The 57,671-nt window shown below is 45.4% G+C and carries 57 protein-coding genes and 1 pseudogene (1 of these 58 running past the window's edge); 20 read left to right on the top strand and 38 right to left on the bottom strand.

What is annotated here, in order from left to right; genetic code table 11:
* Both nusB and ICN36_RS04490 read left to right on the top strand, forming a co-directional pair.
* Positions 1-26 carry the 3' end of a transcription antitermination factor NusB gene (nusB, locus tag ICN36_RS04495; protein WP_216227205.1) on the top strand. The gene continues 484 nt to the left of window position 1, outside the view, so the window shows 26 of its 510 coding nt (coding positions 485-510); its start codon lies off the left edge, out of view; the stop codon is at positions 24-26.
* 120 nt (positions 27-146) lie between these two features.
* The gene (locus ICN36_RS04490) at positions 147-1,619 is read left to right on the top strand and encodes an NAD-dependent succinate-semialdehyde dehydrogenase (protein ID WP_216227204.1); all 1,473 of its coding nucleotides are present in this window, start codon (positions 147-149) and stop codon (positions 1,617-1,619) included.
* A gap of 57 nt (positions 1,620-1,676) precedes the next feature.
* Here the strand turns inward: ICN36_RS04490 and trmB are convergent, their stop codons facing one another.
* The 4 genes from trmB to ICN36_RS04470 are packed head-to-tail and all read right to left on the bottom strand — an operon-like array spanning position 1,677 to position 4,803.
* Positions 1,677-2,480, bottom strand: a complete 804-nt coding sequence (gene trmB, locus ICN36_RS04485) for a tRNA (guanosine(46)-N7)-methyltransferase TrmB (RefSeq protein ID WP_370623417.1) — start codon at positions 2,478-2,480, stop codon at positions 1,677-1,679.
* Positions 2,481-2,482: 2 nt separating this feature from the next.
* Positions 2,483-3,418, bottom strand: coding sequence for a UDP-glucuronic acid decarboxylase family protein (locus ICN36_RS04480; protein WP_216227202.1), 936 nt, complete (start codon positions 3,416-3,418; stop codon positions 2,483-2,485).
* Positions 3,419-3,459: 41 nt separating this feature from the next.
* Positions 3,460-3,918 carry a DUF2721 domain-containing protein gene (locus ICN36_RS04475; RefSeq protein ID WP_216227201.1) on the bottom strand — a complete coding sequence of 153 codons (459 nt, stop codon included), beginning with the start codon at positions 3,916-3,918 and terminating at the stop codon, positions 3,460-3,462.
* A gap of 39 nt (positions 3,919-3,957) precedes the next feature.
* Complete coding sequence (locus ICN36_RS04470; protein WP_216227200.1) at positions 3,958-4,803, bottom strand: undecaprenyl-diphosphate phosphatase; 846 nt, start codon at positions 4,801-4,803, stop codon at positions 3,958-3,960.
* 120 nt (positions 4,804-4,923) lie between these two features.
* Between ICN36_RS04470 and ICN36_RS04465 the strand changes: the two genes are divergently transcribed.
* Positions 4,924-6,549 carry a TolC family protein gene (locus tag ICN36_RS04465; protein ID WP_216227199.1) on the top strand — a complete coding sequence of 542 codons (1,626 nt, stop codon included), beginning with the start codon at positions 4,924-4,926 and terminating at the stop codon, positions 6,547-6,549.
* Positions 6,550-6,552: 3 nt separating this feature from the next.
* Here the strand turns inward: ICN36_RS04465 and waaC are convergent, their stop codons facing one another.
* From waaC to rfbB, 5 genes are read right to left on the bottom strand one after another with little or no spacing between them, the layout of a single operon-like run.
* A complete protein-coding gene (waaC, locus tag ICN36_RS04460; protein WP_216227198.1) occupies positions 6,553-7,620 on the bottom strand; it encodes a lipopolysaccharide heptosyltransferase I in 1,068 nt (355 codons plus the stop codon).
* A gap of 39 nt (positions 7,621-7,659) precedes the next feature.
* A complete protein-coding gene (gene rfbC / locus ICN36_RS04455) occupies positions 7,660-8,226 on the bottom strand; it encodes a dTDP-4-dehydrorhamnose 3,5-epimerase (protein ID WP_216227197.1) in 567 nt (188 codons plus the stop codon).
* The gene (gene rfbA, locus ICN36_RS04450; protein ID WP_216227196.1) at positions 8,223-9,152 is read right to left on the bottom strand and encodes a glucose-1-phosphate thymidylyltransferase RfbA; all 930 of its coding nucleotides are present in this window, start codon (positions 9,150-9,152) and stop codon (positions 8,223-8,225) included. Before rfbA ends, rfbC begins: the two co-directional genes overlap by 4 nt.
* 40 nt (positions 9,153-9,192) lie before the next feature.
* On the bottom strand, positions 9,193-10,167 hold the full coding sequence (gene rfbD, locus ICN36_RS04445) for a dTDP-4-dehydrorhamnose reductase (protein WP_216227195.1): 975 nt from the start codon (positions 10,165-10,167) through the stop codon (positions 9,193-9,195).
* Positions 10,168-10,194: 27 nt separating this feature from the next.
* Entirely contained in the window at positions 10,195-11,253 is a 1,059-nt protein-coding gene (gene rfbB, locus ICN36_RS04440) for a dTDP-glucose 4,6-dehydratase (RefSeq protein WP_216227194.1), read from the bottom strand.
* 162 nt (positions 11,254-11,415) lie between these two features.
* Between rfbB and ICN36_RS04435 the strand changes: the two genes are divergently transcribed.
* Entirely contained in the window at positions 11,416-12,381 is a 966-nt protein-coding gene (locus tag ICN36_RS04435) for a glycosyltransferase family 10 domain-containing protein (protein ID WP_216227193.1), read from the top strand.
* A 43-nt stretch (positions 12,382-12,424) separates the two neighbouring features.
* Here the strand turns inward: ICN36_RS04435 and ICN36_RS04430 are convergent, their stop codons facing one another.
* From ICN36_RS04430 to ICN36_RS04395, 8 genes are all read right to left on the bottom strand, one after another.
* Entirely contained in the window at positions 12,425-13,153 is a 729-nt protein-coding gene (locus ICN36_RS04430; protein ID WP_216227192.1) for a glycosyltransferase family 25 protein, read from the bottom strand.
* Between the two features lie 3 nt (positions 13,154-13,156).
* A complete protein-coding gene (locus ICN36_RS04425; protein WP_216227191.1) occupies positions 13,157-14,059 on the bottom strand; it encodes a DUF6492 family protein in 903 nt (300 codons plus the stop codon).
* Positions 14,056-15,399, bottom strand: coding sequence for a glycosyltransferase (locus ICN36_RS04420; RefSeq protein WP_216227190.1), 1,344 nt, complete (start codon positions 15,397-15,399; stop codon positions 14,056-14,058). Before ICN36_RS04420 ends, ICN36_RS04425 begins: the two co-directional genes overlap by 4 nt.
* Positions 15,400-15,409: 10 nt before the next feature.
* Entirely contained in the window at positions 15,410-16,369 is a 960-nt protein-coding gene (locus ICN36_RS04415) for an aspartate carbamoyltransferase catalytic subunit (protein ID WP_216227189.1), read from the bottom strand.
* Complete coding sequence (gene pyrR, locus ICN36_RS04410) at positions 16,369-16,869, bottom strand: bifunctional pyr operon transcriptional regulator/uracil phosphoribosyltransferase PyrR (protein ID WP_216227188.1); 501 nt, start codon at positions 16,867-16,869, stop codon at positions 16,369-16,371. The genes ICN36_RS04415 and pyrR overlap by 1 nt, the downstream gene beginning before the upstream one ends.
* A gap of 44 nt (positions 16,870-16,913) precedes the next feature.
* The gene (gene ruvX, locus ICN36_RS04405; RefSeq protein ID WP_216227187.1) at positions 16,914-17,327 is read right to left on the bottom strand and encodes a Holliday junction resolvase RuvX; all 414 of its coding nucleotides are present in this window, start codon (positions 17,325-17,327) and stop codon (positions 16,914-16,916) included.
* A complete protein-coding gene (locus tag ICN36_RS04400) occupies positions 17,320-17,904 on the bottom strand; it encodes a YqgE/AlgH family protein (RefSeq protein WP_215360294.1) in 585 nt (194 codons plus the stop codon). The genes ruvX and ICN36_RS04400 overlap by 8 nt, the downstream gene beginning before the upstream one ends.
* Before the next feature lie 81 nt (positions 17,905-17,985).
* Positions 17,986-18,786, bottom strand: a complete 801-nt coding sequence (locus ICN36_RS04395) for a YdcF family protein (RefSeq protein ID WP_216227186.1) — start codon at positions 18,784-18,786, stop codon at positions 17,986-17,988.
* A gap of 76 nt (positions 18,787-18,862) precedes the next feature.
* On the opposite strand from ICN36_RS04395, the gene ICN36_RS04390 reads away from it, so the two are divergent.
* On the top strand, positions 18,863-20,335 hold the full coding sequence (locus ICN36_RS04390; RefSeq protein WP_216227185.1) for a deoxyribodipyrimidine photo-lyase: 1,473 nt from the start codon (positions 18,863-18,865) through the stop codon (positions 20,333-20,335).
* Positions 20,336-20,393: 58 nt separating this feature from the next.
* Positions 20,394-21,233 carry a symmetrical bis(5'-nucleosyl)-tetraphosphatase gene (locus ICN36_RS04385; RefSeq protein ID WP_216227184.1) on the top strand — a complete coding sequence of 280 codons (840 nt, stop codon included), beginning with the start codon at positions 20,394-20,396 and terminating at the stop codon, positions 21,231-21,233.
* A gap of 31 nt (positions 21,234-21,264) precedes the next feature.
* Here ICN36_RS04385 and hemL read toward each other — a convergent pair whose 3' ends face one another.
* From hemL to ICN36_RS04335, 10 genes are all read right to left on the bottom strand, one after another.
* The gene (gene hemL / locus ICN36_RS04380; RefSeq protein ID WP_216227183.1) at positions 21,265-22,566 is read right to left on the bottom strand and encodes a glutamate-1-semialdehyde 2,1-aminomutase; all 1,302 of its coding nucleotides are present in this window, start codon (positions 22,564-22,566) and stop codon (positions 21,265-21,267) included.
* A 21-nt stretch (positions 22,567-22,587) separates the two neighbouring features.
* On the bottom strand, positions 22,588-22,758 hold the full coding sequence (locus ICN36_RS04375; protein ID WP_011902084.1) for a rubredoxin: 171 nt from the start codon (positions 22,756-22,758) through the stop codon (positions 22,588-22,590).
* Between the two features lie 81 nt (positions 22,759-22,839).
* Entirely contained in the window at positions 22,840-24,276 is a 1,437-nt protein-coding gene (locus ICN36_RS04370; RefSeq protein ID WP_216227182.1) for a class I SAM-dependent RNA methyltransferase, read from the bottom strand.
* A 56-nt stretch (positions 24,277-24,332) separates the two neighbouring features.
* Entirely contained in the window at positions 24,333-24,758 is a 426-nt protein-coding gene (locus tag ICN36_RS04365; RefSeq protein WP_216227181.1) for a CopD family protein, read from the bottom strand.
* A gap of 29 nt (positions 24,759-24,787) precedes the next feature.
* The gene (locus tag ICN36_RS04360) at positions 24,788-26,065 is read right to left on the bottom strand and encodes a glutamate-5-semialdehyde dehydrogenase (RefSeq protein ID WP_216227180.1); all 1,278 of its coding nucleotides are present in this window, start codon (positions 26,063-26,065) and stop codon (positions 24,788-24,790) included.
* A gap of 49 nt (positions 26,066-26,114) precedes the next feature.
* Entirely contained in the window at positions 26,115-27,176 is a 1,062-nt protein-coding gene (gene holA / locus ICN36_RS04355) for a DNA polymerase III subunit delta (RefSeq protein ID WP_216227179.1), read from the bottom strand.
* 14 nt (positions 27,177-27,190) lie between these two features.
* Positions 27,191-27,718: an LPS assembly lipoprotein LptE gene (gene lptE / locus ICN36_RS04350; RefSeq protein WP_216227178.1), complete on the bottom strand. Its 528-nt coding sequence runs from the start codon at positions 27,716-27,718 to the stop codon at positions 27,191-27,193.
* 14 nt (positions 27,719-27,732) lie between these two features.
* Complete coding sequence (gene leuS / locus ICN36_RS04345; protein WP_216227177.1) at positions 27,733-30,405, bottom strand: leucine--tRNA ligase; 2,673 nt, start codon at positions 30,403-30,405, stop codon at positions 27,733-27,735.
* 42 nt (positions 30,406-30,447) lie between these two features.
* Complete coding sequence (gene dapB / locus ICN36_RS04340) at positions 30,448-31,248, bottom strand: 4-hydroxy-tetrahydrodipicolinate reductase (protein ID WP_216227272.1); 801 nt, start codon at positions 31,246-31,248, stop codon at positions 30,448-30,450.
* 72 nt (positions 31,249-31,320) lie between these two features.
* Positions 31,321-31,971 carry an outer membrane protein assembly factor BamE gene (locus tag ICN36_RS04335; RefSeq protein ID WP_255531232.1) on the bottom strand — a complete coding sequence of 217 codons (651 nt, stop codon included), beginning with the start codon at positions 31,969-31,971 and terminating at the stop codon, positions 31,321-31,323.
* Between the two features lie 130 nt (positions 31,972-32,101).
* Between ICN36_RS04335 and fur the strand changes: the two genes are divergently transcribed.
* Positions 32,102-32,554, top strand: a complete 453-nt coding sequence (gene fur, locus ICN36_RS04330; RefSeq protein WP_216152382.1) for a ferric iron uptake transcriptional regulator — start codon at positions 32,102-32,104, stop codon at positions 32,552-32,554.
* Positions 32,555-32,699: 145 nt separating this feature from the next.
* On the opposite strand, the gene gap is transcribed toward fur, so the two are convergent.
* On the bottom strand, positions 32,700-33,728 hold the full coding sequence (gene gap, locus ICN36_RS04325) for a type I glyceraldehyde-3-phosphate dehydrogenase (protein ID WP_216227175.1): 1,029 nt from the start codon (positions 33,726-33,728) through the stop codon (positions 32,700-32,702).
* A 42-nt stretch (positions 33,729-33,770) separates the two neighbouring features.
* Positions 33,771-35,762 carry a transketolase gene (gene tkt / locus ICN36_RS04320; protein ID WP_216227174.1) on the bottom strand — a complete coding sequence of 664 codons (1,992 nt, stop codon included), beginning with the start codon at positions 35,760-35,762 and terminating at the stop codon, positions 33,771-33,773.
* 43 nt (positions 35,763-35,805) lie between these two features.
* Here tkt and ICN36_RS04315 point away from each other — a divergent pair, with 43 nt between their 5' ends.
* Positions 35,806-36,567: a 16S rRNA (uracil(1498)-N(3))-methyltransferase gene (locus tag ICN36_RS04315; RefSeq protein ID WP_216227173.1), complete on the top strand. Its 762-nt coding sequence runs from the start codon at positions 35,806-35,808 to the stop codon at positions 36,565-36,567.
* A gap of 44 nt (positions 36,568-36,611) precedes the next feature.
* Here the strand turns inward: ICN36_RS04315 and ICN36_RS04310 are convergent, their stop codons facing one another.
* Complete coding sequence (locus ICN36_RS04310) at positions 36,612-37,232, bottom strand: barstar family protein (RefSeq protein WP_072583343.1); 621 nt, start codon at positions 37,230-37,232, stop codon at positions 36,612-36,614.
* Between the two features lie 128 nt (positions 37,233-37,360).
* The gene (locus ICN36_RS04305) at positions 37,361-39,682 is read right to left on the bottom strand and encodes an NADP-dependent malic enzyme (RefSeq protein WP_216227172.1); all 2,322 of its coding nucleotides are present in this window, start codon (positions 39,680-39,682) and stop codon (positions 37,361-37,363) included.
* Positions 39,683-39,787: 105 nt separating this feature from the next.
* Here ICN36_RS04305 and thiL point away from each other — a divergent pair, with 105 nt between their 5' ends.
* From thiL to ICN36_RS04290, 3 genes are read left to right on the top strand one after another with little or no spacing between them, the layout of a single operon-like run.
* Entirely contained in the window at positions 39,788-40,813 is a 1,026-nt protein-coding gene (gene thiL, locus ICN36_RS04300) for a thiamine-phosphate kinase (RefSeq protein WP_216227171.1), read from the top strand.
* Entirely contained in the window at positions 40,810-41,373 is a 564-nt protein-coding gene (locus ICN36_RS04295) for a phosphatidylglycerophosphatase A (protein ID WP_216227170.1), read from the top strand. The genes thiL and ICN36_RS04295 overlap by 4 nt, the downstream gene beginning before the upstream one ends.
* A 5-nt stretch (positions 41,374-41,378) precedes the next feature.
* Complete coding sequence (locus ICN36_RS04290) at positions 41,379-41,858, top strand: CinA family protein (protein ID WP_216227169.1); 480 nt, start codon at positions 41,379-41,381, stop codon at positions 41,856-41,858.
* A gap of 43 nt (positions 41,859-41,901) precedes the next feature.
* On the opposite strand, the gene corA is transcribed toward ICN36_RS04290, so the two are convergent.
* Complete coding sequence (gene corA / locus ICN36_RS04285; protein ID WP_072583348.1) at positions 41,902-42,867, bottom strand: magnesium/cobalt transporter CorA; 966 nt, start codon at positions 42,865-42,867, stop codon at positions 41,902-41,904.
* Positions 42,868-43,001: 134 nt separating this feature from the next.
* On the opposite strand from corA, the gene ICN36_RS04280 reads away from it, so the two are divergent.
* Positions 43,002-44,075, top strand: coding sequence for an RNA-guided endonuclease TnpB family protein (locus tag ICN36_RS04280; RefSeq protein ID WP_216227168.1), 1,074 nt, complete (start codon positions 43,002-43,004; stop codon positions 44,073-44,075).
* A 57-nt stretch (positions 44,076-44,132) separates the two neighbouring features.
* Positions 44,133-44,978, top strand: a complete 846-nt coding sequence (pyrF, locus tag ICN36_RS04275; RefSeq protein WP_216154392.1) for an orotidine-5'-phosphate decarboxylase — start codon at positions 44,133-44,135, stop codon at positions 44,976-44,978.
* Positions 44,979-44,997: 19 nt separating this feature from the next.
* Here pyrF and mtgA read toward each other — a convergent pair whose 3' ends face one another.
* The 6 genes from mtgA to mpl are packed head-to-tail and all read right to left on the bottom strand — an operon-like array spanning position 44,998 to position 51,765.
* Positions 44,998-45,753: a monofunctional biosynthetic peptidoglycan transglycosylase gene (gene mtgA / locus ICN36_RS04270; RefSeq protein ID WP_216227167.1), complete on the bottom strand. Its 756-nt coding sequence runs from the start codon at positions 45,751-45,753 to the stop codon at positions 44,998-45,000.
* A 9-nt stretch (positions 45,754-45,762) separates the two neighbouring features.
* Positions 45,763-46,668, bottom strand: a complete 906-nt coding sequence (gene aroE, locus ICN36_RS04265) for a shikimate dehydrogenase (RefSeq protein ID WP_216227166.1) — start codon at positions 46,666-46,668, stop codon at positions 45,763-45,765.
* A gap of 44 nt (positions 46,669-46,712) precedes the next feature.
* Entirely contained in the window at positions 46,713-47,615 is a 903-nt protein-coding gene (locus ICN36_RS04260) for an energy transducer TonB (protein ID WP_255531231.1), read from the bottom strand.
* Positions 47,584-49,608 carry a ribonuclease catalytic domain-containing protein gene (locus tag ICN36_RS04255; RefSeq protein ID WP_216227165.1) on the bottom strand — a complete coding sequence of 675 codons (2,025 nt, stop codon included), beginning with the start codon at positions 49,606-49,608 and terminating at the stop codon, positions 47,584-47,586. The genes ICN36_RS04260 and ICN36_RS04255 overlap by 32 nt, the downstream gene beginning before the upstream one ends.
* 2 nt (positions 49,609-49,610) lie before the next feature.
* The gene (gene fabG, locus ICN36_RS04250) at positions 49,611-50,345 is read right to left on the bottom strand and encodes a 3-oxoacyl-ACP reductase FabG (RefSeq protein ID WP_216227164.1); all 735 of its coding nucleotides are present in this window, start codon (positions 50,343-50,345) and stop codon (positions 49,611-49,613) included.
* Between the two features lie 19 nt (positions 50,346-50,364).
* Complete coding sequence (gene mpl, locus ICN36_RS04245; RefSeq protein ID WP_216227163.1) at positions 50,365-51,765, bottom strand: UDP-N-acetylmuramate:L-alanyl-gamma-D-glutamyl-meso-diaminopimelate ligase; 1,401 nt, start codon at positions 51,763-51,765, stop codon at positions 50,365-50,367.
* A gap of 26 nt (positions 51,766-51,791) precedes the next feature.
* Here mpl and ICN36_RS04240 point away from each other — a divergent pair, with 26 nt between their 5' ends.
* The 7 genes and pseudogenes from ICN36_RS04240 (at position 51,792) to ICN36_RS04215 (ending at position 57,494) form a co-directional block, all read left to right on the top strand.
* The gene (locus ICN36_RS04240; RefSeq protein WP_216227162.1) at positions 51,792-52,319 is read left to right on the top strand and encodes a TlpA disulfide reductase family protein; all 528 of its coding nucleotides are present in this window, start codon (positions 51,792-51,794) and stop codon (positions 52,317-52,319) included.
* Between the two features lie 229 nt (positions 52,320-52,548).
* Positions 52,549-52,998 carry a type II 3-dehydroquinate dehydratase gene (gene aroQ / locus ICN36_RS04235; RefSeq protein ID WP_216227161.1) on the top strand — a complete coding sequence of 150 codons (450 nt, stop codon included), beginning with the start codon at positions 52,549-52,551 and terminating at the stop codon, positions 52,996-52,998.
* Between the two features lie 36 nt (positions 52,999-53,034).
* Positions 53,035-53,496, top strand: a complete 462-nt coding sequence (gene accB / locus ICN36_RS04230) for an acetyl-CoA carboxylase biotin carboxyl carrier protein (protein ID WP_216227160.1) — start codon at positions 53,035-53,037, stop codon at positions 53,494-53,496.
* Positions 53,497-53,561: 65 nt separating this feature from the next.
* A complete protein-coding gene (accC, locus tag ICN36_RS04225) occupies positions 53,562-54,926 on the top strand; it encodes an acetyl-CoA carboxylase biotin carboxylase subunit (protein WP_216227159.1) in 1,365 nt (454 codons plus the stop codon).
* 34 nt (positions 54,927-54,960) lie between these two features.
* Positions 54,961-55,881: pseudogene (gene prmA, locus ICN36_RS12005) on the top strand (50S ribosomal protein L11 methyltransferase); the annotation flags it as partial.
* Positions 55,870-56,490, top strand: coding sequence for a DUF3426 domain-containing protein (locus tag ICN36_RS12000; protein ID WP_255531236.1), 621 nt, complete (start codon positions 55,870-55,872; stop codon positions 56,488-56,490). The pseudogene prmA and the gene ICN36_RS12000, both read left to right, overlap by 12 nt.
* Before the next feature lie 44 nt (positions 56,491-56,534).
* Positions 56,535-57,494: a carbohydrate kinase family protein gene (locus ICN36_RS04215; RefSeq protein ID WP_216227157.1), complete on the top strand. Its 960-nt coding sequence runs from the start codon at positions 56,535-56,537 to the stop codon at positions 57,492-57,494.
* The last annotated feature ends 177 nt before the right edge of the window (positions 57,495-57,671 follow it).

Genomic DNA, 57,671 nt, shown 5'->3' with positions numbered 1-57,671 from the left:
GAACCACGGAAACTCAAGCAGGCTAAAACCTCCAATTAGCAGCCCACAATATCTGCCTTCAAGCCTAAACCGCTTGGAGGCTTTTTTATTTATAGAGGGATAAAATGATCTATATCGATTACAGAGCAAGAACGGGGCAATAGATCATGCAAAAAGTAGATATCCGCAGCCAACTCAAAGATTCCAGTCTTTTTAGAGAAGACGCTTTTATCGATGGCAAATGGATTGAATCCAAAAAGACTTTTGCAGTTAGCAACCCAGCAACCGATGAAATCATTGCTAATGTTGCTAACTTAGAAACTCATGATGCCGAACAAGCTATCGCTGCAGCAGAAAAAGCCCTGCCAGCATGGCGCAGCAAACTTGCTAAAGAACGCGCCTCGATCATGCGCAAGTGGTTTGATCTCATTATTGAAAATACACAAGACCTTGCAAAGCTGATGACCCTTGAGCAAGGCAAACCTTTGGCTGAAGCTGCTGGTGAAGTCATTTATGGGGCCTCTTTTGTAGAGTGGTTTGCTGAAGAAGCGAAACGTGTAGAGGGTTCAATTTTAGGAACTACCTGGAGCGATAAACGCCTGATGGTTTTGAAGCAAGCAATTGGTGTCTGCGTAGCGATTACTCCATGGAACTTTCCGATTGCGATGATTACGCGCAAGATTGCGCCTGCATTAGCTGCTGGCTGCACGATTGTGATTAAACCTGCTGAATTGACTCCGCTATCCGCATTGGCTCTTGCCGAACTTGCCAAGCGTGCTGGTATTCCGGATGGGGTCATCAATATTGTGACTGCTGATGCAGATCAATCGATTGTTATTGGCAAAACTCTATGCTCTTCACCTACAGTGCGCCACTTATCTTTCACAGGCTCCACAGAAGTTGGGCGCATTCTGATGGAGCAGTGCGCCCCTACTGTTAAGAAGCTCGCTCTTGAGTTAGGCGGACACGCACCGTTTATCGTCTTTGAAGATGCTGACATTGATGCTGCAGTTAGTGGTGCCATGGCTTCGAAGTTTAGAAACTCAGGTCAGACCTGTGTATGCGCAAACCGCTTTTATGTCCATAAAAAAGTACACGATCAGTTTGTTGAAAAGTTTGCCAAAGCGCTTGCCATCATCAAAGTAGGCAACGGCATGGCTACCGGCGTTACCCAAGGCCCCCTGATTGAAACTGCTGCCCTTGATAAAGTAAAGAAACATGTTGCAGATGCTCTCAGTAAGGGTGCAACACTAGTGACTGGCGGCAAACAGTCGATTGAAGGCAAGAACTTTTATGAACCAACCATCCTCGCCAATGTAAACAGTCAAATGCTCATTACTTATGAGGAGACATTTGGTCCGGTAGCACCGATCATCCCATTTGAGAGTGACGAAGAAGTCATCAAGTTCGCAAACAGTAGTCAGTTTGGTCTGGCATCCTATTTTTACAGCCGAGACATTGGCCGCGTTTGGAAAGTAGCCGAGGCGCTGGAATACGGCATGGTAGGCGTTAATACGGGATTAATCTCAAATGAGGTTGCACCCTTTGGCGGCATCAAGCAATCCGGTCTCGGGCGTGAAGGCAGCGTCTACGGTATGGATGAATACCTCGAAATGAAATATGTCTGCGTAGGCCTATAAGCCTATGAACCTAAAAAGCGCTTGATTTTTTTCTTGGCGCCTTAGTTTCTTCATTTTTTATTTCTTTATATAAACCAAATCCCAAACACCGTGGCCTAGCTTGATGCCACGGTTCTCAAATTTGGTGACTGGGCGATAGCCTGGTCGCGCCACATAACCCGGATGCTGAGCATTGATCTGTTCAAGAGTGGGTTTAAATTCATTACAAACCTCACCGGGCTTAGCAATATCTTCAGGGATAAAAGTTTCCACCCTCACAAATTCGTCAGAAGTGTTTTGTAAAAGGGATTCTGCATTGAGAACCAAGAGCATTTGCTCAGCATAGTTATGCCAATCCGTTGCTAAATGCAAATATGCGCCGGGCTTCAATCTAGAGACCAACAACTTCACAAACTCAGCCTGGATCAGGCGACGCTTGTGATGACGCCTCTTATGCCACGGATCAGCAAAGTAAATATGAATGCCATCTAAAGAGTCTGGAGCAATCATATTTTCCAAAACCTCAACAGCATCGTGGCGAATGAGTCTGAGATTACTCAGCTGGTTTTCACCAATGAGTTTTAGTAAGGCGCCGACACCTGGAGGATGAACCTCAATTGCCAAGAAGTCATCGTCTGACCTTAAGGCAGCAATCTTGGCGGTAGTCTCGCCCATGCCAAAGCCTATCTCCAGTATCTTTGGCTTGTTTGAGCCCTGGAACGCCTCTATTAGATTGAGATTGGAGGGTTGATATGGAACTAAAAACTGAGGGCCTAATTCTTCAATGGCACGCTGTTGACCAGCGGTAGTTCTCCCTGCCCTCAAAACAAAGGAGCGAATACGCTCATCAAAGCGCTTCCCAGAGGTATTGCTATCAACCACCACTAACCAACAACTTTCTCAAAGTATGCAATCGTCTCTTTCAGACCATCCTCTAGATTGACCTTAGGCTGCCAACCAAGTTTAGCTATTGCTAGCTCGATATTCGGTTGGCGCTGCTTAGGATCATCCGATGGGAGCGGCTGATAAACGATTTTCGATTTGCTACCAGAGAGTTTAAGAATCGTTTCGGCCAATTGCAGCATAGTGAACTCTCCAGGATTGCCAATGTTGACTGGGCCTGTAAATCCCTCCTCCGAGTTCATCATTTTGACCATAGCTTCAATTAAGTCGTCGACATAGCAAAAGCTTCTGGTTTGCTGACCATCACCATAAATGGTGATGTCTTTGCCTTGCAATGCTTGCACAATGAAGTTGCTCACAACTCGGCCATCATTAGGGTGCATGCGTGGACCGAAGGTATTAAAGATGCGTACTACTTTGATATCTAAATTATGCTGACGGTAATAGTCAAAGAACAAGGTTTCAGCGCAGCGCTTACCCTCGTCATAACAAGAGCGAATCCCAATGGGATTGACCTTGCCCCAATAACCCTCTGGCTGAGGATGCACCTCTGGGTCACCATAGACCTCACTCGTAGAGGCTTGCAAAATACGAGCTCTCGTTCTCTTCGCCAGACCGAGCATGTTAATAGCGCCGTGCACACTAGTCTTGGTCGTTTGCACAGGATCATATTGATAGTGCACCGGGGATGCTGGGCAAGCTAAGTTGTAAATCTGATTGGTTTCTACATAGAGTGGGAACGTCACATCATGGCGCATGAGCTCTAAGCGGGAGTTTGGAAACAAGTGGGCCAAGTTCTCTTTGGTGCCTGTGAAATAGTTATCCACTACCAATACATCATTGCCCTCTTTGAGGAGTTTTTCAGTTAGGTGGGAGCCTAAGAATCCGGCGCCACCAGTGATGAGGATTTTGTTCATATTTGATCTTTTATAGAAGGCAATATTTAATCAAGCGGCCATTAACCTTTTTTTGGAGTATTCCAGCCAGCCGATCGGTAAGCGTAGACAACTTCAGTTAATACAATTGATAAAGAGGTCATGAAGAAAATAAGTCCCAGAACAAAAGTCCAAATGACATAAGCCGTCTGCAAAGAACGCACTGCGCCCGCTTGAAAGAAAAACAACTCAAGAACTGTCAAGGAAATAAATACACCACTAAGTACATCAAAAAAGATAGCGGCAGTACAAAGACGGCCCCGAATTTGGGCTTCATCAGCTTCTTTGTTCATATGCTGTAAAAGCACAGCATCTTTTACTTCACCTCTATCAATAGAATGCCGAATCGCACGCATGCGATCAACCGAGCGAGCTAAGCGCCCAGAAATCGCATTAATCAAGGTGGCTACAGCAGTTAACAAAAATACAGGGGCAAGTGCCAGCTGAATATTATTGGTAATTGCGTCTATTGATACATCCATATTAAATTCCGTTAACTTTGATTAAAAACATTATTTAGATCAGCGAGACCAGGCAATCAGTCCGCTGTAAGAGGTAAATAGCACTAGTAAACCAAAAGCAATTCGATACCAAGCAAATGGAATGAAGTTATGGTGGGCTACGTAATGAATCAGCCAACGTACACAAATAAACGCTGAGATAAATGCAGCAATGAAACCGACAATGATCGCTAGCGTAAATTCTCCGGAAAAGGCTACTGGCGCTTTCCAAAGCTTAAGTAACTCATAAGCAGTAGCGCCACCGATGACCGGGATTGCCAAAAAGAATGAGAACTCTGTAGCAACAGCGCGAGGTAAGCCAAACAACATGCCGCCAATAATCGTTGCGCCTGAACGGGATGTTCCCGGAATTAATGCAGCACATTGGGCTATGCCAACCTTTAACGCATCTAAAGGCGTGAGGTCGTCTACTGTTTTAATGTGACTAGAAACGTCAGCGCGATTTTGCTGGCGACGTTCGGCCCAAAAAATAACTAAGGCTCCCACAATAAAAGCACTGGCTACCGGAATCGGTGAAAACAATACTGCTTTGATATATTTTCCAAATAAGAAAGCCAAACCCATAGCCGGAACAGAGGCAATCAATAGGTTTAAAACAAAGCGTCGCGCAATGGCACTGCCGGAAAAGGAAGAGACAACTTTGATGAGCTTTTGGCGAAACTCCCAACAAACCGCCAAAATCGCGCCAAACTGAATAATGACCTCAAAAGCCTTGCCTCGATCATCATTAAAGTTGAGCAAATCGCCAACCAAGATAAGATGCCCGGTACTTGAGATCGGTAAAAACTCCGTTAATCCCTCGACCACACCCAGAATGACTGCTTTTAGTAACAAAATTAGATCCATAGGCCAAATTTTATAGGCATATGGATGCAATTTCGAAGATTTGGCAAAATAGCTTCTAAATGAGCATTTTGAATAAATTAGCCTTAAACTGCATGGCACATTGAAAAGTATCCGAGTTACATGACCCCAGCCCGCTTTAGACTTTCTCGACTTACAGCCTTTGGTTTGATCCTGAGTCAATCGCTCGGTCTTGGCACATGGTCATCTCAGGCATTGGCGCAAAGCCCCAATGCTGCCGCAAGACCCGCTTTACCTACTCCAATGAGTGCATCTACCCTAATTGGACTTGAGCAGCCCCCACAGATGATTCCGCCGCCAAGCAAACTAGCGGTACCGGCAGTTACAGCACCCTCTAATTTGAACGGCAATAAAATTGCCGATACCAAAGGGCAATTAAACGATTTAATTCAGCTATATCAAGAAGCTGCTTTTAGCGACCCAGTATTAACTGCTGCTCGCTTTAATTACCAAGCAAGCAAAGAGCTCTACTGGCAAGGCTTTTCCTTGTTGATGCCGCAGGCTAATGCCACCCCTGGTGGTACCCGCTACTATCAGCATGGTGTGGGCAGCACCGTAGTTTCAAACAACTCTGGTAACTCGCGTGTCTTTGATCAAAAAAGTTACACCGTCACACTCACTCAACCTGTTTTTAACGTTGGCGCATTAGAACTTTTCAAACAGGGCGATCTCAATACCAAGCTGGCAGATATGCGTTTTTTCTTGGCGCAGCAAGATTTAATCTTGCGGGTATCGCAGGCCTACTTTGATGCGCTGACTAGTCAAGATAACGTAGCACTCTATAAAAGCAAGAAGGACTTGATTAAGCAACAGCTTGAATCTGCACAGGCAAAATTTGATGCTGGCTTAGCAACGATTGTGGATGTGAATACTGCTCAAGCAGCCCTTGATCTAGCAAACTCTCAAGAAATCACCGCTCAGGCTGATCTGATTGTGAAGCGCGGTGCACTAGAACAAATTGTTGGACGCCCAGTGGGAGCGTTAAAGCCGCTAGTGAAGGATGCCAAAATTGAAGGTGTTCTCAAAGATCCGCGTAGCAAGAGTAAAGATTCCAAAGGCTACCCCATTGCTGAGAGCGTAAACCCACTGCTTCCTCCTGGACAGACTCTCGATGATTGGATCAACCAGGCGGAATCTGCAAACTTTAATGTCTTAGCAGGACAGCTATCCGTGAGTCTTGCAGAAAGTACTTATCGCGGCGCCCAAGCTTTAAATTATCCTACTATCAACTTAGTTGGCACATCGGGATACAACACTTCGAATGGCACGCCTAACAACTACACGCCATCGAGCACCAATGTGTACAACAATACCTTGAGCCTACAAATGACGATTCCACTGGTTTCAGGTGGATATAACAGTTCTGTCATTCGTCAAAATGCTGCCTTAGTAGATGCAGCCAAAGCCAACTATGACAACTATCGTCGTGCTGCCGCTCAAAATACTCGGACTGCCTTTACAGGCTTTTATGGTGGCTTAGCTAGCGTTAAGGCTTATGAAGCAGCAGAGCGCTCTACCACCTCTGCATTAGAGTCCAGCAAGCTGGGATTCCAAGTGGGCACCTTAATTAATATTGATGTATTGATTGCATTGGATTCTGTTATCAATACTCGCTCATTGTTGCAGCAAGCACGCTATAACACCATCCTGAGTGCCATTCGATTAAAAGCCAGTGCCGCTACATTAACAGATGAAGATTTAATAGCGATTAACTCTTTATTGCGCTAGGCTCTAGGTCAATAAACTTAAAGAAGCCTCGATGACTTCTGCCACCTGTGGTGGTGCCTGTATATCACCCACATTGCGAATATTGGTAGACCAGTATCCTTCGGTCTTCCATCTTGGCGAATCACAATAAATTTCTACTGTAGGCTTACCTAAAACAGCTGCAAGATGTGTGAGGCCCGTATCAACACCCACAGTCAGTGCAGCGCCTGCGATCACCGAAAAAGCCTCTTCAATTGAAAATGCCCGAGGCACCAAAGCATTTGGAATATGTGCTGCAATCTCATTACTCACCACTTTCTCGGCCAAATTCCCCCAAGGTAGAACAACTTGATAGCCACGGGTAGCTAGCTCCTTACCCAAAGCTATCCAGCTTTCATTGGGCCAACGTTTAGCTTCTCTGGCAGTCGAATGAAAGCACAAAACATAAGGTGACTTTAATTCTTTTAAGATCGCACCTGAATTGACGCCCAGAGAATCAACATAAGTCTTTGGATAAAACTGAGGTGCAATGGTGCGATCAACCAGTAGCCAATCTAGAGCCGATGACATAACCCATCGTGAACGATCTACTGCATGACATTGCGTTGGCACTTGCACAGACTGGTTATAAAAAGATCGAGCAATAGACTCATACCCAGAAAATTCTGTGGCGTTGGCGAGGCCTGCAATTAATGCATTAGGGGCTTTATTTGCTAGAGAGCAAACAATTGCTGACTTAAGCAGGCCTTGAGTCTCAATGATTACATCATAAGCAGTTTCCTGGAGCTCTTTCTTAAATGCAAAAAACTGCTGCCAGGTAGAGAGCTTAAATAAATTCTTTTTCCAGCGACGCAAACCAAATGGAATGATGCGATCAATTCCTTTAAAGCCATTCTTACTTAAAAGAGGTTCAAGCAAATGAACATAACCCTCTTCAACCACCCAATCAATTTGCGCATCAGGTAAACGTGAACGCAAATCCCAAACAATTGGAAGGTTATGCAGCACGTCCCCTAATGAGGAGAGTTTTACCAGCAAAATCCTGGGATTTGACGGGAGATCCTTTGAATAGGTTGAAGATAAATCACTCATGTGAGGATTATCTTATCTTTTTGAAATTGTCCAAGGTGACTAGAACTTGGGTGCTGCATCCCATGAAAGACCTGCCGCATCCTTGGCATTCATATTAGGCTGAATACCGGCAGGCAATGGCCACTCAATTCCTACGGTTGCATCATTCCAAGCAAGGCAGGCTTCGCTCTGTGGATGGTAATAATCCGTCGTTTTGTAAAGAAATTCAGCCGTTGGCGAGAGCACCAAAAAACCATGCGCTAATTGCGGCGGAATCCACAATTGCTTATGGTTTTCTGCGCTCAACTCAACACCCACCCACTTGCCATAAGTTGGTGAATCTTTGCGAATATCCATAGCCACATCAAATACACTACCAGCAACAACCCGCACTAATTTGCCCTGAGTCTTCTCTATTTGATAATGCAAGCCACGCAAGGTCCACTGACGAGAAAAGGAATGGTTGTCTTGCACAAACTGAACATCCAGCCCAGTAGCTTTAGCGAAGTCCTCTGCATTGAATGACTCAGTAAACCATCCGCGCTCATCGCCAAATACTTTTGGCTCCACAATAAAAACATCATGAATTGCAGTAGGTGTTAACTGCAATTTAGAGGTGGAACTCATTTAGAAACCTTCTTGGCAGAAAGTGAAATCGGTTGAGCGGAGCTATTGAGCTCATTCAAAATCTTGCCCAAGTACTGGCCATAACTATTTTTACTTAACTGCGCAGCAACCTTCTGTACTTCTTCGGCACTTATCCAACCCTGACGATAAGCAATCTCTTCAGGGCAAGCCACCATCAAGCCTTGGCGCTTTTGCAAGGTGGCAATGAAACCAGCGGCATCTAGCAATGAATCATGAGTGCCCGTGTCAAGCCATGCAAATCCACGGCCCATGATCTCTACATTAAGCTCATTCTTTTCAAGATAGACGCGATTGACATCGGTAATCTCGAGCTCGCCACGAGCACTAGGCCTAATGGAGGCGGCAATATCGCAAACCTGATTGTCATAAAAATATAAGCCCGTTACTGCATAGTTACTACGGGGTTTTAAGGGCTTTTCTTCAATCGACAATGCCTTGTAGTCTTTATCAAACTCCACTACGCCATAACGTTCTGGATCATTCACGTGATACGCAAATACAGATGCACCCGAAGTGCGATCGTTTGCACTATTAAGTTGATCCACTAATTCATGGCCATAAAAAATATTGTCACCAAGAACTAATGCGCTGGGATTATTTCCAACGAAGTTTTTCCCTAGCGTAAATGCTTGCGCTAAACCATCTGGCGAAGGCTGCACGCAATACTCAATATTGAGACCCCACTGGGAACCATCGCCCAAGAGCTCTGAAAATCGCGGAGTATCTTGTGGAGTAGAAATTAACAGAATGTCACGAATACCAGCCAGCATTAAGGTGCTTAATGGGTAATACACCATAGGCTTGTCATAGACTGGCATTAACTGCTTAGACACTGCCTGAGTCACTGGATAAAGACGAGTGCCAGACCCGCCAGCCAAGATGATGCCTTTGCGATTTACAGCCATGAATAACCCCTATGTCAGCATCACTGGCAAACCTGAGGTATTAAATCAAACCCTTTAAGGCTAGCTTAGATACGTATTCTTGAACTATGCCATCCCAGGCTGGGAAATTCGGCATATTTTGAGGATCATTATAAGAGTTTGAGGCTTTAGAAGCCTGATTTTGCAGGGCGGATCGCAGTTTGTGGCTATCCATACGGGAATTCATTGGCCTTGGCGCTGGGAGGGGATATTCAACAGCCAGAATGGGTTTAATAGCGGCTGGCTTAGCCTTTAGTTCTATGCCAGCATCAAGAGCGGCCTGAATCACAAAAGAGGCCAAACCATGCCAAGTAGTCTCACCTGATGGTACGGCGTGATAAATACCCGATGGGAACTGTTTTATCTTCCATTCTGAATCTAGCGCCAAATCTAGGCTTACCTTTGCAAGCCAATCTGCACTGGTGGGAACCCCATGCTGATCATGAATCACTTTTAACTCTTCACGCTCTTTTGCTAAGCGCAAGATCGTGCGTATGAAATTGCCACCATCTCCATAAACCCAACTGGTTCTAAAAATAGCAAATTGACCTTTTGAAGAATTTGCAAATATTTCCTCAATTGCCTGTTCACCAGCAGCCTTACTCTTGCCATAAATACTGAGCGGATTACGAGGATCACTCTCAACGTAAAAGCCATCTTTACTACCATCAAATACATAGTCAGTTGAGTAGTGTAGAAGGGTAGCGTCATTACCCACAGCATACTGCGCCATAAGCTGTGGTGCCTTGGCATTTACCTCATAAGCCAAATCTATTTCAGTTTCAGCCTTATCGACTGCCGTGTAAGCAGAGGCATTAATGATCAGATCTGCCTTGACTGCGCTAAGTTGGGCAAGAACTTCCTCTTGTTTGCCGAGATCGCACTCTGCCCTACCGAGATAAGTTACGCGTAGATTTACAGACACTGGAAGTTGATCAAATAAATCTTTGAATGCTTTACCCAGCTGACCATCTTTTCCGAAAACTAAAATATTCACGCAGTTATTTAATCTAAGTATTTATGGTTAGTTGTATTGTTTTTGTAACCAGTCGCGATAAGACCCACTCACCACACCATCAATCCAAATAGGGTTATCTAGATACCACTGAACCGTCTTTCGAATGCCCGTATCAAAGGTCTCAGCTGGCTTCCAGCCTAACTCGCGCTCTACCTTGCTGGCATCAATCGCATAACGGCGATCATGGCCTGGACGATCTTTTACGTAGGTAATTTGATCAACATAAGGCTTGCCATCGGCACGAGGTTTGAGCTCATCCAAGATAGTACAAATGGTTTTCACCACATCGATATTGGCCTTTTCATTCCAACCACCGATGTTGTAAGTCTCACCCAATTTACCCTTAGCCAACACTTCACGAATAGCGGAGCAATGGTCACCAACATAGAGCCAATCGCGAATCTGTTGGCCATCGCCATAAATAGGCAATGGCTTGCTATTGAGCGCGTTCAATATCACCAAAGGAATTAATTTTTCTGGAAAGTGATAAGGCCCATAGTTATTAGAACAATTGGTGGTTACTACTGGAAAGCCATAGGTATGAAACCAAGCGCGTACTAAATGATCTGAGGCTGCCTTCGATGCCGAGTAAGGGCTATTGGGCTCATATGAATTTGTTTCCGTAAATGCTGGATCGGTTAAAGATAAGGAGCCATAGACTTCATCAGTTGATACATGATGAAAACGGAATTCTTCTTTAGCCTTTCCTTCAAGACCGTTCCAATACTCACGAGCGCACTCTAGCAAATTAAACGTACCAACAATATTGGTTTCCACAAAATCTGCGGGCCCATGAATAGATCGATCCACATGACTCTCTGCAGCAAAATTCACGATTGCGCGAGGTTTGTGCTCTTTCAATAATTTAGCGATTAGTTCTTTGTCGCCAATATCACCATGCACAAATACATGGCGCTCATCATTCTTTAGAGAATCTAGTGTTGCCAGGTTACCGGCATAAGTTAACTTATCCAAATTAACAATTCCTTCTGCCTTTGGGTCGGCTAGCCAATCCAAAACAAAATTACCACCAATAAATCCCGCGCCACCTGTCACTAAAATCATGCAACCCCCAAAACCCAGAATGAAGTTATAGAACCTTTAAATGCTCAACTGCCCTCAATGATACCAACTCATCAATTCAAGATTTGAGCGTTTTCGAGACGTATATCAAGGTAGTTATTACAATTGAAAACTTCATATAGGCATCTAGAAAGCAAAGTATTTATGAATGTAATCCGCATATCTACCCTGGGGGTGCCTAGCGACTATAAATCCAGCCTTGTTCCTGCTATATGTCATCACCTTGGCTACCAGATTGAATGGGTTGAGCCAAAAAAATGTGATTTGATGATCATCGGATCGTTTCACAATTTAGGCAAGAAGAAGTTAGCCTGGTGCCCTAAACCTCTGAGACCCTTAGTTACTAGCTTAAATGATGGGATTCAATCACTTGCCTCTCTTGCCTCTACATCCCATAAGCAACCTTTAATTCTGTTCCAGACTGGCGAAAATCTTCGGCATGACTTTGTGTCCAATGACTACGCTCTAACTTTCGATCTGGGAGTCCCTGCCCCACATCACTTCCGCATGCCTTACTGGATGGAAGTGGCCGACTGGTCTGCACAAGGAGTAACTGGTAACACCAACCCAAGATACGGTAAATTATTAGATATCAATCGCCTCTTGCAACCGCTTGGCAAAGATTTTCTGATGCGCCCCCAAAAGGCAGCGATATTTGCATCCCATCTCAGAGAACCCAGAGGCACACTATTAAATGCTGTGAAGAGTCAAATTGAGGTGGTGGAGTTTGGTAAGTCATTTAATCCACTCATCAAAAATCATTCAGAGAGCGGCTTAATTAAATTTGATGAGCTCCAGGCGTTTGCCTTTAATTTATGCCCCGAAAATGGCATGCACCCTGGTTACTACAGCGAGAAAATTCCAGAAGCGTTTATGGCGGGATGCCTACCCATTACCTGGGCGGATGAAAATGTAAAGGTCGACTTTAATCCGCAAGCGTTTATTAATTTAGCGCCGATGTCTGCAGATCACTTTGCTGAACTAGGCCAGATACTCCATTCGCAAAGTAGGCTTGCACAGTATGCAGAGCAGCCTTTGCTATTACAAAAGCCTTCACTTGATCCCCTGAAAAGCTACCTAAAGAATATTATTCAGACAGCCCTTAGTTAAGGAGAATACGACAATAGCTGTTAATTTTAATGGCTGTTAATTTTTACTTTGGGAACCAAGGGTCTTTACTCAGTGCCCTATCAAGCACTCGGGCAACCGATCTCCATCGCTTTTGTAAACCTTGAACAGGAGAACGCTCAGAGCGATCAGCAATAGTTGATTTAGCACGGGTGATATCCACTGGATATGGGCGAATTGCCAAAAACTCCAAGCCATGTTTTTGATGGTGCTCGAGAAAATGATCTACAGGCTCATAGATATCTGCAGAATTCTGAATTAACTGCTTTGCTATCTCTGGTTTTAATAGGTATGCGGTAGCGCCGACCGCGTCGCCTTCATTTCTAACGAATGCTACGCCTGATTTTTCAAACAAGGTCTTGTAGGGAACCTCATATAAACCCTGCAGCCTGAGGAAATTCCAGGAATCATCTGCCTCAAGAATAGTGCTGAGCACATTCTCAAAATTGGGCGCCAGAGCAAAATCATCTTCTAAAACCAGGGTAGGTGCATTCTCACTTACACAACGCTTCCACGCTTCTTTATGCGAGAGATAGCAACCAATCTCATTTGGGGTTAATTCATACCCCTGCAGTCTTTTCACCTTAGTTGGCTTGTATTCAACTGGATTTGATGTCAAAGCAGATCCATCAATCGCATCCAGAAATTCCCAAGGTAAAGAAATTTTTTGCATTTCTTTCTCAACCTGTTTTCTGCGATCAAGGGATCTTTGTAGTGAAATAACAAAAATCTTGATATTTAAAGGTGCTGACATGAATTAAAAATAACTTTGTAAATAGCGGCCGAAACGCTTAATGCGGCGAAGGATTAGAGAGGCAAGTGACTTAGTAGACCCACCAAGGTCCATTCCAGAATCCCAGTTTGATTGATAAATCACACCCAAATAATTTGTTTTTAATTTACTCTCCGACTCGCCCGTTCTGCGCAGCAGATAGTATTGCCAATCGTAGTAGTAAATCCTAAATAATTGCTCGATTGGATACAAAGGAATTGCACGGAAGCTCAATAAAGCCTCGAGATATAAAAGTGTCTCTGGGTGTTCGTCAGTAGAAATATCCCAGAAATGCAAACCTCTGGGTTCAAGATATTGACTATCGAGAGACTGCCAAACCTTAGCTGACCAGATAAATGGTGGGCATGGGCAATAGTAGTTAGGGCCCACCCTAGAAAATAAAGCCTTTACACGATCACCCTCTTTACGAAGATTAGTCTGAACCTTTTCATGCCCTCGATTAATCGATAGCTGGAAAAATTCTTTATTTTGATAGATGACTGTGTAGGGAGTGCCATCAGCACTTAAAAAATCAGACCGATGGAAGTCTTTAATAAAGACACAATCCGAATCGAGGCAAACATAATTCTCAGCTAAACCAAGGCGCCAAAACTCCGATTTGATGGCTTGCTGACTTAAACCACCAGATCTCGTTTTTTCGATGCCAGCAGGAACTCGAGGATTGGAGGCAATAATCGACTCATCAGAAACCCACTGGTATCCAGTACCCACACCCAAAACCGATTGCAACTCCTGATGTTGGTCTTTGGGAGTAGAAATATAAAAGGAGATTTGGTCAACGTTGTATCGATTGATTGAATCTAGCAAGCGCTTAAGACGCAAAAAATCTCTGCGATAAGATTTGCAATAGAGGACGATATCTTTCAAGCGCTTCTTTCGGTTTTAGCTTGCACTTCAGAAAGTATTCTATACGCAGCCTGATCGACGCCAATTGGGAAACCTTTGGGCACTACTAACTGCTTACTTTTCCAGTCCAACCAAATTCTCTCTAAAGCCAGTTCAACGGCCTCAGAATCATTTTTAGGACTCAAGTAAGCAGATCGCTCCAATAGCATTTGATCCAATTGGGGGTTGCGATGGGTAATTCCCCAAATGGGCCTGCCAGTCCAAAGGTACTCATAAAACTTTGACGGAATATATTCTGCACACCACTCATCATTGCCATGCAAAAGAATTAAAACATCCGCAGTTTGCATTTTCTCAACCACACGCTCACGTCCTGACTTACCGGTGCTGGGATCTTTTTCTAAACGTCCGTGTGCTAGTAAAACATCGTCAAATGCTAGATGCTTGAGAGCATCCAAAGTTAATGAATCTAGAGGCGCTCCATAGGCGTGCACCCGAATATGCTTTCTTGCTTGAGGAAATTTCTTAAAAAGCGGGACTAAGGCATTCAGGATGGTCGATAGAGAACGATCATTTGCTAAAGAACCAAAGTGACACAGATTCAAATACTCAGAATACTGATGTGTTTTCTCACTAGTTGACCCACCAGGCGGTTCAGCCCCTGGAAGAACCATAAAACCATGAGCGTTATTTAAGGTATTTAAATTAGGGTTGCGTACTTTCGCATAATGTACGGCACCATCAGTAAACCACCAGGCTAAATCGGCATATTTGCAGATTTGCTTTTCTAAATACTGCCTAAAGCGAGCATCGCGATTGCTAGGTTTTTCAAAACCTAGATCTACAGGGCTCTGACGAATAACCAAGGGATCATGAATCTCTACTATCCATGGCGCACCCGTTTTTTTCTTGAGCCATAAACCCGCCAAATGAGCAGACCATGCTCCACCTGTTGAATAAATCAGATCAACTTTGCCAGAGCGAATTAAATGTAATCCATGAAGATAGGCAGGAATCGACCAAGACCATTGACTGGAATAGCCAAGAACAAACTTTTCTAAGGCAATCAAGGGAGCAAGCAGTAAAGAAACGATGCCGGTTGAAACCTTATAAAAGAGTCCTCTGCCATATTGGTTTGCAATCCAATGGCGAAAATCAAACCGGAACGCTGCTGGACCCCAAGCTAAAAATTGGCGATGAGGAAAGCGTTGATCTTTAATTCCAGTGATAGCACTAAAGACAATCGGCTCAATGCCTGCTTCTAGAAAATAAGGAATCTTATCGGTAATCGTTTGGCTTGAGGCACGGCCATCCATATTGAAGCCATGCGACAAAATCAACCAGCGTTTTTTAGACTGCATACTGGTGCGCTTAATTGCCCGCAACAATCGACATCACAGCCATGCGCACGGCAATACCGAAGGTGACTTGATTCAGAATGACTGACTGAGGACCATCAGCAACAATCGAATCAATTTCGACGCCACGATTCATGGGACCAGGGTGCATGACTATTGCGTCTGACTTAGCCAAGGCTAAACGCGTAGGCGTTAAACCATATTGCTTAAAGAATGCATCGCCTTCAGGCACTTGCCCAGCTTCCATGCGCTCCTTTTGGATGCGCAATGTCATCACCACATCAACATCTTTTAGACCTTCTTCCATACTATGAAATACCTTAACACCCAGCATATCTAAAGCACTTGGGAGCAAACTTTCCGGTCCAATCGCGCGAATATCTTCACAACCCAAAGTAGTTAGCGCATGAATATTGGACTTTGCTACACGGCTGTGAACAATGTCACCCACAATCGCCACTTTCAGACCCTTAAAGCTTTGTTTGAAGTGACGCATCGTATACATATCCAACAAACCTTGAGTTGGATGCTGATGGCTACCATCACCAGCATTCACAACGTGCACATGGGCTGGTACGTGGTTTGCAATTTCAATAGGGGCTTTAGAAACATCATGTCGTACAACAAAAATATCTGCCTGCATTGCTACTAAGTTATCAATCGTATCGAGAAGACTCTCGCCCTTCGCAGTCGAGGATGTGGAAATATCTAAATTAATCACATCCGCAGATAAACGTTTTGCAGCAATCTCAAAAGTAGTTCTAGTGCGGGTGGAGTTTTCAAAAAAGAGATTGAAAACACTTTTACCCCTGAGTAGTGGGACTTTTTTCACTTCACGCGCAGGATCAGTCACGCTCACAAACTGCTGTGCGGTATCCAAAATATGAAGAATTTGCTCTTTAGGCAAACCTTCGAGTGTCAGAAGATGCGTTAACTCGCCAGCGGAATTAAATTGATTGACTAGCTGACTCATTATTCACGCTCCTCTAACTGAAAGCTGAACTTGCCAGCGGTATCTTTCTCTAAGACCAGAATTTGATTCTCTTGAACTTCTATCTGCTCGCCTACAAAATTAGCAGCAACTGGCAGCTCACGATTTCCTCGATCAGCCAAAACCATCAACTCAACCTGTGCTGGCCGACCAAAATCAAATAACTCATTTAAAGCCGCGCGGACAGTTCTACCTGTTAGCAAAACATCATCAATCAATATCACATTAGCGCCGTTTACATCAAACGGCAAATGGGTAGTCATCGTGCTGGCAGTCCGTAGAGCTGTCATACCCTTCTCCGCATAATCATCCCGATGAAAGGCCACATTAATTACGCCAAAGTGTGAAAGCCCTAAATCGTTAGCCAAACGCTCTGTAATCCAAGCACCCCCCATAGCGAGACCTGCAAGCTCAAATGTACCCTCTTGTTTTCTGTTGCGCAGATTCTCTAATAATTTTCCGTATAACTGTTCAGCGTTCATTCTTTGGTCCGGTGCTTATATCAATTCTATTTTTGTATTTACTTTTAATTTAAAGACTTCGCGCTTTGCTCTGCAAAAAACTGCTCCAAAATCAAAACGGCAGAATGGGCATCTAGATTGTCGTACATCTTTGGATCCCCCTCTAAAACGGCTGAGGTATAGCGCTCATCGACCCAAGCAACCGGCAAATGAAAGCGTCCATGTAGCTGATTGCCAAAGCGCGTTGCTTTAGACGTCATCTCATGGGGCGTTCCATCTGGATGGGTTGGTTTTCCAACCACCAATTGGTCTGGCTGCCACTCCGCTATAAGGATCTCTATATCTTTAAACAAGGCATCGCTACTTGGCGCAGCAATCGTCTTTAAAGCCTGGCCTGACTTAGATATCGAGTTTCCAACCGCTACCCCTACTCTGTGAGTTCCATAGTCAAAAGACAGTATGGTCAATGCCTTAGGCATGCCCAGCCTCACCAGATAAATCCGATAAATTAAATCCTAGGTGACCCACTGCCTTCTCGTAACGCTGACTCGATGGGGTATTGAAGATAATCTCAATCATTTGCTCACGTGCCAGCGGAACATTCATCCAGCCATTGAGAGTGATTTCTTCTTCAAGCTGACCTGCACTCCAACCCGCATAACCCAAAGTCATCAAAAAATGTTGTGGTCCTTTGCCTGCAGCTACCGCCTCGAGAACATCCTTTGAAGTGGTCATTGTCAGACCGCCTGGTATGACAAGAGAGGAGCTATAAGGACTCAGTGAGTCAGACTCATGCAAAACAAAGCCACGCTCAATCTGAACTGGTCCGCCAAAATACACTGGCTGCTTTAACAGGGGAGCAATCTCCAATTTCAATTCAATCTTGTCAAAGAGGGTTTTTAAATCAACCTCGGTAGGTCGATTCACTACCAAGCCCATTGCACCTCTCTCGGTATGCTCAAAGAGATAGATCACGGAACCGGCAAAGTTGGGGTCAACCATGCCTGGCATGGCAATTAAAAACTGATTGGCAAGATGGTCTGCGGAAAAGGAAATTGATGACTCTGACACAGAAGCTAGTTCTGAAGCAGGGGGTGCTTTTTTAGCAGAAGTCATGAGATCTATTTTACAGAATATCTAGATTTTTCCGGTAATCCAATAAGCAAAAAGGCCAACTATTTCATGAATCAATTTATTCCAATGCTGAGCCCCTACTTCAAGATCAAAAGAGTCCCAACTTAGGCCAAGGCCCGTAAGATAATCAACAGGGACCGGTATTACTTCAAGGCCCTGTTTCCGAAAAATGAGCGTCGAACGATACATGTGTCTTGCAGAGGTAATGAGGAGCCAGGGCTTGGCTGCAGATCCCTGAGAAGCCTGAATCATGATTGGCTTCATGTAAATCACATTCTCATAAGTATTGCGAGATTGGTTTTCATAAAACCCAGGTCGACCCTCGAACCCTTGCTCCTTCACCAATTGCTTAAATGCATCCGCTTCAGATATCCCCTCAAGCGCAAGTCGATCAGAGTAACCGCTAAAGAGAAAAGGTAAATCAGGATACTTACGCATTAGTTCAAATGCTTTAGTGACTCTCTCGGCGGATGCGCCCAAGGAAACCTCGCCACGCTCTGGACCGATCTTTCCGCTACGGATAGCACCACCCAAAATAATAATACCGGCTACATCTTTTTCAGATATGGATGCTAATTCAGCGCTTGGCACTCTTTCCTCTAAAACCTGCAAGAGCCCCTCCGACGCAGGAAGCCAACCCACAATCACGAGATCAATCAGAGCAAAGATCAAAAAACGTTTACATAACAACGGCTTTCGCAAGCTTAAAAATAACAAGCTCAGAATGACAAAAATAATTACCCAATTCAGTGGCTCTATCAAAAAATGCAGTAATTTTGAAATGACAAAAAATAAGGCATCCATAATTCTCTCCGATCTTAACCTGACTGACAAGCCCAGGCGCCTGCAATGAAGCTAAATAAGCCCTAATATAGGGGCTATGCAAAAAGCTCTAGTTTGGCTCCGCCGTGATCTCCGTCTTTATGACAATGCTGCCCTTCACCACGCCCTTAAGGAAAGTGAGAAGGTTTGGCTCGCTTTTATCTTTGATACGGATATTCTCAAACCCCTGCTCAAGGGTGAATTAGATCCCAAAGGTCTAAAGCATGACCGCCGAGTGGATTTTATATGGCAAGGTCTAAAGCAAATTGATGATGAATTACGTAAACAAGGTGGAGGACTCATCGTTCGCTTTGGCAAGCCGACTGAGTGCATTCCTGAGATTGCCAAAGAACTTGGCGTTGATGCTGTATTTGTAAATCATGACTATGAACCTTCGGCAATTGAACGCGATGAAATAGTTAAAGCCAAATTAGAGAAACAAGATATTGGATTCGAGACTTTCAAAGATCAGGTTATTTTTGAGAAAAAAGAAATTCTTACCAACTCTAATACTGTCTTCTCAATCTTTACGCCCTATAAAAATAATTGGCTAAAGACTCTGCAAGAAAAAGATCTAGCCGCTTATGAGTGCAATCCAAAGCCAGGTCAATTAGCAGCTGTCCCCAAAAAGTTAAATGAGCCGTTTCCTTCTTTAGAATCCATGGGGTTTTGTGCCACTGGTATTGAAACCTATCTACCACCTGGCTCAGAGGGTGGTCAGGCCTTCCTAGAGGACTTCTTACCCCGCATTGATCAATACCAAGTTGGCAGAGACTTTCCCGCAATTAAAGGCGTAAGTTATCTCTCAACCCACTTACGCTTTGGGATGTTATCGATCAGAGGTTTGGTGCGCGAAGCCCATCGACTTATGCTTGCAGGTAGTATGGGTGCAACCATTTGGTTAAGTGAGTTGATCTGGCGTGACTTCTATTTCATGATTCTCGCCAATCATCCCCGCCTTGCATCAGGCGCATCTTTTAAACCTGACTATGACAACATTGCCTGGGAATCTGGAACTAAGGCTAAAAAATTATTTGCCGCCTGGTGTGAGGGTAAAACTGGTTATCCACTAGTGGATGCAGCAATGCATCAACTCAACCAAAGCGGCTATATGCACAATCGCTTACGTATGGTGGTTGCGAGCTTTCTGACAAAAGATTTGGGTATTGATTGGCGTTGGGGCGAAGCCTATTTTGCCGAACATCTCAATGACTTTGAGCTGTCATCTAACAATGGTGGATGGCAGTGGGCTTCCTCATCAGGATGTGATGCACAGCCCTACTTCCGCATCTTTAACCCCATTACTCAATCAGAGAAGTTTGATTCCGAGGGCAAGTTCATCAAGCGTTACCTGCCTCAACTGGAAAAACTCTCCAAGAAATCTATCCATGCCCCGTGGCAGGCTGGCCATATTGAATTAGAGACTGCTGGCATTGTTATTGGCCGAGATTACCCATTACCAGTAGTAGATCACGATGAAGCGCGGAAAAATACCTTGGTGCGCTATAGCGTGGTCAAAAAGGTTGCCTAATCCATTACGCCATAGAACTTAATAGAACACTATTTGCAGTTCCGATTTAAGATAGGGCATGAGCAAGATCTATGCCGTGGGAGATGTGCAAGGCTGCGCACCATCCCTCAAAGCCCTCGTTAAAAAAATTCCTCAAAAATCAAAGATGATTTTTTTGGGGGATTTGGTTAATCGCGGTCCAGACTCTCTTGGCGCTTTACGCCAACTCAAATCTTTACAGGAGTCAGGTCGTGCCGAATGCATATTAGGCAATCATGATCTGCACCTTTTAGCCATTGATTCTGGCTTACGCAACCCTAAAGGCTTGGATACGATTCAGCCGATCCTATCGGCTCCAGATAGAAAAGAGCTGATTCATTGGATTCGCAATAGACCCATGGCACTGAGCAATGGAAATGTTTTAACTGTGCACGCAGGCGTACTGCCACAATGGGACTTACAGCAAACAATCGAATGCGCTCAAGAAGTTGAAAAAACACTACGCAGTAAATCGTACAAAGACTTTCTGGCCAATATGTATGGCAATACTCCAAATAAGTGGAGTAAGTCACTTAAAGGTTACGAACGTCTTCGAGTGATCACCAATGCGCTCACCAGAATGCGTTTCTGCACACCCGCAGGTCAAATGGAATTTGAGAGTAAAGAAGGTTTAGAGCAGGGTCCCAAAGGCTATATTCCCTGGTTCACCGTTCCAAGCAGAAAAACACAGGACGTCCTTACCTATTTTGGCCACTGGTCTACCTTGGGCTTATTACGCCAACACAATGTGATTGGCTTAGACACTGGCTGTGTATGGGGCGGAAAACTCACTGCCCTAGAAATATCAGGCTCCAATAAAGATAGTAAGAAATTAGAGATTATTCAGGTGAGTGGCTATGACCACCCACTTCGAATGTAATTTCTCTTTAGGATTAAAAACTTTTTAAGGTTTAAAGTTTTTTAAATGATCTCTCAGCAGCAGCAACGATGGCATCGACCACTTCATTGTCATGTGCAATGGATGTAAAGCCTGCTTCATACGCTGAAGGCGCCAAATACACACCTTCGTCTAGCATGAGATGAAAGAATTTCTTAAACGCATCAATATTGGATTTAGTCACCGCTTCAAATGAAGCAGGAACTTGATTGGTAAAGTAAAAACCAAACATGCCGCCTTCGCTATCAACAGCAAGTGGAATATTTGCTTTATCTGCAGCTTGCTTCAAGCCAGCCATTAACTTCTCGGTCTGACTAGTTAAGCATTCATAAAAACCTTCTCTAGAGATAATCTCTAAAGTTTTTAGGCCTGCAGCAACAGCTACCGGATTACCAGAGAGCGTACCTGCCTGGTACACATTACCCAGCGGGGCTAGCTTAGACATGATTTCTTTCTTGCCGCCAAACGCTGCCATAGGCATACCGCCACCCATAACCTTGCCTAAACAAGTGAGGTCAGGAGTGATGCCTTGCAAAGACTGAGCGCCACCTAAGGCCACCCTAAAACCAGTCATGACTTCGTCATAAATTAATACAGCGCCATACTTGCTAGTCAGACTACGAATAGCCGCTAAAAACTCTTTTGAAGGCTTAATCAAGTTCATATTGCCAGCAATAGGCTCGATGATGACAGCGGCAATTTGATCACCCTGCTTTTTAAAGACCTCTTCAATGGCTGCTACATCGTTATATGGCAACACCAAAGTGTGTTTCACCAGATCTTGTGGAACACCACCAGAAGAAGGTGCATTTTGTGTAGAGTCAGCAAAAGTAAGCAGTCCTGAGCCTGCCTTTACCAATAAGCTGTCAGCGTGTCCGTGATAGCAGCCCTCAAACTTGATAATCAAATCGCGACCGGTATACCCACGGGCTAAGCGTAAGGCACTCATCGTTGCCTCAGTGCCGCTTGACACCATACGTACCTGCTCAATACTGGGCATCAAAGCGCAAATACGCTCAGCCAGTTCAATTTCACCTTCGGTAGGTGCGCCAAAACTAAAACTGGTTTCAGCCGCTTTTTGAACTGCAGCCACTACCTCTGGATTTGCATGACCCACAATCATGGGGCCCCAAGACATAATTAAATCGATATAGCGCTGATCATTTGCATCCCAAAAATAAGGCCCTTTGGCTTTAGAAACAAAACGGGGAACTCCACCCACTTGACGAAAAGCCCTCACCGGGGAATTGACGCCCCCAGGGATAGTCTTTTGTGCGCGCTCAAACAGCGCTTCGTTTTGATCTACTTTTGCCATTATTTTTTCGAATTTAATAAATTAAATCGCCATCATTTCAAAATCTTCTTTACGAGCACCGCACTCTGGGCAAGTCCAATTCATAGGAACGTCTTTCCACAGGGTTCCCGGTGCAATACCTTCCTCAGGCAAACCAGCGGCTTCGTCATAAACCCAGCCACATATCAAACACATATACGTTTTAAATTCCATTGCTTTAATCTCCGAATATTTTTAGCTACTTGAATTTAGCTGTAATAAGCTCGTTCTTTTATTTTAAGGTTTTTACTTGCTTTAAGCTGGTCGCTTAGCGTGCATCTCAAACTTAAATAAACGACACTCTAATGGGCCATTGAATAAAGGTGTGCGTTTAGATTCTTTAATGCGCAGTTGGCCTGGAAGCGCCATATCTGCAGTCAACACAAAGATATTCCACCCACCAAAGTCCTCTTTGAGGTGTTGTCCAAACTGACGCAAGAACTCGACAAACTTCGGATCCTGCTCTTCTTGAGCTTGCAACTTCTTCAATGACTCACGACTAGAACGCTTAGCGCTTTGACGCCCAGTCTCTAAGTTCAACTCAAAACGATTATCAGGCTCATCATCGTAGTTTTCCTCTTGAGAAGAGGCGCGATCCTGACCGCGACCACCCTTAATCACTAGGCGCTCACCATAAGGCGGATTTAAGAGCATGACACCTTCACTCAAATTACCCGGGGCTTTCGCTGCTAAAGCATCAACCTGACGAACGATAGGTTGATCTGGCAATTGGGCTCTTTGCCAATTGCCCTTAAACATCGATACCAATTTCTCATTAATATCGCCACCAGAAATTTTTAAGGACTCAACGCTAGAGTGTTGCTTACGCTTTTCTAGCATCAAAGCAAGTGCGGCTTCTTTTAAGTCTACCCAGCGCTTTTGTTCTGCAGCATCATTAAATGGCTTGAGTCTCTGAAATCCAAAACCATGAGCAGAGGTGATTAAGGGACGATAAGCCAAGCGGCTCGGCTTGGCATCGTCACCATACATCCCAGCACGAATTGCCCCAGGAGGAATAGCTAACGCCATCTGTGCAGCCTCAATTAAGAAGGTGCCACTACCGCACATCGGATCGAATAAGGTCTGACCCGGTTTCCAAGTGGTTATCGACAAAATGCCTGCTGCTAAATTTTCTTTTAGGGGTGCATCCCCTTTTTCATCACGCCAGCCACGCTTAAACAATGCTTCACCGGAAGTATCCAAATAAATAGTGACTTGAGTTGCTGTCAAATGCGCTTGCACACGAACATCCGGAAAGGCGGTATCGATACTGGGACGATCACCAGTTACATCACGCAAACGATCAACGATGGCATCTTTAATCTTGAGTGTTGCGAAATTTAAACTCTTCAATGGGGAGCGGTGCGCTGTCACATCGACACGTAAAGTTTGCTTAGAGGTAAACCATTCCTCCCACGCTAAGCCACTAGCCAATTTATATAAATCATCCTCTTGTCTATAAGGGGCTTGCGCCATTTGCAATAACACTCGACTCGCAATACGTGAATGTAAGTTCAGCGCCATGGCAGCAGAAATCGGTGCAGCAAGACCAACGCCACCAGTAGGACTAGTCGGAGTGGGATCAATTACCCATGCTCCCAAAGCCTTACATTCTGGGCGTCCAGCAATCTCTGCCAGCTCCTGGGCAAGCAGTACTTCTAAGCCGCCTGGGCAAACAACAAAAAATCTCATGGGGCTAACAGTCTTTAAATAGGGGGATTAAAAAAACAAATAATAGTAGGTTGGTCTTAAGGCTTAAACAACACCAAAGCCACAATAATCACTAGCAAGATGACTGGTACTTCGTTAAACCAACGTAACCAAACACCGGATCGCTTATTTACGCCGGCACGAAATTTCTTGAGCAAGCTTAGGCAGGCATGGTGATAACCAATCACCAAGATCACAAAGAATAATTTGGCATGCATCCAAACATCACCAGCACCAATACCGAAATAAAGCCATAGCGTTAGACCTAGTAATACGGCTGGCACTGCCAAAATAGTCATAAATCGAAAGAGGCGGTCGGCCATACCCAAAAGGCGAGCATAAGCTTCGGTATTTTTCTCCTCAGCCAGGTTCACAAAAATTCTGGGCAGATAAAACAAGCCAGCAAACCAGGAGGTAATAAATACGATGTGAAAGGTTTTTACCCAGAGGTAGGCATTGCTCATATATTTTTTGCTTTATTGATCTATTTGTTTTAAGTGCGAATCTCGCCGTGACCCATTACTACATACTTCAACGAGGTCAAACCATCTAACCCAACAGGACCACGGGCATGCAGCTTGTCATTCGAAATACCGATTTCAGCACCTAACCCATATTCAAAGCCATCCGCAAAGCGAGTGCTAGCATTGACCATCACACTGGCGCTATCGACTTCACGCAAGAATCGATCAGCCTGTGCCTTGTTATTGGTAATGATGGCATCGGTATGCTTACTACCGTATTGCTCAATATGATTCATCGCCTCATCAATGTTTGCGACAGTCTTAATTGACAAGATGGGTGCTAAGTACTCAGTCTGCCAATCTTCTTCTTTGGCATCTACTAAATTCTGAAATCCATTTGCTTCTAGTGTTTTGCGAGTTAGGCTATCAACCCGTAGCTCCACACCCTTGTCCTGATAAATCTTGCAAAGGGTTGGCAATACTTTCTGTGCGATCTCTTGATTAACCAGCAATGTCTCCATCGCATTACAAGGAGCATAGCGTTGCGTCTTGGCGTTATCACAGACTTTTACTGCCATCGCGACATCAGCATCAGCATCAATATAGGTATGACAAATGCCATCCAGGTGTTTAATCATTGGCACACGTGCCTCAGCCATCAAACGCGCGATCAAGCTCTTGCCACCACGAGGCACGATCACATCAATATATTGCGTCATGGTGATCATTTCACCAACAGCGCTTCGATCTGTAGTTGTTACGACCTGTACTGCATCCTTAGGTAGGCCAGCAGCAGCCAAGCCATCCTGAATGATCTGCGCTAATAAGGTATTGGAATTAATTGCTTCAGAGCCGCCACGCAGAATCACCGCATTGCCTGACTTAAGACACAAGGCAGCAGCATCAATCGTGACGTTAGGACGCGATTCATAAATGATGCCGATGACACCTAGAGGAACACGCATCTGACCCAACTCAATTCCGGATGCTTGCTTTTGCAAAGCCGAAATTTTTCCAATTGGATCTTCTAAAGAAACGATTTGCTCCAAACCCAAAGCCATGGTTTCAATTGTTTTAGGTGTCATAGTAAGGCGATCAACAAAAGCGGCATCTTGCCCATTTACTTTTGCACTCTCAACATCTACCTGATTAATCTTCTGAATCTCATCTGCTTTTTGACGAACAGCTGTAGCAATATGTAATAAGGCTTGATTTTTTTGCTCGCTAGATGCACGCGCCATTGCACGCGATGCAGCTCGTGCTCGCATGCCAATATCTTGCATCATTTCTTTTATAGCTGAACTCATTTCTTACTCTCTTATTGCTCTCTAATTCACTAATTTTTTTATGCACTACTCAACGCAATAAATTTCCAACCAAACGCAAACCATCCCAAGGGTCTGCTGGCAACTCTGCAGCATGCAAACCTTTTACTTGGCGATCCAATCCGGCAGCAACCTGCATTGCTCTGCGCAACTTCACAGGCTGAACTCTTCTCAAGGCTGCTGGATATAAACGTTCTTTATTTCCCCAAATCCGGTTTGCGCGCATCAGATTCTGTACAGACTCGCCAGCATCACTTGCCGCCTTGAGTTTAGATAGTATCCGAAGCTCCTCAGTTACGCTCCATAGAATCAATACCAGCGGCTCACCCTCACCTTTTAAGCCGTCTAGCATGCGATTTAACCTAGCCAAATCTCCAGCAAGCATGGCTTCAGTTAATTCAAAAACGTTGTAACGCGCTACCTTCAGAATGGAGGAACGAATTTGCTCTTCGCTCAACTTGCCAGTGGGATAGAGCAAGCCTAACTTCAAAATCTCTTGATGGGCAGCAATTAAGTTACCTTCTACTTGATCAGCGATAAATTCAAGAGCGCGTTGACCTTCAGGGCCAACCTCTACCTCTTGATCTTGGCGCTTTAATCGCCCAGAAATCCACTGTGGCAAGTGACTACGATCCAAAGAGTCAATCTGAATCGCCATACCAGCATCATCTAAAGCACTAAACCACGCGGAAGTCTTAGTCTTACCATCTAAACGGGGCAACACAATACAGACAACCGTATCCGGTCCGCCTGACCCAATAGCTTGTGAAGCAATTTGAGCGGCAAATTGTTTTAAAGCGTCAGCCCCATCGCGACCAGGCTTACCGGTCGGTATTCGTAACTCCACCCAACGTTTGTCGCCAAACAATGACATGGTTTGACCGGCATTTAACAAAGCGCTCCAATCAAAGCCACGCTCTTGCAATAAGACTTCGCGCTCAGTGAAGTTTTGTTTCTTGGCGGCAGATCGCAGTTGATCCATCGCCTCCATCATCAACAGAGGCTCATCACCACTAAATACATAGAGCGGCAACATTGCACCACCAGAACTCAAAGACTTGAGGTGCACTTGTAAGGCATCAACTTTAACCATGCCCTAATTCATCTCTAGAAAGATTTTGCTTGCGGCGCTCTTGCAGCAGCAGATACACGGCGTAGGATCTGAGTCGCCAAATCTTTGCGCATCAGAGTTAAGAACTGCTGAATTTGAACGTCAGTTGCCAACACTGTTGACACACTAAAGTCTATATCCCTGGTCATGTAGATCTCAGATTCTGGGACGATTTCAGCGCCAGCCAAATCATATGCCCTAAATCCAACTCGAATATTCAGGCGATAGGCTGATACTTGACCATTGGAGTTATAAGCCAAGATCTCACGACCATTGATATCGTTATTAATATCCAAAATGAGATCTGCATCTTTAGGATTAATCGCAACCTTTGCATCCGTTCCTGTCAAGATTGCTGTCTGCAAATCCGCTCTCAGTGGCGGGGATGGATTGCCCGTAATTGCAATAACCTTGAAAGGCAAGTCCACCATACCGCGCAAGCGATAGCCGCAAGCGATCAACCCCATTACCGGAGCTGTAGCAATGAAGCCTAGCATTGTGCGACGTAGGGAATTTACGCTCATATCTCTTTTTCTATTCAAGCAACAATATTGACCAAACGTCCGGGCACCACAATCACCTTCTTCGGCGCGCCACCATTTAATGCTTTTTGTGCAGGCTCACTTTGTAAAGCCAAGGTTTCAACTTGCTCCTTGGTTGCGTCAGCGGGTACCTTAATATCACCGCGTAACTTACCGTTAATTTGGAGCATCAAAGTCAGTTCAGTCTGCACCAATGCAGCCTCATCTACAGAAGGCCATGGAGCATCAAGCAGTGGTCCAAAAGTCTTGGTGTAGCCAAGGTCTTTCCACAACATATGGGTCATATGTGGAACTACTGGATAGAGAACGCGTAACAAGATACTCAGGCATTCACGCAAGACCGGCGCACTAATCGCGGCATTCTGGTCGAGCTTGATCGGCTCAAGTGTATTGAGCATTTTCATCGCGGCAGAGACAACCGTGTTGTACTGGCGACGCTGATAATCAAAATTGGCTTGCTTCAAAATCGCATGGACTTCACGACGCAATTCTTTTTCAGCATCGTTCAAGCCACTAGGCAAGACATCTGAGGCATCGCGCAAAGCACTAGCGTGACCACTGGAATACAGCCACACCCGACGCAAGAAACGAGAGGCGCCATCTACACCAGCGCCAGACCACTCCAACTGCTGCTCTGGTGGGGCAGCAAACATCACAAATAGGCGCGCGGTATCAGCGCCATATTGATCAATCAAAGCTTGAGGATCAACGCCATTGTTCTTACTCTTAGACATCTTCTCAACGCCACCAATGATCACTGGTGTATTCGAAGCGTCACCAATAAGCTTAGCGCCTTGAGGGCGGCCTTTTTCATCGAGGTCTAATTCCACATCTAGAGGATTGAGCCAAGTTTTTTTACCTGAAGCGTCTTCAGAGTAGTAAGTCTCATTGAGAACCATGCCTTGGGTCAGCAAATTCTGGAACGGCTCATCAAAGGCAATCAAATTGAGATCACGCATCACCTTGGTCCAGAAACGCGCATAGAGAAGATGCAAAATCGCATGCTCAATGCCGCCAATGTATTGATCCATTGGCATCCAATATTCATTGCGCTCATCCACCATAGTCTTAGCATTTGGACCGGTGTAGCGCATGAAATACCAAGAGGAATCGACAAAAGTATCCATGGTATCAGTTTCACGACGTGCAGGCTTGCCGCACTTCGGACATTTGACGTTTAAGAAATCGGCACGTTTATTTAGCGGATTACCGCTGCCATCTGGCACACAATCTTCTGGTAATACTACCGGCAGATCTGCCTCTGGTACAGGCACAGCTCCACAACCAGGATTGCTCTCATCACCACAATGAATAATCGGAATCGGTGTGCCCCAATAGCGCTGACGAGAAATTCCCCAATCGCGCAAACGATAGGTGGTCTTAATTTCACCAATACCAAGCTTTTCTAATTCTTTCGCAACAGCATTCACTGCTTCATCATGCGATAGGCCGTCAAACTGAGCGCTATTAAAGCAAACGACACCCTCTTTTTGGGCATACCAATCTTCCCAGCGAGTGGTATTAAACATGGGAGATTCGCCTTTAAGCGCAATCACTTGTTTAATTGGCAAGTCATACTTAAGTGCAAAAGCAAAATCGCGCTCGTCGTGTGCAGGCACGCCCATTACCGCACCATCGCCATAAGACATCAATACGTAGTTACCAACCCAAACAGGCACCGGTTCATGCGTCAACGGATGCGTGACATACAAACCAGTAAACATCCCTTCTTTTTCTTGAGTAGCTAAGTCGGCTTCAATCACACTGCCGGTTTTGCATTTCTCAATGAATGTAGCAAGCGCTGGATTATTAGTTGCTGCTTGGGTTGCCAAAGGATGTTCAGCCGCTACCGCACAGAAAGTAACCCCCATGATGGTATCTGCGCGAGTAGTAAACACGTAGAGCAGACCATCTTGAATGAAATTACCATGGTCATCGGCAATCTCGTGCTTAAAAGCAAAACGAACGCCACGACTTTTACCAATCCAGTTTTGCTGCATCGTCTTAACGCGTTCAGGCCAACCCAAACCATCTAAGCCAGAAAGTAACTGTTCTGCATAAGCAGTGATATTGAAGTAATAACCAGGTATCTCGCGCTTTTCAACCAATGCACCAGAACGCCAACCACGGCCATCAATCACCTGCTCATTCGCCAAAACGGTTTGATCAATTGGATCCCAATTAACTACTTGAGTCTTGCGATAGGCAATGCCTTTTTCCAGCATCTTCAGGAACAGCCACTGGTTCCAACGATAGTAATCAGGACTACAGGTTGCGACTTCGCGCGACCAGTCAATCGCCAAACCCATCGCAGCCATTTGCTTTTTCATATAAGCAATGTTGTCGTAGGTCCATTTCGCTGGAGGCACTTTATTCTGAATCGCCGCATTTTCAGCGGGCATACCAAACGCATCCCAACCCATAGGCATGAGAACGTTATAGCCCTGCATGCGAAGTTGACGCGCCATGACATCATTAATGGTGTAGTTGCGCACGTGACCCATGTGGAGCTTGCCAGATGGGTAAGGCAACATAGAACAAGCGTAGTACTTTGGCTTTTTCTTACCTTGTGCGTCAACTGCGTTCTCTGCTACTTGATAGACTTGCGCAGCTTCCCAATCAGCTTGCGCTGCCGCTTCAATACTGCGGTAGTCATAATCCTTACTCATTCTTCGACAACTCTTTTCTTCTATTTTTTAATTGATTGACTTTTACTTACGCAAGCCAAGAACATCTTGCATATCGAATAAGCCACTGCTTTGGTTTTGTAAGAAGCGTGCAGCACGCAATGAACCTTGGGCATAAGACTGACGGCTTGAAGACTTGTGACTGATTTCAATACGCTCGCCATCACCAGCAAATAAAACAGTGTGATCACCTACGATATCGCCACCACGAATAGTCGCAAATCCAATCGAACCCTCTTTACGCTCACCGGTGTGGCCTTCACGCGCATAAACAGCAACATCATCCAGTTTTTCACCTAAAGCATCCGCAATAACTTCGCCCATCTTGAGCGCAGTACCCGAAGGGGCATCCACCTTATGCTTATGGTGAGCTTCAATAATTTCAATGTCATACCCTTGATTGAGCATCTTGGCAGCAATCTCAAGGAGCTTAAAAGTAGCATTAACGCCAACACTCATATTGGGTGCAAAAACAATCGCTAATTTTGTAGAAGCTTTTTTCAGGCCAGCTATTTGCTCAACCGTCAGACCTGTAGTGCCAATAATCATTTTGGTACCCGTCTTTTCAGCAACGGCTAAATGAGCCATCGTGCCTTCAGGTCTAGTGAAGTCAATTAAGAACTCTGCATTGGCCAATACTTGAGTAACATCAGCAGCAATCAATACGCCCGTTTTTTTTCCTAAAAATGCACCGGCATCCTCACCTAATTGTGAACAAGAGGTATGTTCGAGGGCTCCAACTAATTGAGCGTCAGCCGTATTGAGGACAGCCTCAATCAGCATCTTGCCCATACGTCCTGTTGCCCCTGCAATTGCAATCTTCATCATGTGTTTCTTCGCTTCTTATTCAAGTGCGCCAAAACAGTCATCTTGGCATCAATACAAAAGTGATTTCTATTATTTCGAATCAGCTGCTTTAGGCACATCATTTAATGTGCCGGGTCCAAGCTCCGGAGACTGTGCATCTGGCTGTTTATTTGAAAAACTAAAAAAGTCCCAGAATGAGCCGCTCGCATTCGCTGCAGGTGCGGCTGCAGGTATGGGCGTACCTGCTGATAAATTGTCAGTCTTGCTTGGTACCAAATACTCTGGCTGCTGTAATGGTGGCGTAACGGGTGGCTTATTAGATCCAGTAATCACTTCCCAGAATGAGCGCTTTGTCTTGGAGTAGTTATCGATTTCTGCAACCATCTCAACTTCGGTTGGCAACGCATCACCTTCAAACTTAACAACCTTGTCACCATCAAAATAGACTGTGACATGACGCTCTTTACCCATCGACTGTCCAGCGCGCTTGAATTCAAAAATGTAATCCCAACGATTGGCATGGAAGTAACTTGCTAGCAATGGCGTGCCTAAAATTTGACGCACCTGCTCACGAGTCATGCCTAATTGCAATTTGGAATATTGCTCGCTAGAAATAAAATTTCCTTGTACAACGTCAGGCACGTAAGGTCTAAAAATCTTATTCATCCATGCGCGTTGAGTTTCATCAACTGCAGAAGTACACCCAACCGCCCCCAATAAACCCAACAGGGCGAGGGACATGATTCCTAACCGAACAGGGGAAAAGGCACCCTTCAAAACCGGGTTCAAAAATCGAGTAAAAAGTTCAAGGCAATTTTGCATGGCTGGCCGTATCATTAAGACATTGATTTTAGCTCCCAATGCCACATATATGACCCAAAACCGCACCCCCGAAGATTTACGAGATATAGGCCTAAAAGCTACTGGGCCTAGGATGAAAATTCTGGATTTTTTTCATCAAAATGGAGGCACCCACTTTAGCGCTGAAGACGTCTTTATGGCCCTGGCTAAAGAGGATAAAGAGATAGGCCTAGCAACGGTTTACCGAGTGCTGACACAGTTTGAGCGGGCTGGACTGCTTTTACGCAGTCATTTTGAGTCCAGCAAGGGTGATAGCAGGGCCATCTATGAGCTGAACGAAGGCCAGCATCATGACCACTTGGTTTGCATTGATTGCGGCCATGTTGAGGAATTTATGGATGAAGCCATCGAAAAAAGGCAGCGAGATATAGCTAAAAACCTCGGTTTTAAGCTCCAGGAACACGCTCTAGCTATGTACGGCCATTGCCAAAAAAAGAATTGCCGTAATAAACAAACTAAGTAAAACAGCCAAAATAAGCGTTTTTTAATCGCTTAGACGCAAAAAAGACCTCAATTTGAGGTCTTTTTCACAAAATTAAGTCATAAAAGAAGATTTAAGCGTTTTTTAACAACACTTAGATACTTTTAGGTGATCTTATCTATTTTCCTTACTTTACAGCCATCAAAGCTTCGGCGGCATTGAGCATTTGCACTGAATAACCCCACTCGTTGTCATACCAAGCCAATACCTTCACCAATTTGCCATCAGAAGATACGCGGGTTTGGGAAGCGTCATAAATACTTGGGCGCGGATCATGATTAAAGTCGATAGAGACCAGTGGCAATGTATTGAAGCCCAAAATCCCCTTGAGCTCACCTTCGCTGGCAGCCTTGAGAATGGAGTTCACTTCATCGACGCTTGTCGCACGACTTGCTGCAAAAGTTAAGTCAACAACAGAAACATTAATCACCGGCACGCGCATCGCGAAACCATCAAAGCGACCTGCTAAAGCCGGCAGAACTAAACCAACCGCTTTAGCGGCACCAGTCTTGGTTGGGATCATGCTGGTAACAGCGGAGCGCGCACGACGCATATCCTTGTGATATACATCCGTTAATACTTGGTCATTAGTAAATGCATGAATCGTAGTCATCAAACCTGACTCGATGCCAATCTTTTCTAAGAGTGGCTTCACCAATGGAGCCAAACAGTTTGTTGTGCAACTTGCATTAGAAACCACCACATCGCTTGGCTTTAATACATTTTGGTTTACGCCATACACAATGGTCGCGTCCACATCTTTTTCACCAGGAGCAGAAATCAATACTTTCTTCGCGCCCTGCTCAATATGAATCATGGCCTTTTCTTTTGAAGTGAACTTACCAGTACATTCCAAAACCAAATCAACGCCTAATTCACCCCATGGAGTTTCCGCAGGATTACGAGTGCAGAACATTTTGATGCGATCGCCATTAACCACCATGTAATCACCATCAACAGACACATCTACTGGGAAGCGACCATGCGCAGAGTCATATTTTGTAAGGTGCGCGTTAATAGCAATATCACCCATCGCATTAATTGCGACGATCTCGATATCACGACGTGGCTTACCGTTTACCTGATCTTCATACAGGGCACGTAATACCATGCGGCCAATACGTCCATAACCATTAATTGCGACACGAATTGTCATTTATTTCCCCTTACTAATATTGAATTTATTTCGTACTTTGCTTTATTTCTTTGCAATACATTCTTTAACTGTCTTCGCAATCCGATCCGCAGTTAAACCAAAATATTCGTACAAGACTGGTGCCGGTGCGGACTCGCCGAAAGTATCCACTCCATGAACGGCTGCACAACCATACTTCCACCAGAAATCACTCACACCAGCTTCAACCGCAATGCGCGGAATATTCGCGGGTAATACTTTTGCTTTATACGCAGCGTCTTGTTGATCGAAGACGGTCGTTGAAGGTATCGAAACTACTCGAACTCCCAAACCTTCTTTTTCTAACTGCTGTGCAGTTTGTAATGCAAGAGCAATTTCAGAACCGGTAGCAATAATGACTGCATCAATCTTGCCAGATGGATCACGCAATACATAACCACCGCGCGCAATATCTTTAATCTGTGCCGCTGTACGAGATACGAATGGACAGTTCTGACGGCTAAAAATCAAGGCGCTCGGCCCATTTTTACGCTCAATGGCTGAACCCCAGGCTACAGCGCTCTCTGTGGTGTCGCAGGGACGCCAAACCATGAGGTTCGGAATAAGGCGCAAGCTAGCAACATGTTCTACAGACTGATGGGTTGGACCATCTTCACCCAAACCGATTGAGTCATGGGTAAAGACAAAAATACTGCGCAACTTCATCAATGCAGCCATACGCAGAGCATTACGACTGTAGTCTGAGAATGTTAAGAACGTGCCTCCAAATGGAATGTAACCGCCGTGTAAGGCAATGCCATTCATGATGGCACTCATACCAAATTCACGAACGCCGTAGTTGATATGGTTACCCCATTGATCGGCGCGCACTGCTTTGCATGAAGACCAATTAGTTAAGTTGGATCCGGTTAAGTCAGCAGAACCTCCCATGAATTCTGGTAACGCAGGTGCCAAAGCCTCAATTGCATTCTGACTTGCTTTACGAGTTGCAATAGTCTCTGCCTTAGTCTGGCAAGTTTTTAAATACGCATTTAATGTCGATGAAAAATCTTTGGATAGATCGCCAGCCATACGACGTTGCAATTCAGAGGCGAGCTCTGGATATTTATTTTTATATTTCTGAAATTCTTTATTCCAATCGTGCTCAGCTGCTTGACCACGCTTTTTAAAATCCCAAGCAGCATAAATATCTTTCGGAATTTCAAATGGTGCATAAGGCCAATTTAATGCGACACGAGTTGCGGCGATTTCGTTAGCACCCAATGGTGAGCCATGCACTTTATCGCTACCAGCCATATTGGGTGAGCCTTGGCCAATTGCAGTTTTGCAGCAGATCAGGGTTGGCTTATCGCTCTTTTTAGCTTTGGCGATCGCAGCAGATACGGCTTCTGCATCATGGCCATCAACAGAACGAATGACATTCCAGCCATAGGCTTCAAAACGCTTAGGAGTGTCTTCGTTAAACCAAGAAACAACCTTGCCATCAATCGAAATGCCATTGTCATCCCATAATGCAATTAACTTATTAAGCTTGAGTGTGCCAGCTAATGAACAGACTTCATGGCTAATACCTTCCATCAAACAGCCATCGCCTAAAAATACATAGGTGTAGTGATCAATGATGTTAAGACCAGGGCGGTTAAATTCTTCTGCAAGTAATTTTTCTGCCAGTGCCATTCCAACCGCATTAGAGATTCCCTGACCAAGTGGACCAGTCGTTGTTTCCACTCCCGGAGTAATTCCATACTCAGGATGTCCTGGAGTCTTGCTATGCAACTGACGGAAATTTTTTAACTCTTCAATCGGCAAGTCGTAGCCAGAAAGATGTAAAAGCGAGTACAACAACATTGAACCGTGACCATTGGATAAAACAAAACGATCACGATCAATCCAGTGCGGATCTGTTGGGTTATGTTTTAAATGCTCGTTCCAAAGACCAACAGCGATATCTGCCATGCCCATTGGCATTCCAGGGTGACCTGAATTTGCCTGCTGTACTGCATCCATGGATAAGGCGCGAATGGCATTGGCCATGCGAATTTGAAGGTTTGACATCGTAAAAGTGGTCTCTGGAAAATTAATTGGCTATATTTCAGTAATGCCTCAATTTTATCTTCCCGGGCCATGGGAATCCCAAAAGCCAACAACCCTCACACCCGAGGTTGCCCACCATCTGCGCGTAAGGCGTATCCAAATTGGGGAATTTTTCCCAGTATTTGATGGAAAAGGCCAAATAGCTAAGGGGGAACTCCTCTCATTGAGCGGAAAAACAGGTCAGGTTCAGTTGACGGATATCCGTACTGATACCCATCGAGAGACCCCATATGCCATTACTTTGGCGCAGGGACTGGCTGGCGGCGACAAAATGGACTGGATTGTTGAAAAAGCGGTAGAAACTGGTGCTCAAAATATTGCTCCGATGCAATGCGAGCGATCCATCCTCAAACTCACTCGTTCGAGCGATTTAGAGCGTGCTCAAAAACGCCTCGCCCACTGGGAGGGGATCATTCAAGCGGCTTGCGAGCAATGCGACCGTACTGTCTTTGCAAATCTAGAACCCATCCAAACATTCGAAGCTTACTTAAAGGCAACTCCAAAACCTGTCCTTAAGCTAATTCTTAGTCCTGATGCAACAAAAAGCATGTATTCAGCACTTCTAGAAAATGACCCTCAAGATATTGTCCTCATGATCGGACCCGAAGGCGGTCACTCCCCCGAAGAAGAGGCTCAGGCAGAGGCTGCCGGCTATCAACTAGTTTCACTGGGGGAACGTGTGCTCAGAACAGAAACAGCGGGTGTAGTGGCCATTACAGCGGTGCATAGCGTATGGAACCCTGAAATGCAAAATCGCCTCAAGTAGAGGCGATTTGTAGTGCTTCAAATGAACTTCTAAGACTTTAGCGATTAAGCAAAAGAGTAGAAGACGCGATATGGTGTACGGCGCTCAGCCCAGAAATCAACAGCATCACGGAAAACATCTAAAAGCGTTTCACGAGCTTCTTTGTCAAACTTCTGAGTGCATGGCAAACCTTCAAGCACCACCACGAATCCAGGCTGTGGGCCAGATTTGTCCACTGTAGTAGTCAAAGCATCTAACAAAGGATCGTAGTTTTTTGCCTGCTGCTTAGTAAATTTGTAGGCAATCGCAATTGACTCCAATACTTCACCTTTAGTCATAGCATTTGCGCAATTGGCATAAATAAAGTGTTGACCCAATTCGGTAGCTGCTTCCTGTAAGTCAGGAGTGCGGAAAGCACGAATGGATTGAACAATATTAGGGCGCACACTGCGCAACATTGCCGGCGGTCCGGCATCGCGAACGGCCAAAGCGGCACGCCAAGAAGCTGTCACTTTTTTCCCCGAAACTTGATTTGCTGCATAGGTTTGTAAACGAGATAAACCGCCCTCAGCGTAAATGTTGGCAGCGGATGACTCGGTTTCAAGTCGATCATTGCTGTCCCAACTTTCAGCGCGGCTATGTTCATCGAAGCTGGCTGTATTGCTGTTTTCAGAGCGATTATTCATGATGGGTGCTAGGTTACCCGTAACACGCCATCAAATCAAGCCCAAATACAGTGCTTTTTATGTAAAGCACTGATTTATATAGAAATAATTTATGTGAGTTATTGCTAACTTACATAGATTATAAGTACTTAGGTAATGCCTCTTGCATTGCTTGCAGCCTCTACAACCGCCAAAGTCGTCACATTAACAATACGGCGCACAGTTGCGGCTGGAGTGAGAATATGAATTGGCTTAGCAACACCCAATAACAATGGGCCAATTGCAATGCCATTACCGGCAGCTGTTTTTAACAAGTTGTAGGAAATGTTTGCGGCATCGATATTTGGCAATACCAGCAAATTAGCATCGCCTTTCAGCGAAGACGAAGATACCGCGCCTTCACGAATGCTTGCATCCAAAGCGCTATCGCCATGCATTTCTCCATCAACCTCTAAGGTTGGATCCGCTTTCTGAAGCAATGCCAACACTTCGCGCATTTTGACTGCAGATGGCGCATTGCTTGAACCAAAATTGGAATGGGAAAGTAATGCCACTTTAGGAGCTAGCCCTAGCTTACGCATTTCACTTGCGGCCATGAGAGTGAGATCCGCTAGCTGTTCGGCAGTGGGGTCAAGATTGATATGTGTATCCACCAAGAACACTTGTCGACCCGGCAAAATCAAACCAGACATTGCGCCATAAACATTTGCACCAGGCTCATGCCCAATCACTTCATCGATATACTTTAAGTGAGTGGCTATGTTGCCCACTGTGCCCGAGATCATGCCGTCTGCCATGCCTTTTTGAATTAATAGACTACCAATCAAACTATTGCGGCGGCGTACTTCCAACTTAGCAAAAGACTGTGTAACGCCCTTGCGCTCAGTAAGAGCCAGGTAGGTTTGCCAGAAATCACGGAAGCGCGAATCATTCTCTGGATTAACAATTTCAAAGTCATCGCCTGCTTTCATACGCAGACCAAACTTCTCAATACGATGCTCAATAACGGCTGGGCGGCCAATCAGAATCGGTGTAGCAAGATGCTCATCAATAATGATCTGAACTGCACGCAATACGCGCTCGTCTTCACCCTCGGCAAACACAATGCGTTTTTGATTTGCTGGTACGCGCTTCGCAATACTAAAGAGCGGCTTCATCAACGTACCTGAGTGGTACACGAATTGCTGCAACTGATTACGATACGCATCGAAATCTTTAATCGGTCGTGAAGCAACACCATCATCCATTGCTGCCTTAGCAACCGCAGGAGCAATGACTGTAATAAGGCGCGGATCAAATGGTTTTGGAATGAGGTACTCAGGGCCAAAAGATAAGTTATCAAGACCGTAAACAGAGGCAACTACTTCACTCTGCTCTGCTTGGGCCAGCTCCGCTACAGCCTTTACAGCTGCAACTTCCATGCCACGAGTAATCGTTGTTGCACCCACATCCAAAGCACCGCGGAAGATAAATGGGAAACACAAGACGTTGTTCACTTGGTTCGGATAGTCAGTTCGGCCCGTTGCCATCACTGCATCTGGACGAACAGCTTTTACTTCTTCAGGCAAGATTTCTGGGGTTGGATTTGCTAAGGCATATACCAATGGATTTGGCGCCATCTTCTTGACCATATCTTGCTTGAGCACGCCACCAGCAGAAAGACCTAGGAAAATATCCGCACCTTCAATCGCTTGATCTAGTGTGCGTAAATCGGTGTCTTGGCAGAATGGTTCCTTCTCAGGATCCATCAATTCTTTACGGCCTTTGTAGGCAACGCCGGCTAGGTCAGTAACCCAAATATTTTTACGCTGAATACCTAAATCAACCAATAGATCTAAACAGGCTAAGGCAGCAGCACCCGCTCCAGAAGTAACGAGTTTTACTTCTTCTACTTTTTTACCAACTACCTTCAAACCATTGAGGATAGCGGCTGCAACCACAATCGCTGTACCGTGCTGATCATCGTGGAAGACCGGAATCTTCATACGTGCTTGCAACTTACGCTCGACTACAAAACAGTCAGGCGCTTTAATATCTTCTAAATTAATGCCGCCAAACGTTGGCTCTAGTGCTGCAATGATTTCTACCAACTTATCAGGATCGTTTTCATTCACTTCGATATCGAAAACATCAATACCAGCAAACTTCTTAAAAAGAACTGCTTTACCTTCCATCACTGGCTTACTTGCTAGTGGTCCGATATTTCCTAAACCTAAAACAGCTGTACCGTTCGTAATGACGCCAACTAAATTTCCGCGCGCTGTGTACTTGAAAGCATTCGCTGGATCTTTAACAATCTCTTCGCAAGGAGCCGCAACACCAGGCGTGTATGCCAGTGCTAAGTCTCGTTGATTGGTTAATTGTTTTGTAGGAGCAATTTCAATTTTGCCCGGAGTCGGAAACTCGTGATACTGAAGGGCTGCCTCTCTTAAGGCTGCAATTTGTTGTTCTTTACTGTTTTCTTTGCTCATTCACTAACTCGCTAAGTTTTGTCTTATCTTCATTTATCTAAGACTTATAAGACTTCAATTCTATTCCTCTCGGGCATTGACCTCATAACCACCATAAAATAGGGCATGTCTTCTAGCTCCACCCCCCTCGGTGAATTTGACCTAATCGATCGTTTCTTTAAAACCGGTGCCGATTCCTTGCGCACCAGTGCAGATGAAGCAATTGCCTTGGGCATTGGCGATGACTGCGCCCTAATTAAACCGCCAGCAAATGAAGAAATTGCCATTACCAGCGATATGTTGGTTGAGGGCAGGCACTTTTTTGTAGGTGCTGACCCCGCCCTATTGGCGCGCAAAGCCCTAGCTGTCAACCTTTCAGACCTGGCTGCCATGGGTGCAAGACCCCTAGGATTTACCTTAGCCATTGCGCTACCAGCAGTTGACGAGTCCTGGCTAGCAGCTTTTTCTAAGGGGCTTTTTGATATTGCCAAAGAGTATTCCTGCCCCCTGATTGGTGGCGACACCACTGCTGGGCCCCTCACTATCTCAATCACCGCTTTTGGTGGCATCCCCACCGGAAAAGCCATTCGTCGATCCGGCGCAAAGGCAGGTAATGATGTTTGGGTTTCAGGCACGGTTGGAGATGCAAGGCTATCTCTTGCTGCACTGCGTCATGAAATTAATCTGTCTAGCGAAGATTTGCGGCAAGTCGAACACCGCATGCATCAACCAACGCCACGAATTGAATTGGGTATGCAGCTAAGAAATGTTGCCACTGCAGCGCTAGATATCTCTGATGGATTGCTAGGTGACTTAGGTCATATATTGAAGCAGTCACAAGTCAATGCAGAAATTACTTTGGATAAATTACCAAAATCCATCACACTTCAAAAACAAAACTTAGCTATTCAAAATCAATTTGCTGCGTGCGGCGGCGATGATTATGAACTTTGCTTTACAGCACCCTCAAGTCAGCGCGACAAAATTCAAGCGATCAGTAAGTCACTTAACTTACCATTAACCCTCATTGGAAAAATACTTCCAATGAGAGATAGTGAAGCAAAGGTATATTTGCTAGATACCACGGGCACTCTTCTGAGCAATTTACAAGCAGCCCCTTTTCTCAACTCATTTGATCACTTTGCATCATGACTAATATTGAGCATTCTGCACAAGTGCAACCAAACATTAAATGGGTTTTTCAAACTGCCAGTCGCACGCTTGCCTTTGGTTTTGGCAGCGGCTTAAGCCCTGTAGCGCCGGGCACTGCAGGTACCCTCTGGGCTTGGGCAGCTTTTCTAATAGGCGAATACTTCCTCAGCACAGAAGATTTCCTATGGATTATTGGTGGCGGTATTTTGCTTGGCTGCTGGATCTGTGGCTATGTCAGCGAAGAGTTAGGGAAAAAAGATTTTGGTGGAATAGTTTGGGATGAAATTGTTGCCTTTTGGTTGGTGCTGATTTTCATCATGCCAACCACTATTTGGATGCAGATCATTGCTTTCGCACTGTTCCGATATTTTGATGCAATGAAACCTGGTCCTATTGGAATCATTGATCGTCACTTTAAAAATACTGCGAGTGATACCACTCAACACTCAAGTTACCTTCAAATACTGTGGCGTGGGTTTGGGATTGTGATTGACGATCTCGCGGCTGCGTTCTGCACGCTGCTCGTAATGGCTTTAATACAATTCTTGATTAAATCATGAGTCTAATGAACGCAAGCGACCTTACTAAAACTCTTGCCCAGATTTTGCTTTCTAGAAATTGGACGGTATCGTTAGCGGAATCTTGTACTGGTGGACTTGTCTGCGCCATCCTGACCGAGTTAGCGGGCTCCAGTGAGTGGTTTGAGCGGGGCTACATCACTTATAGCAATGAAGCCAAAACCGAGTGCCTTGATGTTTCTGCCCAGCTAATTGAGTCCTATGGAGCGGTAAGTGAGCAAGTAGCCAAGGCCATGGCAGAGGGCGCCCGCATGAATTCAGGAAGTAATGTGGCCATTTCCATTACCGGCGTAGCGGGGCCATCAGGGGGCTCAATCGAAAAACCAGTGGGAACTGTCTGTTTTGGCTGGGCTACCGAGAATCAAGTCTTAGCGAAAACCATGCACTTTGACGGTGATCGTCACGCGATCAGGCAACAGGCAGTGGAATTTGCACTGACTGAGTTAATTGCCCTACTCAGAAGTTAAGCGCATATTCATACTGCCAATTGCTAAAGCACTAATACACTAATTACTTCATCCAGCCTTTGCTGTGGAAGTACCAAAGTGGGATGATTGCTGAAATAACCATTGCAACAATCGCCATTGGATAACCCCAAGTAGCATCTAACTCGGGCATATGTTTGTAGTTCATACCCCAAATACTTGCAAGTAGTGTTGGTGGCATTAAAGCTACGGATACCACCGAGAAGATCTTAATAATCTTGGACTGGTTCAAGTTAATGAAGCCGACGGTTGCATCCATCAAGAAGTTAATCTTGTCGAATAAGAAAGCAGTATGGTTTTCCAAAGAATCAATGTCGCGCAAAATTTGACGCGCTTCTTCTTGCTGCTCATCCGATAGTAGTTTGCTGCGCATTAAGAAAGACAAGGCTCTGCGGGTATCCATCACGTTACGACGAATGCGTCCGTTGGTATCTTCCTCTTTGGCAATTGTCTCCAAAACTTGCTCAGCATCAGCATCATTGATGTCATCTTGCAAAACACGTTTTCCAGCTTGCTCAAGGTTTTCATAAACCTCTTCCAAAGCATCGGCAGAATACTCAGCATCCGTTGAATACAAATCAAGCAACACATCTTTTGCATTGCTCACAGAACCAGGACGCAAACGAGCACGCAAGCGAACCAAACGGAACACTGGCAAATCTTCATCATGAATTGAAAACAACACTTGCTTAGTAAGAACAAACGCTACTCGAACGTTACGAGAGGTTTCTTCTTCATCCAATAAGAAATCGGTACGGATATGGAGGTGACCATCATCTGCCTCAAAATAACGAGCAGAAGCTTCTAAGTCACCCAAGTCATCTAACTCAGGCAAAAGTACGCCAAATGCCTCTTTAATCCAGATTAATTCCTCTTCTTCTGGATCAACCACATCAATCCAGATAGGATTGGCATATTGCAACAATTCATTGCGATCTTCGACTTGCTCTTGAGAGAGGCGGCCATTTTGCAGGACGAACAAGTTGATCATGGTGAACTCCTAAGGAATGTGCGCTAGTTTATCAGCCAACGCAAAAGTCACTGCCCCATGAGAGAGGAAGCTATAACAAATAAGAATAAATGATTAATAGCTTTATTTTTAAAAGTACTGTATATAATTACAGCATGTCGGAGTCTAATAAAGCAATTCGAACCCTGCGATTGCGTGTCAAAGATAGACACGCAAAATGCCTTTGTACCCAGGCTCGTGAAGTCAATTTCGTTTGGAATTTTGTAAACGAGCTCTCTGAGAAACATACGCGCCGTACTGGTAAATTTCTCTCAGCATACGACCTAAATCAATACACCACTGGCGCGAGTAAAGAAGGTTTGAGCCTACACAGCCAAACAGTACAAGCAATCAATGAGGAGTTTGTTGCTCGCCGAATGCAGTTTCGCAAAATCCGCCTCTCCTGGCGCAAAAGTGGTGGCGCAAGGCGCTCTCTGGGCTGGATTCCGATTAAAAAATCGGCAATTCGCTACCGCAATGGCCAGCTTCACTACCAAGGCCAGGCAATTAGTCTATGGGAGTCATACGGCTTAGTAGACTACGAACTAGGTTCCGGTTCGTTCTCCGAAGACTCCCGTGGTCGTTGGTATTTCAACACCACAGTCAAAGTAGAGAAGAAACACAATACAGCTACTCAGTCCATAGGTATTGATCTTGGACTAAAAGAATGCGCTGTCACTAGCGATGGGCATCGCCTTATTGGCAGAAATTACCGCCAGCTAGAGCCATCACTGCGCATAGCACAAAGAGCCCATAAGAAATCTTTAGTCAAAGCACTTCATGCCAAGATCAAGAATCGTCGTAAAGACGAGCTCCATAAGTTCTCCACTAAGCTCGCTCAAGAGTATGGGGCAATATTTGTAGGAAACGTATCCAGTAACAAACTCATTAAGACAAGAATGGCCAAATCTACGCTAGATGCTGGATGGTCGTCACTCAAAACCATGTTGGAATATAAAAGCGCTTACGCTGGCGGGGTATTTGAGGTAATTAATGAGTTTTACACAACCCAGACTTGTTCGTGCTGCGGCTCTATAGCCACCAGCAGTCCGAAAGGTAGAATAGGTTTGCGAATAATAGAATGGACTTGTTCAGATTGTGGTTCGGTGAATGACCGCGACCTCAATGCAGCCAAGAATATTCTTGCGCTCGGACATGAGCGTCTCGCAGGAGGAATCCCTACCAATTAAGGAGGGGAAGATGTCAACCTATAGAGCATGACAGTTTCACTAAAAACCTTGATCTCAATGAACTCTCACTTAAATACCTTTAACCAGCAACTCCAGTCCGCATGGGCTTCCCAAGGCAGCATGCTGTGCGTTGGTTTTGACCCAGACCCAAAGCGCTTACCTCAAGCCCTGCAAGGGAGCCCCGAGGGCATCTATGAGTTCTGTCGAGAAATCGCCGATGCGACTGCAGATTTGGTCTGCGCATTCAAACCCCAATTTGCCTACTTTGCCTCCCAAAGAGCAGAGGCTCAGTTAGAAAAACTCATCAAGCATCTCAAAGATAAATACCCTCATATCCCCGTAATCCTCGATTCCAAACGGGGAGATATCGGCAGTACCGCTGACCATTACGCTCTCGAGGCCTTTGATCGCTACGGCGCTGATGCAGTGACCGTGAATCCGTATATGGGGTTTGACACGATTGAGCCTTACCTAAAACATTCAGGTAAAGGAGTTATTGTGCTGTGCCGCACCTCCAATCCCGGTGGATCTGATTTGCAGTTTCTGAATGTGGCTCCCAACGGAGAACCTCTTTATCTTCATGTAGCCAAGTTGGCTGCACAACAGTGGAATAGTTCTGATCAAATCAGCTTGGTGGTCGGTGCAACCTTCCCAGAAGAAATCGCTAAAGTACGCGCCATTGTTGGTGAAATGCCTTTGTTGATTCCAGGGATTGGCGCGCAAGGAGGCGATATTGATGCCACAGTCAGCGCTGGAAAAATAGCAGGCAAGCCAGGAACTGGAATGATCATTAATTCCTCAAGAGCTATTCTGTATGCCAGCTCAGGGGCTGATTTTGCCCAGGCTGCTAGAGCGGTTGCCATGAGCACTCGTGATGCACTCAGGGCAGCTGCAAGCAAGTAATTTATTTACTTTATTTTCTTTATTTGCTTGTACCGCTTTTGGGGTAAGGCGCTAAAGCCACTCGGTCCATATTTTCTAAGATAAATTCTTGTCGAGCAGAATAGTTAATACTTCCTCGACGGCAATACTGCTGCTTATCAAAACACTTGGGTGCCGGCAGGGCTGAAGCAAGAGCAGCAGCTTGCTCCCGATTTAGTCCCGCTGGAGTGGAAGCGTAATAGTGTTGAGAGGCAGCACCAACCCCAAAAATACCTTCACCCCACTCTACCGAATTAAGATAAATCTCAAATAATCTCTGCTTTGAGAGTGTTAGCTCTAAGAGCCCTGTAATGATGAGCTCTTGACCCTTGCGTAAATAGTTTTGCTCTGACGATAAAAATAAATTTTTGGCTAATTGTTGCGTAATGGTGGACCCACCCCGTAAAACCGTCTTAGATTTATTGCCTGCTTGGGCTTTTTGTTGATTCTGCTGTTGATTTTTCTGCCAAGCTTTTTGCATATCCTCAACCCGCACACCTTTATGCTGAAAGAAAATGTCGTCTTCGCTAACCAAAACAGCGCGCTTGAGATTATTGGATATCTTTTCATAAGGCGTCCATTTGGACTGCATAGAACAATTCCAATGCCAGGTACATAAACGCCAGTGCTCGGCTCTCTGAAACGCAGTGCTACTGGGATCTAAGCCAATCCACAATGCAATTTGTAATGCGAAAAAGATTTGCATAGCCACAAAGCCTGCTAGCAAACATTTCACTGGATAAAGAAGCCAGCGCATTAGAGCAAATTAACTACGTAACTCCGCCAAGACTGCGCGAGGATCTATAGCGGTCGCTAGTTGCGCGCCTCGCCAAAGTAAAAATGCATCAGCCGCTTGTTCAACCAACATCCCAAGACCGTCACTGACGCGTGCACCTCGCTGCAAGGCCTGCTGCATAAAGGCAGTGGTTTTACCGTAAACCATGTCATACGCAAATGAGCTGGGCGCAAAAATATTAGCCACCGCCTTAAGCGTCAAGGGAGATTCATCAGTCAAGCCTGCAGCAGTGGCATTAATCACCAAATCAAATGGATATTGGGTTTTTGCAGCATCTTCTAGTTCTGCCAATGTGCGAGATTCCAGAGCTACTTCGCGTGACCCAGCCAAATCTGCAAAGAGCTTTACCAACTCATCGGCTTTTGCGCTTGATCGATTGGCAATGATGAGGGATTTAGGTGACTGTTCAAGCAATGGGCCAATCACGCCACGGGCAGCCCCGCCAGCACCAATCAATAAAATACGGGCGCTATGGAGCGCAATACCTTGCGCAAGCAAATCACGGACTAAACCAGCGCCATCCGTATTGTCACCAAAAATCTTACCCTCTGTTTTCCATAAAGTATTCACAGCGCCCGCTAATTGCGCGCGCGGGGTTAATACATCAGCTAGATTTTGAGCATCCAGTTTGAATGGCACGGTGACGTTCATGCCCTTGCCACCCGCAGCAAAAAAAGATTTGGTTGCCTGAGCAAATGAATCTATCTCGGGCTGAAGACGGCCATAGTGCATACGCTGCTTAGCTTGCTCTGCAAACCGTTGATGTATTGCTGGAGATTTACTGTGGGTAATAGGATGGCCTGCAACGGCATAAACGTCCACGCCAGCAAAAAGGCTTGGGTCCGTATGTAAGGAGGCGGTATCTGTTGAACTCATATTGACTACAGAATAAGCGAATTTATAAAGTTAGTTAAATTGCTTTAATGCCGTAGCTCTAGACGATCCACACCATCGCGCGTGAACTCAAAAGTAGAGATCCAATCCAAAACATCAATTTGATTACGCATTTCTGATGGAAAAGGACCAAATGGCGCCGAGGCTCTCACAATAGCTATTGCCTGACGGTCTAGCTCAGGGTTACCAGAACTGCGCCCAATGGATAACCCATCCTTGCCTTGGGCGTTAGTCGTGATTCTGCCTTGGTTGTCAACGCTAACCACGATCACCAAACTTCCATATAAGGGGCGTCCATTTGCCCTTGGGAAAAAAGTACCTCCATAAGCCTCAATTTTTTGGCGCATCGCATCGTAGTAATGTGCAAAGGTAACCGCCTTCGTATTGGCGCCAGTTAATACCTTACGCTTCGGTTCCTTGCCATCAGCTTGCAACCGTTTAGCCAGCTCAGCCTCTAAAGAATTTAACTGGGGGGTAATTTTTTGTTCGTCCCCACTCTTTCGACCACCTGAACGCATGCGCTGCTCATCTAACTTTGCGAGCATTTGCTTTTGCTGTTTTTCTAAAATCTCAAGCTTAGCCTCAGCCCCAAGTCTGGCCCGATGAATTGCAGTGGCTTCTTGATTTTCTGTTTTACCACCACCCTGCAAATCAGCCTGCGCCAACTTGTTTGCCCTGAGAGGGGGAGTTTTATTACTGGCATTTACCAATACAACACTCAAGGGGGTATTGAGCCTGCGATTCTGGATTTCCCCAACGCCCCAACGAAACGAAAGGAAAAGAATGTGAATCAGTATCGAAACACACAAGGCAAATCGAAAAGGATAGCGACTCCAAGCGCTATGCAAATAACGCAAGGCCCCACTCAGACTCTCGGGCAATGGAAATTCTAGCGATTTAATCTGAGCTAGCATCTTCTTTGGGAGCATCTGAGGGCTCCGGCTCTACAGCCTTTTCAGGAGCGTCAGCCTTTGCTTCAATCTCGAGCACACGAACACCGGCACTCAGTTGCAGCAAATCGACATCTGCAATCACTACCTCAGCACGAGTCATGCGTGGATGGGTAGCCAACTCGGGAATAGGTAAATGTAAAGGAACCAATTCCACTCTAGACATACCCTCCTTCAGATGACGAACATACACCGTCTTCGATTCACCGTCTTGAGTGATCCAACGCAAACACCAATACTTCTCCAATCGATCCTGAAACTCACCATATGCTTGATAGCAAGATTCAAAATCAGCAGCGATGCCCATTAAGGCTGCATCACGCGGCGGGAAAGGGGCAACCATTTTGGCAGTGACACCATGCTTTGCAAGCGCAATCAATTGCCATTGATTTACCAGATCAGAATATCGACGCAAGGGAGAGGTACACCAGGCGTAATAGTCCAAACCTAAACCTTCATGTGGCCCAGGGGTAGTTTGCATACGGGTGCGTAATGGGCCCCAACCCTTCTGAGTTCTGAATAAACCTGGAAGACCATGGTCTGCAAGCAATTGCCCCGATGCGCTATTACAGAAAATCATCCATTCAGCAACGATGGTATCCAAAATAGATCCGCGTTGGCGTGGCGCGATTTCAACACGCTTTACGCCATCAACATCCTGAATTTGAAAATGAAAGTCTCTCGCTAGCGCATTTGGATCGATAAGACCTAACTGTTCTGCGCGCAAACCATTTGCTACCCGCTTTTCTTGACGTCCTGCATGCAAGTGTTTGGCAGCCTGCCACAAAATCGCTAATTCTTTGCGATAGGGATAGCTTGCACCCTCATCAAGCAGACTCTCTTCGCTCACAAGATGTTCAATATCCTCTAGGCGTAAGTTAGCTGCCATTGGAACCATCTCAGTGCGCATTTGCAGGCTGTCTCGATTGGCAATGCCTTGCGTATCAATATCCACATAGATCGACAGAGCCGGTCTTGGCATACCCTCATCTAATGAGAATTGCTCAATGACTGAATCAGGCAACATCGTAATCTTGTCACCTGGAAAATACACCGTAGACATTCGATTACGCGCCACTTGATCCAATGGATCATCTTTAGTGATGGCCAAGCCAGGCGCAGCGATGTGAATACCCACCCGATGACCACCCTCAATTGGTGTAACTGATAGGGCATCGTCAATCTCGGTAGTACCGGAATCATCAATGGAAAATGCCTGGACCTGAGCAAGAGGTAGCTCAGCAACCGCTGATGCATATGCCAATTGATCAATGCTAATGGCTGGGTTGTGATCCGCACCATTCGGAAAATGGCTTTTCAGAAACATACCTTGGTGATAAGCCAACGGTGAATCAATTGCACCACAACGAATCATGAGTTGAGCAGGCGACTCCCCGGTCTCGGTACAGGCTGCAACTAAAGCCTTATAAGCTGAAGTATTTTTATCGGGTGAAAAAAGTAATTGCTTGGCTGAAGACTTTAGGGACTCAGGGAAGGTGCCAGAAACTAACTCTTGCTGCCAAGCGGATTGTTGTTCAAGCTCTTTTTGCTTGCGCTCTAAAGCAGCTAGACCTGCCTGCAGCTGTTCTAGTGGAGCCCTCTGAAAGCGACCACGACCTTTGCGACGAAAATATACTGGCGCACCTTGCAAGGCGATCGCAAGTCCAACTTGTTGAGCAATACTAGCTTGTGAGCCAAAGTACTCATGTGCCACATCAACTAAACCAAACTCTTCATCAGGTGCGCAATCCCAAAGAAATTGCAAATCAATATCGGCAGTCAGGATATTGGCCTCATCCATTGCAGCTTGAGCATCTGGCTTTTCAAAGCGCAGCCATACTTCTTTTGCCTTGAGTTTGATCTTTTTTCCAGAAAGGCTGGTTGCCTGCCAAGACTCGGAGTCGCCAGAGCCTGAAGCAGACTGTACTGTGGCGATCTTAATGTCGCCACCTTCTTCGTATAAGAGATTCATGCTTAGAGCGAAATCCCGCCGCTGGCCTCTAATGCCACTCCATTGACATAGCTTGCCTCATCGCTAGCTAAGAATAAATACACATTAGCCATTTCCGTTGGAGTACCCAGGCGTCCAAGCCAACTACGCTTTTCAATATCCTTCAAAATATTTTCTGGCATCGCTTTGATCATTTCGGTAGCAATAAAGCCAGGGCAAACTGCATTTACGCGAATGCCTTTAGGGCCTAATTCACGCGCCCATGTTTTTGTAAAACCAATCACGCCAAATTTTGTAGCCGAATAATTAGTTTGCCCAAAATTACCGTAAAGACCCACTACGCTAGAGGCATTCACCACTGCGCCAGAGCCGGCTTCAAGCATGTGAGGCACGATCAATTGGGTGCAATTAAATACACCTTTTAAATTAACATCGATCACAGTGTCGAACTGCGCTTCAGTCATCTTAACCAAGCGCGCATCTTGAGTAATCCCGGCATTATTAATCAAGATATCAATACGTCCATGTTTTTGCATTACCTGATCCACCGTCGACTGAATACTGGCGCGATCAGTAACATTCATAACATAGCCTTCTGCATTGGCTATTAGCGCAACCGCACCATTTACTGCCTCAAGATTGATATCAGCAATGATGACTTTTGCACCCTCTTGTGCAAAGCGCTGGGCTGTAGCGAACCCAATACCCTTAGCGGCGCCGGTAATGATGGCTACTTTATCTTTTAATCTATCGCCCATGATTTGCTTTCTGTATTTTTTACTTCGCCGAAATGGCTTTTAATATTTTTTGATGCACCCCACCAAAACCACCGTTACTCATTACCAAAATATGATCGCCTGGCTTCGCCTCTTGTGCAACCGCATTCACTAGGGCCTCCAGATCATCGAAAGCATGCGCTTTACCCTGCTCTTTTGTATTGAGTGGAGATAAAACCTCCGCCAAATCCCAACCTAAAGATTCTTTGCCGGCATTAGCGCCATAAGCAAAAACTTTATCAGCAGCCAAAAGACTTCCAGGTAGCTGAGCCTTCATTACGCCAAGCTTCATCGTATTCGAGCGTGGCTCTAAAACCGCCAAGATTCGCGCTTTACCAACACGACGACGCAGACCATCAACAGTCGTTGTGATTGCTGTTGGATGATGCGCGAAATCGTCATAGACAGTGATGTCATTTGCAACGCCAATTGTTTCTAAGCGACGTTTTACATTCTTGAACTCAGCCAAAGCACGCGCAGAATCTGCTGGAGAAATACCAATGTGATTGGCACAAGCAATGGCTGCAAGCGCATTAAGTTGATTATGTCTGCCCATCACTCCAGAATCGGGCGCCCACTTCACATTTGCTACCTCTTTACCAGCCTTGCGCACAATGAAGCCATCAGCCTCTTGAGAAATCAATGACCATTCATTGCTTAACTCTTGGCCAAAGCGCTCAACGGGGGCCCAAGCACCACGCGTCATCACACTTGCTAGCGATGGCTCTTCGCCATTCACTACCAATAAGCCATCACTAGGAACGGTGCGTACTAAATGATGAAATTGGGTTTCTATTGCTGCAAGGTCAGAAAAAATATCAGCGTGATCAAACTCTAAATTATTTAGTAAGGCAGTACGTGGACGATAGTGCACAAACTTACTACGCTTATCAAAGAACGCGGTATCGTATTCATCAGCCTCGATAACAAAATATTGACCCTCTCCCAAGCGTGCAGAGACTGTGAAATTGAGGGGCACACCTCCGATGAGATAGCCCGGTTTGTAACCATTGAATTCCAAAATCCAAGCCAACATTGCTGAGGTAGTTGTCTTACCGTGAGTACCGGCAACAGCGAGAACATGTCTTCCATATAAAACTTGTTCGCCCAACCACTGTGGCCCAGAAATATAAGGTAGTCCTTGATTGAGGATTGCTTCCATCAAAGGATTGCCTCGAGAAACCACGTTGCCAATGACAAATAAATCAGGCATGGTCTCAAACTGAGATAATTGATCTAGTGAGAATCCCTCAATCAGTTCGATGCCTTGAGCTTCAAGCTGCGTACTCATTGGTGGATACACGTTGGCATCGCAACCAGTAACGCGATGTCCAGCTTGCCTCGCGATTGCGGCAATGCCGCCCATGAAAGTACCGCAAATGCCCAAGATATGTATATGCATTAGCGAATTTTAGCGAAGGAGTTGCAATGAACCGCAGACAATGGATCATCATCGTCTTAATAAGTCTTTTAGCCCTCCTTGGAGGCGTTCTGACTTCGCAATGGATTTATAAGACTGGCTTAGCAAGCGACCCAGCCGTAAAAGCATTTTTCGCAAACTCTTGGCAAACTCCGGATGGCAAGAATGTTGATACCCAAAAATGGGAAGGAAAAGTCCTCGTGGTGAACTTTTGGGCCTCCTGGTGCCCCCCTTGCGTTGAAGAAATGCCCACTTTAGACAAGCTTCAACAAGAGTTCTCGCAGCAAAATGTCTTATTTGTTGGCATCGGCATCGATTCACCCTCTAATATTCGTGAATTTCTTTCAAAAACACCAGTTAGCTATCCAATTGTGATTGGTGGTCTTGAAGGAAGTAACTTATCCAAGCAGTTAGGAAATTCTCAAGGCGCCCTTCCTTACACCATCATCATTAATGCTAAGGGCAAAGCAACATATAGCAAATTAGGAAAGATAAGCGAAGATGACATCAGAAGTGCGATTAAATCTGCTTTATAGCCATTTTTAATGAATGTTTACTTCTGAACTGTCTTTATAATCTGCCTAATTAATAAGCAATAAATTCAGTATTTTTGAATACTTGCTTTTAAAGGCTTGGAATAATCCTCCTTTAAAAGCAATTTTTGGGCCTTGATCAACCCTTAAAAAGGTATACTTCTCATTAGCAGCATTCGAGCATGAAGTTATTTAGCAATTTAAGCTTAACTGCCTCTAAAAACAGGGATCTATGTCGAAAAAAGCTTCAATTCTCGTAATTCAGGGCCCAAACCTAAATCTATTAGGTACCCGTGAACCTGATGTTTACGGCAAAACCACCCTCGAAGACATTCATCAAAAGCTCGGGGAACTAGCCAAAGCCCAGTCTGTCGACCTTGGCACCTTTCAAAGCAATCATGAAGGCGAGTTAATTGACCGCATTCAAAAAGCCAAACAAGATGGGGTTGATTTCATCATCATTAACCCAGGTGCCTTTACCCATACCAGCGTTGCCTTACGAGATGTCTTGGCCGGGGTAGCCATTCCATTTACTGAAGTCCATCTGTCCAATATTCATCAGCGTGAAGAATTCCGCAAACATTCCTATTTGTCGGATATTGCGGCAGGAGTTATTTGTGGACTTGGCGCAATTGGCTATGAACTAGCCCTACAAGCAGCCATCGCTCGCTTACAGAAGTAAAACTATTTAAAGAATGACAAGAGAGGAAGCACTCGTATGGATCTGAGAAAACTAAAAACCTTGATCGATTTGGTATCTGAATCAGGTATTTCAGAACTCGAAGTAAATGAAGGCGAAGATCGCGTTCGCATTGTCAATGCAGGATCTGCTGCTCCTGCTGGTCAGGTGGTTTACGCCAACCCAGCCCCTACGCAAGTTATGCAAACTGCACCGTTAGCTAGCACTCCAGCTGAAATTGCTGTTGAGACACCAGCGGTTGAAACGGGTTTTGTTGCTCGCTCGCCAATGGTGGGTACTTTCTATCGCGCGCCAAATCCAGAATCTCCGAACTTCGTCAATATTGGCGATACAGTAAAAGTAGGTCAAACTCTTTGCATTATCGAAGCCATGAAGCTGCTTAATGAAATCGAATCCGAGCAAGCTGGTGTGATCAAAGAAATTCTCTGTGAAAACGGTCAAGGTGTTGAATTTGACCAGCCTCTTTTCATCATCGCTTAGTCAATCATCGCCCTTGATGATGCCTAGATTCACTCTAATTCACCGTTACTTAACTCAGAGCCGACATGTTCGATAAGATTCTGATTGCCAATCGGGGAGAAATTGCTCTCCGCATCCAACGCGCGTGCCGCGAGTTGGGAATTAAGACTGTTGTGGTTTATTCCACTGCAGATAAAGAAGCAAAATATGTAAAGCTTGCCGATGAAGCGGTTTGCATTGGACCAGCGCCATCTCCGCTGAGCTACCTCAACATGCCAGCCATTATTTCTGCAGCTGAGGTTACCGATGCAGAAGCCATTCACCCTGGTTATGGCTTCCTATCTGAAAACGCGGACTTTGCTGAGCGCGTAGAAAAATCTGGTTTTGCCTTTATTGGACCCACAGCAGCATCGATTCGCTTAATGGGCGACAAGGTTTCTGCAAAACGCGCCATGATTAAGGCGGGTGTACCTTGCGTTCCTGGATCAGAAGGCGCGCTTCCTGATAATCCAAAAGAAATTATTACTACCGCGAAAAAAGTGGGGTATCCGGTCATTATTAAAGCCGCCGGTGGTGGTGGTGGCCGCGGTATGCGTGTTGTACATACTGAAGCTGCGCTCATCAATGCAGTCAATATGACACGCGAAGAAGCTGGCAGAGCCTTTGGCAACCCAGAAGTCTATATGGAGAAGTTTTTAGAAAAACCTCGCCATGTAGAGATACAGATTTTGGCAGACACCCATGGCAATGCTATTTGGTTGGGTGAGCGTGATTGCTCTATGCAGCGTCGTCACCAAAAAGTGATTGAAGAAGCTCCGGCGCCCGGCATTGACCGTCGCCTCATCGCCAAAATTGGTGAGCGCTGCGCAGAAGCCTGTCGCAAAATTGGTTATCGCGGTGCGGGCACCTTTGAATTTCTCTATGAAGATGGCGAATTCTTCTTCATCGAGATGAATACCCGCGTTCAAGTAGAGCACCCAGTTACCGAAATGATTACCGGTGTGGATATTGTTCAAGAACAAATTCGTATTGCCGCCGGCCTAAAACTCAGTTATCGCCAAAAAGACATTGTTTTCCGTGGTCATGCGATTGAGTGCCGCTTAAATGCCGAAGATCCATTCAAGTTCACCCCGAGTCCAGGAAAAATTGGCTCATTCCACATGCCAGGTGGTCCTGGTATTCGCGTCGACTCTCATGCCTACAGTGGTTATGTGGTTCCATCAAACTACGATTCCATGATTGGCAAGTTGATTTCTTACGGCAACACCCGTGAGCAAGCGATTCGCCGCATGCAAATTGCACTCTCTGAGATGGTGATTGACGGTATTACAACCAACGTCCCACTCCACCGTGAGTTAATGCTGGATCCGAACTTCATTGAAGGTGGCACTAGCATTCACTACTTGGAGCATCGCCTAGAAGAGCAAGCCGCCAGTCGCGGTAAATCCTAATTCATGCAATTGATACAGTTAATGCGAGCATCTCATGTCCTATCGTGAACTGGTATTCACGGTAGCTGCTGAAACTGCTGAGCCTTTGGGCGATGCGCTTTTAGACTTGGGTGCCCTATCCGTCACCGTTGAAGATGACGCTGCCGGTGGCTACGATGAAAACCCACTCTACGGAGAGCCTGGACTTCATCCAGAAGTACAAGCATGGGACAGGTCGTCAGTAACCGCCCTCTTTAATCCTGAAATTGATGCATCTGGTAGCGCAGAATTTATTCCAGAACTCCTTTCTGCTCTCAAAGAGGCGGGCTTTCATCTAAGCCCCCCTCAAGAAAAAACTGTTGAAGAGCAAGATTGGGTTCGCTTAACGCAAAGTCAATTTGCACCCATTCAAATTGGTGAACGCATCTGGGTAGTGCCTTCATGGCACGATGCACCCAGCGATCCAAATGCGATTTGTCTTGCTGTTGATCCAGGCCTTGCATTTGGTACGGGCAGTCACCCTACTACCCATTTGTGCTTACTTTGGCTTGAGCAACAAATCGATTTACAGAATCAAAGCTTGTTGGATTACGGTTGCGGCTCAGGAATATTGGCAATCGCTGCTGCAAAACTCGGTTGCAATCCAGTTATCGGCACCGATATTGATCCTCAAGCCATGGTTGCAGCGCGCAGCAATGCAGAAATCAACAATACGACCATTCGCTTTGTTCTTCCTAACGAAGGCGCCATAGAGCTTGCTGCAGAAACTAAATATGACATCGTGATGGCCAACATCTTGGCTAATCCACTCCAAGTTCTTGCTCCTGCATTGGTTAACAAGATGAAATTGGGTGGAAGAATTGTTTTATCAGGCGTGCTTGCCCGCCAAGCAGAAGAGGTAATTGCAACTTATAGCCAATGGCTCACACTTTCGGTCTGGAAAGAAAGTGAAGGCTGGGTTTGTTTGCATGGAACCTTGAGTCAGGACAAGCAAAGTCAAAAAGAAGCCGTTTTTGCTGCACCTGCTCAAAAAAAAAGTCTTAAGTTAGTCCTCTATGCTGCTTTATTGCTGTTGTTGCTTGTTTTTGGAGAGCATCTCTCTCGCAATTCATTGCTTCCAGCAGTAGCACCACAAGTAGATGGAACATCGAACTCAATTTCTGTTCGTGCGTTTCAACTTTTACAACGCATTGATGCAAAACTTTGTAGTGCACTAGGATGTTTAGATCGCGCTGTAAGCGATTTTGCCGCTTGGAAAATAACTTTGGCTACGCTTGCACCAGAAAACGCGCGAGATGGTCTTAAAAGCCCTGCAAATCAATCTGTGTTGCAAGTTGAGATACAAAATCGTCTAGCGATCACCGTTTTGCCACCAAATTTAGAAATTACTCTGACTGATGCAGAAGAATCTGAAATCAAATCACTGCAATTTACTCCGCAAGAGTGGCTTCCCAAAGCCTGGCAAGATGCACATCCTGATTTTTTAAGAAAAGGTATTCCATCGGGTGAAATTCTGCAGGTGCAATTGCCAATTGTATTGCCGCAAAATGCTGCTGGCTATCGCGTTCGAGTGCTCTACCCTTAATTCCGTTCACCAACACCACATTTACCCCCTACAGAAAGTAATTTATGTCTAGTTTGATCTGTGGCTCTATTGCCTACGACACCATCATGAACTTTGAAGGCAAATTTGCCGATCAAATCCTGCCTGAGCAGATTCATATCCTGAACGTAGCCTTCCTAGTCCCAACTATGCGCCGAGAATTTGGCGGTTGCGCTGGCAATATTGCCTATAACCTTAGTCTCTTGGGTGGCGACCCGATCATCATGGCTACGGTTGGTGGTGATGCTGCTCCGTACATGAGTCGCCTGGAGCAGCTCAAGATTGATGCGAGCCATATTCGCCAGATCGAACATGCCTTTACGGCACAAGCCATGATCACAACAGATCAAGCCAATAATCAGATCACCGCATTTCATCCTGGCGCCATGGGCGAGTCTCACCTCAACCAAGTCTCCACAGTTGTGGCAGAACGTAGCAAGAATGCAAAGGGCCCAGCTAAATTAGGAATCGTTGCGCCCGATGGACGCCAAGGTATGTGGGAGCACTGCCATCAATTGGCTGATGCCAATATTCCTTTTATCTTTGATCCAGGCCAAGGATTACCAATGTTTAACGGTCCAGAGCTTCTCGAATTAGTGGATATCGCCAGCTTCCTGGCAGTAAACGATTATGAGGGGGAGATGCTTTCTCAAAGAACAGGATTAAGTTTGGCAAAAGTAGCCGAGCGCGTTAAGGCACTCATTGTTACCAAAGGCGCTGAAGGTGCTGACATCTACTACGAAGGAAAATGTATTGCTATTCCACCAGTACCAGCAGCAAAAGTAGTCGACCCAACTGGTTGCGGGGATGCGTTCCGCGGCGGATTACTGTTTGGTCTAGAAAACGGTATGGACTGGGAAACCACTGGTCGCCTTGCTAGCCTCATGGGTTCAATCAAAATTACCCACCAAGGACCACAAAATCACCAACTTGGCAAAGATCAGATCTCAGAACAATTTAAAGCGGCGTTTGGCTTTAGATTCTAAGCGCTTCATGTGCGCCTCGACTCGAATCTGAGTCAATCAAACTTTATGATCGAGTAGGGTGAGGGATTACTCCCTCAGCCCTCTCACACCACCGTACGTGCGGTTCCGCATACGGCGGTTCAAATAGCACGCTGAAGATTTTGGTAGGTTACTACCAAAGACACCAGCCCCAGTTGT

Source organism: Polynucleobacter sp. UK-Gri1-W3 (genome assembly GCF_018881595.1).
Taxonomy (GTDB): Bacteria; Pseudomonadota; Gammaproteobacteria; order Burkholderiales; family Burkholderiaceae; genus Polynucleobacter.
This window is presented reverse-complemented; position numbering and strand designations above follow the sequence as displayed.

Coding starts and splice junctions, on each gene's coding strand:
- mpl (WP_216227163.1), bottom strand. CDS start 51,765: ATGCATATACATATCTTGGGCATTTGCGGTACTTTCATGGGCGGCATT.
- ICN36_RS04465 (WP_216227199.1), top strand. CDS start 4,924: ATGACCCCAGCCCGCTTTAGACTTTCTCGACTTACAGCCTTTGGTTTG.
- mtgA (WP_216227167.1), bottom strand. CDS start 45,753: ATGCGCTGGCTTCTTTATCCAGTGAAATGTTTGCTAGCAGGCTTTGTG.
- ICN36_RS04480 (WP_216227202.1), bottom strand. CDS start 3,418: ATGAACAAAATCCTCATCACTGGTGGCGCCGGATTCTTAGGCTCCCAC.
- ICN36_RS04430 (WP_216227192.1), bottom strand. CDS start 13,153: ATGTCAGCACCTTTAAATATCAAGATTTTTGTTATTTCACTACAAAGA.
- ICN36_RS04360 (WP_216227180.1), bottom strand. CDS start 26,065: ATGAGTTCAGCTATAAAAGAAATGATGCAAGATATTGGCATGCGAGCA.
- ICN36_RS04315 (WP_216227173.1), top strand. CDS start 35,806: ATGCCTCAATTTTATCTTCCCGGGCCATGGGAATCCCAAAAGCCAACA.
- ICN36_RS04365 (WP_216227181.1), bottom strand. CDS start 24,758: ATGAGCAATGCCTACCTCTGGGTAAAAACCTTTCACATCGTATTTATT.
- rfbB (WP_216227194.1), bottom strand. CDS start 11,253: ATGATTTTAGTGACAGGTGGCGCGGGATTTATTGGTGGTAATTTTGTT.
- pyrF (WP_216154392.1), top strand. CDS start 44,133: ATGAACTCTCACTTAAATACCTTTAACCAGCAACTCCAGTCCGCATGG.
- leuS (WP_216227177.1), bottom strand. CDS start 30,405: ATGAGTAAGGATTATGACTACCGCAGTATTGAAGCGGCAGCGCAAGCT.
- fabG (WP_216227164.1), bottom strand. CDS start 50,345: ATGGGCGATAGATTAAAAGATAAAGTAGCCATCATTACCGGCGCCGCT.
- fur (WP_216152382.1), top strand. CDS start 32,102: ATGACCCAAAACCGCACCCCCGAAGATTTACGAGATATAGGCCTAAAA.
- thiL (WP_216227171.1), top strand. CDS start 39,788: ATGTCTTCTAGCTCCACCCCCCTCGGTGAATTTGACCTAATCGATCGT.
- ICN36_RS04475 (WP_216227201.1), bottom strand. CDS start 3,918: ATGGATGTATCAATAGACGCAATTACCAATAATATTCAGCTGGCACTT.
- ICN36_RS04385 (WP_216227184.1), top strand. CDS start 20,394: ATGAGCAAGATCTATGCCGTGGGAGATGTGCAAGGCTGCGCACCATCC.
- ICN36_RS04420 (WP_216227190.1), bottom strand. CDS start 15,399: ATGCAGTCTAAAAAACGCTGGTTGATTTTGTCGCATGGCTTCAATATG.
- ICN36_RS04280 (WP_216227168.1), top strand. CDS start 43,002: ATGTCGGAGTCTAATAAAGCAATTCGAACCCTGCGATTGCGTGTCAAA.
- ICN36_RS04375 (WP_011902084.1), bottom strand. CDS start 22,758: ATGGAATTTAAAACGTATATGTGTTTGATATGTGGCTGGGTTTATGAC.
- waaC (WP_216227198.1), bottom strand. CDS start 7,620: ATGAGTGATTTATCTTCAACCTATTCAAAGGATCTCCCGTCAAATCCC.
- ICN36_RS04490 (WP_216227204.1), top strand. CDS start 147: ATGCAAAAAGTAGATATCCGCAGCCAACTCAAAGATTCCAGTCTTTTT.
- ruvX (WP_216227187.1), bottom strand. CDS start 17,327: ATGCCTAAGGCATTGACCATACTGTCTTTTGACTATGGAACTCACAGA.
- tkt (WP_216227174.1), bottom strand. CDS start 35,762: ATGTCAAACCTTCAAATTCGCATGGCCAATGCCATTCGCGCCTTATCC.
- aroQ (WP_216227161.1), top strand. CDS start 52,549: ATGTCGAAAAAAGCTTCAATTCTCGTAATTCAGGGCCCAAACCTAAAT.
- accB (WP_216227160.1), top strand. CDS start 53,035: ATGGATCTGAGAAAACTAAAAACCTTGATCGATTTGGTATCTGAATCA.
- rfbA (WP_216227196.1), bottom strand. CDS start 9,152: ATGGCTGTAAATCGCAAAGGCATCATCTTGGCTGGCGGGTCTGGCACT.
- ICN36_RS04310 (WP_072583343.1), bottom strand. CDS start 37,232: ATGAATAATCGCTCTGAAAACAGCAATACAGCCAGCTTCGATGAACAT.
- ICN36_RS04290 (WP_216227169.1), top strand. CDS start 41,379: ATGAACGCAAGCGACCTTACTAAAACTCTTGCCCAGATTTTGCTTTCT.
- ICN36_RS04260 (WP_255531231.1), bottom strand. CDS start 47,615: ATGCTCCCAAAGAAGATGCTAGCTCAGATTAAATCGCTAGAATTTCCA.
- dapB (WP_216227272.1), bottom strand. CDS start 31,248: ATGAAGATTGCAATTGCAGGGGCAACAGGACGTATGGGCAAGATGCTG.
- hemL (WP_216227183.1), bottom strand. CDS start 22,566: ATGGCAAAAGTAGATCAAAACGAAGCGCTGTTTGAGCGCGCACAAAAG.
- ICN36_RS04305 (WP_216227172.1), bottom strand. CDS start 39,682: ATGAGCAAAGAAAACAGTAAAGAACAACAAATTGCAGCCTTAAGAGAG.
- gap (WP_216227175.1), bottom strand. CDS start 33,728: ATGACAATTCGTGTCGCAATTAATGGTTATGGACGTATTGGCCGCATG.
- aroE (WP_216227166.1), bottom strand. CDS start 46,668: ATGAGTTCAACAGATACCGCCTCCTTACATACGGACCCAAGCCTTTTT.
- pyrR (WP_216227188.1), bottom strand. CDS start 16,869: ATGAACGCTGAACAGTTATACGGAAAATTATTAGAGAATCTGCGCAAC.
- ICN36_RS04295 (WP_216227170.1), top strand. CDS start 40,810: ATGACTAATATTGAGCATTCTGCACAAGTGCAACCAAACATTAAATGG.
- rfbC (WP_216227197.1), bottom strand. CDS start 8,226: ATGAGTTCCACCTCTAAATTGCAGTTAACACCTACTGCAATTCATGAT.
- ICN36_RS04240 (WP_216227162.1), top strand. CDS start 51,792: ATGAACCGCAGACAATGGATCATCATCGTCTTAATAAGTCTTTTAGCC.
- ICN36_RS04390 (WP_216227185.1), top strand. CDS start 18,863: ATGCAAAAAGCTCTAGTTTGGCTCCGCCGTGATCTCCGTCTTTATGAC.
- ICN36_RS04415 (WP_216227189.1), bottom strand. CDS start 16,369: ATGAGTCAGCTAGTCAATCAATTTAATTCCGCTGGCGAGTTAACGCAT.
- ICN36_RS04215 (WP_216227157.1), top strand. CDS start 56,535: ATGTCTAGTTTGATCTGTGGCTCTATTGCCTACGACACCATCATGAAC.
- holA (WP_216227179.1), bottom strand. CDS start 27,176: ATGGTTAAAGTTGATGCCTTACAAGTGCACCTCAAGTCTTTGAGTTCT.
- ICN36_RS04470 (WP_216227200.1), bottom strand. CDS start 4,803: ATGGATCTAATTTTGTTACTAAAAGCAGTCATTCTGGGTGTGGTCGAG.
- ICN36_RS04255 (WP_216227165.1), bottom strand. CDS start 49,608: ATGAATCTCTTATACGAAGAAGGTGGCGACATTAAGATCGCCACAGTA.
- accC (WP_216227159.1), top strand. CDS start 53,562: ATGTTCGATAAGATTCTGATTGCCAATCGGGGAGAAATTGCTCTCCGC.
- ICN36_RS04435 (WP_216227193.1), top strand. CDS start 11,416: ATGAATGTAATCCGCATATCTACCCTGGGGGTGCCTAGCGACTATAAA.
- ICN36_RS04395 (WP_216227186.1), bottom strand. CDS start 18,786: ATGGATGCCTTATTTTTTGTCATTTCAAAATTACTGCATTTTTTGATA.
- corA (WP_072583348.1), bottom strand. CDS start 42,867: ATGATCAACTTGTTCGTCCTGCAAAATGGCCGCCTCTCTCAAGAGCAA.
- ICN36_RS04335 (WP_255531232.1), bottom strand. CDS start 31,971: ATGTCCCTCGCCCTGTTGGGTTTATTGGGGGCGGTTGGGTGTACTTCT.
- lptE (WP_216227178.1), bottom strand. CDS start 27,718: ATGAGCGTAAATTCCCTACGTCGCACAATGCTAGGCTTCATTGCTACA.
- ICN36_RS04370 (WP_216227182.1), bottom strand. CDS start 24,276: ATGAGATTTTTTGTTGTTTGCCCAGGCGGCTTAGAAGTACTGCTTGCC.